Annotated in this window: 51 protein-coding genes (2 of these 51 only partly in view); 27 read left to right on the forward strand and 24 right to left on the reverse strand. The window is 65.7% G+C overall.

Annotation, left to right across the window (positions count from 1 at the left end; translation table 11 throughout):
- The 5 genes from EKH81_RS17020 to EKH81_RS17040 all read left to right on the forward strand — a co-directional run.
- Positions 1 to 105, forward strand: partial view of a ParA family protein gene (locus EKH81_RS17020; RefSeq protein ID WP_132060631.1) — the 3' portion only. The gene continues 792 nt to the left of window position 1, outside the view; the window shows 105 of its 897 coding nt (coding positions 793-897); the start codon falls outside the window, past its left edge; the stop codon is at positions 103 to 105.
- Positions 102 to 656 (forward strand): DUF7970 domain-containing protein, encoded by a 555-nt coding sequence (locus tag EKH81_RS17025; RefSeq protein ID WP_132060633.1) that lies wholly within the window; start codon positions 102 to 104, stop codon positions 654 to 656. Before EKH81_RS17020 ends, EKH81_RS17025 begins: the two co-directional genes overlap by 4 nt.
- 487 nt (positions 657 to 1143) lie before the next feature.
- Positions 1144 to 3105: an archaea-specific SMC-related protein gene (locus EKH81_RS17030; RefSeq protein ID WP_132060635.1), complete on the forward strand. Its 1962-nt coding sequence runs from the start codon at positions 1144 to 1146 to the stop codon at positions 3103 to 3105.
- A gap of 387 nt (positions 3106 to 3492) precedes the next feature.
- The gene (locus tag EKH81_RS17035; protein WP_132060637.1) at positions 3493 to 4257 is read left to right on the forward strand and encodes an IclR family transcriptional regulator; all 765 of its coding nucleotides are present in this window, start codon (positions 3493 to 3495) and stop codon (positions 4255 to 4257) included.
- Positions 4258 to 4361: 104 nt separating this feature from the next.
- Positions 4362 to 5162, forward strand: a complete 801-nt coding sequence (locus tag EKH81_RS17040; RefSeq protein WP_132060639.1) for a creatininase family protein — start codon at positions 4362 to 4364, stop codon at positions 5160 to 5162.
- A 14-nt stretch (positions 5163 to 5176) separates the two neighbouring features.
- Here the strand turns inward: EKH81_RS17040 and nagZ are convergent, their stop codons facing one another.
- The 4 genes from nagZ to EKH81_RS17060 form a co-directional block, all read right to left on the reverse strand.
- Positions 5177 to 6811 carry a beta-N-acetylhexosaminidase gene (gene nagZ, locus EKH81_RS17045; RefSeq protein WP_132060641.1) on the reverse strand — a complete coding sequence of 545 codons (1635 nt, stop codon included), beginning with the start codon at positions 6809 to 6811 and terminating at the stop codon, positions 5177 to 5179.
- Positions 6812 to 6832: 21 nt separating this feature from the next.
- Positions 6833 to 7999 (reverse strand): exo-beta-N-acetylmuramidase NamZ family protein, encoded by a 1167-nt coding sequence (locus tag EKH81_RS17050; protein WP_132060643.1) that lies wholly within the window; start codon positions 7997 to 7999, stop codon positions 6833 to 6835.
- A 517-nt stretch (positions 8000 to 8516) separates the two neighbouring features.
- Positions 8517 to 9527 (reverse strand): LLM class flavin-dependent oxidoreductase, encoded by a 1011-nt coding sequence (locus tag EKH81_RS17055; RefSeq protein ID WP_394352045.1) that lies wholly within the window; start codon positions 9525 to 9527, stop codon positions 8517 to 8519.
- A gap of 368 nt (positions 9528 to 9895) precedes the next feature.
- Positions 9896 to 11056, reverse strand: coding sequence for an alpha-amylase family protein (locus EKH81_RS17060; RefSeq protein WP_132060647.1), 1161 nt, complete (start codon positions 11054 to 11056; stop codon positions 9896 to 9898).
- Positions 11057 to 11572: 516 nt separating this feature from the next.
- Between EKH81_RS17060 and EKH81_RS17065 the strand changes: the two genes are divergently transcribed.
- Entirely contained in the window at positions 11573 to 12688 is a 1116-nt protein-coding gene (locus EKH81_RS17065) for a mandelate racemase/muconate lactonizing enzyme family protein (protein ID WP_202935183.1), read from the forward strand.
- Between the two features lie 26 nt (positions 12689 to 12714).
- Here the strand turns inward: EKH81_RS17065 and EKH81_RS17070 are convergent, their stop codons facing one another.
- Entirely contained in the window at positions 12715 to 13791 is a 1077-nt protein-coding gene (locus EKH81_RS17070) for a serine hydrolase domain-containing protein (protein ID WP_238392228.1), read from the reverse strand.
- 514 nt (positions 13792 to 14305) lie between these two features.
- Between EKH81_RS17070 and EKH81_RS17075 the strand changes: the two genes are divergently transcribed.
- Positions 14306 to 14974 (forward strand): HAD family hydrolase, encoded by a 669-nt coding sequence (locus tag EKH81_RS17075; protein WP_132060649.1) that lies wholly within the window; start codon positions 14306 to 14308, stop codon positions 14972 to 14974.
- 9 nt (positions 14975 to 14983) lie between these two features.
- Here EKH81_RS17075 and EKH81_RS17080 read toward each other — a convergent pair whose 3' ends face one another.
- The 5 genes from EKH81_RS17080 to EKH81_RS17100 all read right to left on the reverse strand — a co-directional run bounded on the left by EKH81_RS17080 (position 14984) and on the right by EKH81_RS17100 (position 19617).
- Positions 14984 to 16078: an oligopeptide/dipeptide ABC transporter ATP-binding protein gene (locus EKH81_RS17080; protein WP_132060651.1), complete on the reverse strand. Its 1095-nt coding sequence runs from the start codon at positions 16076 to 16078 to the stop codon at positions 14984 to 14986.
- The gene (locus EKH81_RS17085) at positions 16071 to 17156 is read right to left on the reverse strand and encodes an ABC transporter ATP-binding protein (RefSeq protein ID WP_132060654.1); all 1086 of its coding nucleotides are present in this window, start codon (positions 17154 to 17156) and stop codon (positions 16071 to 16073) included. The genes EKH81_RS17080 and EKH81_RS17085 overlap by 8 nt, the downstream gene beginning before the upstream one ends.
- Before the next feature lie 54 nt (positions 17157 to 17210).
- On the reverse strand, positions 17211 to 17480 hold the full coding sequence (locus EKH81_RS17090) for a hypothetical protein (protein WP_132060656.1): 270 nt from the start codon (positions 17478 to 17480) through the stop codon (positions 17211 to 17213).
- Between the two features lie 93 nt (positions 17481 to 17573).
- Positions 17574 to 18605, reverse strand: coding sequence for an ABC transporter permease (locus tag EKH81_RS17095; RefSeq protein ID WP_238392229.1), 1032 nt, complete (start codon positions 18603 to 18605; stop codon positions 17574 to 17576).
- Positions 18592 to 19617, reverse strand: a complete 1026-nt coding sequence (locus tag EKH81_RS17100; protein ID WP_132060660.1) for an ABC transporter permease — start codon at positions 19615 to 19617, stop codon at positions 18592 to 18594. Before EKH81_RS17100 ends, EKH81_RS17095 begins: the two co-directional genes overlap by 14 nt.
- 242 nt (positions 19618 to 19859) lie before the next feature.
- Here EKH81_RS17100 and EKH81_RS19435 point away from each other — a divergent pair, with 242 nt between their 5' ends.
- Positions 19860 to 20024 carry a hypothetical protein gene (locus tag EKH81_RS19435; RefSeq protein ID WP_202935184.1) on the forward strand — a complete coding sequence of 55 codons (165 nt, stop codon included), beginning with the start codon at positions 19860 to 19862 and terminating at the stop codon, positions 20022 to 20024.
- 25 nt (positions 20025 to 20049) lie between these two features.
- Positions 20050 to 20271, forward strand: coding sequence for a hypothetical protein (locus EKH81_RS17105; protein WP_132060663.1), 222 nt, complete (start codon positions 20050 to 20052; stop codon positions 20269 to 20271).
- A gap of 33 nt (positions 20272 to 20304) precedes the next feature.
- Here the strand turns inward: EKH81_RS17105 and EKH81_RS17110 are convergent, their stop codons facing one another.
- The gene (locus EKH81_RS17110; protein ID WP_132060665.1) at positions 20305 to 22311 is read right to left on the reverse strand and encodes an ABC transporter substrate-binding protein; all 2007 of its coding nucleotides are present in this window, start codon (positions 22309 to 22311) and stop codon (positions 20305 to 20307) included.
- Positions 22312 to 22539: 228 nt separating this feature from the next.
- Here EKH81_RS17110 and EKH81_RS17115 point away from each other — a divergent pair, with 228 nt between their 5' ends.
- Positions 22540 to 23526 (forward strand): GNAT family N-acetyltransferase, encoded by a 987-nt coding sequence (locus EKH81_RS17115; protein WP_132060667.1) that lies wholly within the window; start codon positions 22540 to 22542, stop codon positions 23524 to 23526.
- Between the two features lie 48 nt (positions 23527 to 23574).
- The gene (locus EKH81_RS17120) at positions 23575 to 24774 is read left to right on the forward strand and encodes an anhydro-N-acetylmuramic acid kinase (protein WP_132060669.1); all 1200 of its coding nucleotides are present in this window, start codon (positions 23575 to 23577) and stop codon (positions 24772 to 24774) included.
- 33 nt (positions 24775 to 24807) lie between these two features.
- Here the strand turns inward: EKH81_RS17120 and EKH81_RS17125 are convergent, their stop codons facing one another.
- Positions 24808 to 25191, reverse strand: coding sequence for a Rid family detoxifying hydrolase (locus tag EKH81_RS17125; protein WP_132060671.1), 384 nt, complete (start codon positions 25189 to 25191; stop codon positions 24808 to 24810).
- A gap of 125 nt (positions 25192 to 25316) precedes the next feature.
- On the opposite strand from EKH81_RS17125, the gene EKH81_RS17130 reads away from it, so the two are divergent.
- The gene (locus EKH81_RS17130) at positions 25317 to 26336 is read left to right on the forward strand and encodes a zinc-dependent alcohol dehydrogenase (RefSeq protein ID WP_132060673.1); all 1020 of its coding nucleotides are present in this window, start codon (positions 25317 to 25319) and stop codon (positions 26334 to 26336) included.
- 198 nt (positions 26337 to 26534) lie between these two features.
- Here the strand turns inward: EKH81_RS17130 and EKH81_RS17135 are convergent, their stop codons facing one another.
- From EKH81_RS17135 to EKH81_RS17150, 4 genes are all read right to left on the reverse strand, one after another.
- Positions 26535 to 27737, reverse strand: coding sequence for an aminotransferase class V-fold PLP-dependent enzyme (locus tag EKH81_RS17135; RefSeq protein ID WP_132060675.1), 1203 nt, complete (start codon positions 27735 to 27737; stop codon positions 26535 to 26537).
- Between the two features lie 297 nt (positions 27738 to 28034).
- Complete coding sequence (locus EKH81_RS17140) at positions 28035 to 29219, reverse strand: glycoside hydrolase family 18 protein (RefSeq protein ID WP_132060677.1); 1185 nt, start codon at positions 29217 to 29219, stop codon at positions 28035 to 28037.
- A 146-nt stretch (positions 29220 to 29365) separates the two neighbouring features.
- Complete coding sequence (locus tag EKH81_RS17145) at positions 29366 to 30367, reverse strand: hypothetical protein (RefSeq protein WP_132060679.1); 1002 nt, start codon at positions 30365 to 30367, stop codon at positions 29366 to 29368.
- Positions 30364 to 31059: a PIG-L deacetylase family protein gene (locus EKH81_RS17150; RefSeq protein ID WP_132060681.1), complete on the reverse strand. Its 696-nt coding sequence runs from the start codon at positions 31057 to 31059 to the stop codon at positions 30364 to 30366. Before EKH81_RS17150 ends, EKH81_RS17145 begins: the two co-directional genes overlap by 4 nt.
- 445 nt (positions 31060 to 31504) lie before the next feature.
- Between EKH81_RS17150 and EKH81_RS17155 the strand changes: the two genes are divergently transcribed.
- Together EKH81_RS17155 and EKH81_RS17160 are read left to right on the forward strand one after the other, a co-directional pair.
- Entirely contained in the window at positions 31505 to 32191 is a 687-nt protein-coding gene (locus EKH81_RS17155) for a YqjF family protein (protein WP_238392230.1), read from the forward strand.
- A gap of 1305 nt (positions 32192 to 33496) precedes the next feature.
- Positions 33497 to 33862 carry a DUF7344 domain-containing protein gene (locus EKH81_RS17160; RefSeq protein WP_132060683.1) on the forward strand — a complete coding sequence of 122 codons (366 nt, stop codon included), beginning with the start codon at positions 33497 to 33499 and terminating at the stop codon, positions 33860 to 33862.
- Between the two features lie 121 nt (positions 33863 to 33983).
- Here the strand turns inward: EKH81_RS17160 and EKH81_RS17165 are convergent, their stop codons facing one another.
- A complete protein-coding gene (locus tag EKH81_RS17165) occupies positions 33984 to 34604 on the reverse strand; it encodes a DNA-3-methyladenine glycosylase family protein (RefSeq protein WP_132060685.1) in 621 nt (206 codons plus the stop codon).
- 114 nt (positions 34605 to 34718) lie between these two features.
- On the opposite strand from EKH81_RS17165, the gene EKH81_RS17170 reads away from it, so the two are divergent.
- Positions 34719 to 35249 (forward strand): gluconate 2-dehydrogenase subunit 3 family protein, encoded by a 531-nt coding sequence (locus EKH81_RS17170; RefSeq protein WP_132060687.1) that lies wholly within the window; start codon positions 34719 to 34721, stop codon positions 35247 to 35249.
- Positions 35246 to 36874, forward strand: coding sequence for a GMC family oxidoreductase (locus EKH81_RS17175; RefSeq protein WP_132060689.1), 1629 nt, complete (start codon positions 35246 to 35248; stop codon positions 36872 to 36874). Before EKH81_RS17170 ends, EKH81_RS17175 begins: the two co-directional genes overlap by 4 nt.
- Positions 36875 to 37174: 300 nt before the next feature.
- Here the strand turns inward: EKH81_RS17175 and EKH81_RS17180 are convergent, their stop codons facing one another.
- Positions 37175 to 38233 carry a DUF4349 domain-containing protein gene (locus EKH81_RS17180; RefSeq protein WP_132060691.1) on the reverse strand — a complete coding sequence of 353 codons (1059 nt, stop codon included), beginning with the start codon at positions 38231 to 38233 and terminating at the stop codon, positions 37175 to 37177.
- A gap of 259 nt (positions 38234 to 38492) precedes the next feature.
- On the opposite strand from EKH81_RS17180, the gene EKH81_RS17185 reads away from it, so the two are divergent.
- The 3 genes from EKH81_RS17185 to EKH81_RS17195 are packed head-to-tail and all read left to right on the forward strand — an operon-like array spanning position 38493 to position 43525.
- Positions 38493 to 41669, forward strand: coding sequence for an MMPL family transporter (locus EKH81_RS17185; RefSeq protein ID WP_132060693.1), 3177 nt, complete (start codon positions 38493 to 38495; stop codon positions 41667 to 41669).
- Entirely contained in the window at positions 41669 to 42451 is a 783-nt protein-coding gene (locus tag EKH81_RS17190; protein WP_238392231.1) for a TrmB family transcriptional regulator, read from the forward strand. The genes EKH81_RS17185 and EKH81_RS17190 overlap by 1 nt, the downstream gene beginning before the upstream one ends.
- A gap of 60 nt (positions 42452 to 42511) precedes the next feature.
- Positions 42512 to 43525, forward strand: coding sequence for a DUF7544 domain-containing protein (locus EKH81_RS17195; RefSeq protein ID WP_132060695.1), 1014 nt, complete (start codon positions 42512 to 42514; stop codon positions 43523 to 43525).
- Between the two features lie 54 nt (positions 43526 to 43579).
- Here EKH81_RS17195 and EKH81_RS17200 read toward each other — a convergent pair whose 3' ends face one another.
- The 5 genes from EKH81_RS17200 to EKH81_RS17220 all read right to left on the reverse strand — a co-directional run bounded on the left by EKH81_RS17200 (position 43580) and on the right by EKH81_RS17220 (position 48761).
- Positions 43580 to 44368: a DUF7260 family protein gene (locus EKH81_RS17200; protein WP_132060697.1), complete on the reverse strand. Its 789-nt coding sequence runs from the start codon at positions 44366 to 44368 to the stop codon at positions 43580 to 43582.
- Entirely contained in the window at positions 44365 to 44823 is a 459-nt protein-coding gene (locus tag EKH81_RS17205; protein WP_132060699.1) for a DUF7552 domain-containing protein, read from the reverse strand. The genes EKH81_RS17200 and EKH81_RS17205 overlap by 4 nt, the downstream gene beginning before the upstream one ends.
- 97 nt (positions 44824 to 44920) lie before the next feature.
- Positions 44921 to 45382: a DUF7552 domain-containing protein gene (locus EKH81_RS17210; protein ID WP_132060701.1), complete on the reverse strand. Its 462-nt coding sequence runs from the start codon at positions 45380 to 45382 to the stop codon at positions 44921 to 44923.
- Positions 45383 to 45468: 86 nt separating this feature from the next.
- Positions 45469 to 45861, reverse strand: a complete 393-nt coding sequence (locus EKH81_RS17215; protein ID WP_162224665.1) for a thioredoxin family protein — start codon at positions 45859 to 45861, stop codon at positions 45469 to 45471.
- A gap of 566 nt (positions 45862 to 46427) precedes the next feature.
- Entirely contained in the window at positions 46428 to 48761 is a 2334-nt protein-coding gene (locus EKH81_RS17220; RefSeq protein WP_132060831.1) for a DEAD/DEAH box helicase, read from the reverse strand.
- A 139-nt stretch (positions 48762 to 48900) separates the two neighbouring features.
- On the opposite strand from EKH81_RS17220, the gene EKH81_RS17225 reads away from it, so the two are divergent.
- Complete coding sequence (locus EKH81_RS17225) at positions 48901 to 49317, forward strand: hypothetical protein (protein WP_132060705.1); 417 nt, start codon at positions 48901 to 48903, stop codon at positions 49315 to 49317.
- A gap of 33 nt (positions 49318 to 49350) precedes the next feature.
- On the opposite strand, the gene EKH81_RS17230 is transcribed toward EKH81_RS17225, so the two are convergent.
- The gene (locus EKH81_RS17230) at positions 49351 to 49605 is read right to left on the reverse strand and encodes a DUF8066 domain-containing protein (protein ID WP_132060707.1); all 255 of its coding nucleotides are present in this window, start codon (positions 49603 to 49605) and stop codon (positions 49351 to 49353) included.
- 95 nt (positions 49606 to 49700) lie between these two features.
- On the opposite strand from EKH81_RS17230, the gene EKH81_RS17235 reads away from it, so the two are divergent.
- The 7 genes from EKH81_RS17235 to EKH81_RS17265 form a co-directional block, all read left to right on the forward strand.
- Positions 49701 to 50129 carry a hypothetical protein gene (locus EKH81_RS17235; protein ID WP_132060709.1) on the forward strand — a complete coding sequence of 143 codons (429 nt, stop codon included), beginning with the start codon at positions 49701 to 49703 and terminating at the stop codon, positions 50127 to 50129.
- Positions 50130 to 50190: 61 nt separating this feature from the next.
- Complete coding sequence (locus EKH81_RS17240) at positions 50191 to 51366, forward strand: M24 family metallopeptidase (protein ID WP_132060711.1); 1176 nt, start codon at positions 50191 to 50193, stop codon at positions 51364 to 51366.
- A 765-nt stretch (positions 51367 to 52131) separates the two neighbouring features.
- Positions 52132 to 52923, forward strand: a complete 792-nt coding sequence (locus EKH81_RS17245) for an aldo/keto reductase (protein WP_202935190.1) — start codon at positions 52132 to 52134, stop codon at positions 52921 to 52923.
- 168 nt (positions 52924 to 53091) lie between these two features.
- Complete coding sequence (locus EKH81_RS17250) at positions 53092 to 53700, forward strand: GNAT family N-acetyltransferase (protein ID WP_132060713.1); 609 nt, start codon at positions 53092 to 53094, stop codon at positions 53698 to 53700.
- A 394-nt stretch (positions 53701 to 54094) separates the two neighbouring features.
- The gene (locus EKH81_RS17255) at positions 54095 to 54859 is read left to right on the forward strand and encodes a prephenate dehydrogenase/arogenate dehydrogenase family protein (protein WP_132060715.1); all 765 of its coding nucleotides are present in this window, start codon (positions 54095 to 54097) and stop codon (positions 54857 to 54859) included.
- Complete coding sequence (locus EKH81_RS17260; protein WP_132060717.1) at positions 54856 to 56298, forward strand: small ribosomal subunit Rsm22 family protein; 1443 nt, start codon at positions 54856 to 54858, stop codon at positions 56296 to 56298. Before EKH81_RS17255 ends, EKH81_RS17260 begins: the two co-directional genes overlap by 4 nt.
- A gap of 503 nt (positions 56299 to 56801) precedes the next feature.
- On the forward strand, positions 56802 to 57132 hold the beginning of the coding sequence (locus EKH81_RS17265) for a carboxylate--amine ligase (RefSeq protein WP_132060719.1). Its footprint extends 974 nt past the window's final position; 331 of the gene's 1305 nt are visible here — the first part of the coding sequence; it begins with the start codon at positions 56802 to 56804; its stop codon lies off the right edge, out of view.

Raw genomic sequence — 57132 nt, forward strand, 5'->3', positions numbered from 1 at the left:
TTCGACGAACTGGCCCGTCACATCGAATCCGAGGCCGGAATCGAGGCCCCGAGTCCGCCCGAACCGGGGAGCCTCGACCGCGACGACGCGGAGGTGAGCGCATGACGGGACTGAAATCCGGGTCGGGAGACGACCTCTGGAGCGACGACGGAGACGAGAGCGAGGAAGAAGCCGACGAAGCGCAAGCCGAGACGACGGAAAACGAGGGAGCCGAGTCCGACGACGCAGAAACCGAAACGGAAGGAACCGGGACTGAGGAAGCCGACGAAACGCAAGCCGAGACGGAAGAGACGACGGAACCCAACGAATCGGAGGACGAACCGGAGAAGACCGAAGCAGACGAGACTGAAGCGGAGGAGGGCGAGGCGGGGGAAGCCGAGGAGTCGGCCGACGAGACGCCGACTCGACCGTACATCGTCCGGCGCGCGGTGCTGGACAAGTCGGTGCAGTTCGAGCGCGACGAGCGCCTGACGTTCTTCGTCCACGAGGACGTCGCCGACGGTGAGCGCGCGCTCGTCACCGAGGTCGAATCCCTCCTCGGACGCGACGTTCCGAAGTTCGACGTCCGCGAGGCGGTGTATCGCGCCGCACTTCGCAACCCCGACGACGTTCTCGACGCGCTCCTAGAGATGGGATACTCGCTCGACGAGGAGTGACCGAGCGCGTCGGTTCGGCCGAGGAGATTCGAACTGGGATTCGAAATTTAACGGACTTTTTCGGAATACGTAAAAAGTATAAAATATCAAAATTTATTTCTCCCCCATAATTATCTATTTGAATAGTTTGGCAGCCAGTATATGGTAGCTTATCCATCTATAGCGAATTATAACGAATCTTTTACAGAAAAACAGCATATTATCTTAGAAGCCTGAATTAGAGACTTCTTTATATTTTGTGATTCTATCCCCCCTTTCCATATCTTTTTCAATCCGCTCTCGCCTCTCGAACGTCACTCTCTACCGGCGGAATATCAAGGGATAACAGGGAATAACAAAGGTACTTTTGTTATTCAATTGTGGGCGTTCCCAGCGTTCGAATACCGTCTCGCCTCCGCGATAGCTACTTTCGTGCTCATATTGCTGGATACGAACATCGACGACTCGGCACGTATAAATACGGCACGCGTGAATCCGCGTGTAGATAATGAGCGCAGAACAGGAGACGGACGAGATTAGACTCTCCGTTACCAACGTCGGCGGAATCGACCGAACGAGCGTCGAGATGGCTCCGGGGGTCACGATACTCGAAGGGCGCAACGCCACGAACCGCACGTCGTTCCTCCAGAGCATCATGGCCGTACTCGGAAGCGACGACGTTTCGTTGAAAGGCGACGCCGACGAGGGGTTAGTGGAACTCTCGGTCGGCGACCGGACGTACACTCGGACGCTCGAACGCAAAGACGGCGCGGTCGTCACGAGCGGCGACCCGTACCTCGACGACCCCGAACTCGCCGACCTGTTCGCGTTTCTGCTCGAATCGAACGAGGCCCGGCGCGCGGTCGCTCGCGGCGACGACCTCCGCGAGCTAATCATGGAACCGGTCGATACCGACGCGATTCAGGCCGAAATCCGGGACCGCGAAGCGGAGAAGCGACGGCTCGACGACGAACTCGACGACCTCGAATCGCTCAAGCGCGACCTCCCGGGCCTCGAAGGGGAGCGAAACCGGCTCGAATCCGACATCGAAGACAAGCGCGCGGCGCTCGAAGCGACCGAGACCGAACTCGAAGCCGCCGACGCCGACATCGACGAGACGCGCCAAGAGAAGGCCGAACTCGAAGAGAAGTTCGCCGAACTCCGAGATGTCCGGACCGACCTCGAAGACGCTCGATTCGACATCGAGACCCAAGAGGAGAGCCTCGACTCGCTTCGGGCCGAGCGCCGCGAACTCGAAGCCGAGCGCGACGAACTGCCGGACGCTCCGATGGGTGAGGTCGAGGAAATCGACGCCCGAATCGAGCGGTTGCGCGACCGAAAGCGCTCGCTCGACTCGGAGACCAGCGACCTTCAGCGCACGATTCAGTTCAACGAGGAGCTTCTCGACGGCGGGGCCGACCACGTTCTCGCCTCGCCGAGCGACGACGCGCGGAATGACGGCGCGGGCGAGGACTCGGTGACCGACCGACTGCTCGATGACTCCGAGCGCGTCACGTGCTGGACGTGCGGGAGCGAAGTCGAGCGCGACCAGATAGACTCGACGCTTGACCACCTCCGCGAACTCCGCCAGGAGAAGCTCGACGACGCCCAATCCGTCGAACAGCGCCTCGCCGACCTCTCGGACCGGAAGTCCGACCTCGAAGACCAACAGCGACGACGCGACCGAATCGAGCGGAAACTCGGCCGCGCGGAGACCGAAATCGAGGACCGCGAGGCGAACCTCACAGACCTGCGCGACCGCCGGGACGCGCTGACCGACGAGGTCGGTGACCTCGAAACCGAAATCGAGGCGCTCGAAGACCGCGAGTACCGAGAGATTCTCGACCTCCACAAGGAGACGAATCAGCTCGAATTCGAACTCGGAACGCTCGAAAGCGACCTCGAAGACGTGGTGGACGAAATCAACGCCATCGAGCGGCGTCTCGAACAGCAGGACCGACTCGAAAGCCAACGCGAGGAAGTTCAGGCCGAACTCGACGACCTCCGGACCCAAATCGACCGCATCGAAGCCCAGGCCGTCTCGGAGTTCAACGACCACATGGACGCGGTGCTCGACATTCTCGACTACTCGAACCTCGAACGCATCTGGATAGAGCGAACCCAGCGCGAGGTCCGCGAGGGTCGCCGAACCGTCTCGAAGAGCGCGTTCGACCTCCACGTGGTTCGCCAGTCCGACTCGGGCGCGACCTACGAGGACACGGTCGGCCACCTCAGCGAGAGCGAGCGCGAGGTGACGGGCCTGGTGTTCGCGCTTGCGGGCTACCTCGTCCACGAGGTGTACGAGACGGTTCCGTTCATGCTGCTCGACTCGCTCGAAGCGGTGGACTCGGGCCGCATCGCGAAGCTCGTGGACTACCTCCGGACCCACGCCGAGTACCTCGTGGTGGCGCTCCTCTCGGAAGACGCCGCGGCGCTCACCGACGAATACCGGCGCGTGACCGACATCTGAGGTCGGCCGCGTCGGCGCGAGACGTTTGGGGTTCGACTTTCTGAAATACTGCAATCGTCTCGCCACGGCACTCGCCCGCCGGTTCGGGTTCAGCATTTCGAAATCTCGAACGGCGACTCGACCGTGCGTTTCGAACTGTCTCGCGTATCTCGAACTCCTCGACGCCTTGCCGACGAAGCCCCGATTTCTGGCTTTCAGCGTCGGTCTTCCGGGATACTCTTCTCCGAGACACTCGGAAAAACGACGGTCGGACCTCCATACTCGAACGTCGATTTCACCATGGTTGAAATCGACTCCTCAGCGGCGATTGGCCCACGCGCCGGTTCTGTCACCGAGAGGAGAAAGCTATTTACGAGGACGCCGGAAGTGTATACGCAGTGAACAACGATGGCACGCGAGGCGAAAAATCCGGTCAAAACGACCCGCCGGTCGTTGGACATCGTCGAGACGCTCCGGGAGATGGACGGTGCCCGACTCACCGAACTCGCCGACCGCCTCGACCTCCCGAACAGCACGGTCCACAACCACCTCAGCACGCTGATGGAGGCCGACTACGTGCTCAAGGACGACGACGTGTACCGGGTCAGCCTTCGATTTCTCGACCTCGGCGAGTACGCGCGTAACCGCCGGAAAATCTACGAGCTCGCGAAGCCCGAAATCGAGGAACTCGCGGCCGAGACGGGCGAAGTCGCGAACCTCCTCGTTGAGGAGAACGACTGGGGCGTCTACCTCTGGTCGTCGAAGGGCGAGAACGCGGTCCCGCTCGACATCCACCCCGGAAAGCACGTCCACCTCCACGCCACGTCGCTCGGCAAGTGCATCCTCGCGCACCTCTCGGACAAGCGAGTCGAAGCCGTAATCGAGCGACGCGGACTTCCGGCTCAGACCGACAGCACCATCACCGACGCCGACGCGCTCGCCGACGAACTCGACGCCGTCCGCGAGCAGGGCTACGCCATCGACGACGAGGAGCGCCTCCCCGGAATGCGGTGTATCGGTACCGCGGTCAAGAGCGAATCGGGCAACGTCATCGGAGCCATCAGCGTCTCGGGACCCACCAGCGCGATGCCGATGGACCGACTCACCGACACGCTCGCCGAGAAACTGCTCGGCGCGGCGAACGTCATCGAACTCAAGGTTGCCTACTCGTAGTTCCGCGCGTCTTCCCGGGTTTCGTCCGTGCTGTCGAGTTTCACCTATCCTGAAACGTCTCGCGATACTGAACATTTATGCGGGTTCGGCCGCCTCACCCAACTATGACACGTCTCGATGCGGGACCGGCGGCGCTCGCGACCAAGACGCGACTCGAAATCGACGAGGTCGCGAGTCAGTCGGGGTCCGTCCTCGTCGTTCCGGTCGGAAGCGTCGAACAGCACGGCCACCACCTCCCGGTCGCCACCGACACCCTGCTCGCCGACGCGGTGGCGAACCTCGGGGCCGAGCGAGTCGCCGACGACCAGCCGACGCTCGTCGCGCCTCCGGTCTGGACCGGGTACTCGCCCCACCATCTCTCACTCGGCGGGACCATCACCGCCGACGCCGACCAGCTAATCGAACTGCTCGAATCGGTCGCGGACTCGGCGGCCGAACTCGGCTTCGACGCCGTCCTGCTCGTGAACGGCCACGGCGGGAACGGCGCGGCCATCGACGTGGCGGTGAGCACCATCGGTGACGCCCACCCGGACCTCGAAGTCGCGGGCCTGACCTACTTCGAACTCGCGGCCCCGTTCGCCGACGAGATTCGCGACAGCGACACCGGGGGAATGGCCCACGGCGGCGAGTTCGAGACGTCGCTGCTGCTCCACCTTCACCCCGAACTCGTCGGCGAGGACGCCGACGCGGAGTATCTCGACGACCCGTACGACCGCGGGACGAAGGACCTCCTCGAAGGCGGTCCCGTGACCTCCTACACCGAGTTCGAGGAGTATTCGGAGTCGGGCGCAATCGGCGACCCCGACCTCGCCAGCGCCGAGAAGGGCGAAGAACTGTTCGACCGAATCGGCGACGAACTCGCCGACGTGCTCCGGACGGTTCACGAGCAAGCCGTCGAGAAATAGAGGGAGAGACGACCCTATTCGTCGGGTATCGTGACCGGAAGCCGTCCCTGTGCCTCGCGCTCGCCAGCGACGATTTCGGCCGCCACCGCGAGCGAAATCGGCGCGTCGTCGTAGGTCGTGAGGTACGTCGAGACCTCGGGAAACGCCGACAAATCGTAGGGGTTCCGAATCGCGACGACGACGAGGTTCGCGTCCGAGTTACTGACCTGCGAGACGACCTCGGCCTGCGCGGAATTGGCCGCCGCGTTCCGCGTACAGACCACGACCGTCTCGTCGGCCCCCGGGTCGATTTCGAGCGAGTCGGCCGCGCTCGGCGCGGCCGACTCGCCATCGAGCGTCTGAACCTCGACCGCGGTCTCGCCCTCGCGGTCGGCCACGCACTCGCGCAGGCGCTCGACGAACGCGCCCGCGTCGGCACCCGACTCCTCGACCTCCGACCCCGCGCCGCCGGGGAACTGGACGACGCGAATCTCCCCGTCACCGACGGGGAGATTCGCGTCTCTGTCGCGGACCAGCGTCACGCCCTGCTCGGCGATTCGGCGGGCGACTCGTTTGCTCTCGTCGTTCGCGTCGGCCCACGAATCGTAATCGGGCGACGACTCGCCGATGTCGTACTCTCGCTTGGTTCGGAGAATCCGCCGGACCGACTCCTCGATTCGGCGCTCGGCGATGCGTCCGGACTCGACCGCCTCGACGACGGCGTCGATGGCGGCGCGCTGTGTTTCGGGCGTGTGCGAAACCATCACGAGGTCGCACCCCGCTTCGACCGCCTGCACTGCACCCTCCGGGGTACCCACGGTGTCCGCGATGGCGTTCATCTCCATGCAGTCGGTCGCAATGAGGCCGTCGTAGCCCAGGTCCTCGCGGAGCAGGCCGGTCAGGACCGACTTCGAGAGCGTGGCCGGGCGCTCGGCGTCGTCGGTGAACGCCGGAAACGCGACGTGGGTCGTCATTATCGCGCCGATATCTGCCTCGATTGCCGCCCGGAACGGCGCGAGTTCGACCCGGTCGAGGCGGTCGCGGTCGTGGTCGATGACCGGCAGGTCGAGGTGCGAGTCGGTGTCGGTGTCGCCGTGGCCCGGGAAATGCTTCCCGCACGCGACCACGTTCTCGGACTCGAACCCTTCGGCGGTCGCGGCCCCCAACTCGCTCACCAGTTCGGGGTCCTCGCCGAACGACCGAACGCCGATGACCGGGTTGTCGGGGTTGTTGTTCACGTCGAGGACCGGCGCGAGGTCCACGTTGACGCCGACGGCGCGGAGTTCGCGCGCCTTGGCCGCCCCGGCGCGCTCGGCGAGGTCCGGGTCGCGGGTCGCGCCGACGGTCATCCCGCCGGGGAGCCGACCCGCCCACGGAAGCCGCGAGACGATGCCGCCCTCCTCGTCGATGGACACGAGGAGCGGCGGGGCGTCGTTCTCGGCCGCGGTTCGCTGGAGCGACCGCGAGAGGTCGGCGACCTGTTCGGGGTTCTCGACGTTTCGCGCGAAGTAGATGACGCCGCCGACGCCGTCCGCGGCGAACTCGCGGACGGCGTCGTCGGGGGTCGTGCCCCGAAAGCCGACGACGAACAGTTGGGCGACTTTGGCTTTGAGGTCCCACTCCGCGACGTTCCGTTCTCCGTTTCCGGTATGCTGAAAAGCGTTGGACATGGTTCAGTGGGGTACCGTCGTTCAGTAGAGCAGGTGTCGGTCGCGCGCGTCGAGGAACGACGTGCGCTCGTCGTCCCACCGGTCGATGATGCCGTCGGCGATTTCGACCGCGCCGTTCGAGGTGGCGGCCTCGTCGATTGTCTTCCGGAGGTAGGTGCCCCCCGCGAGTTTGTCGATGAAGTGGTCGCCGTCGTAGGCGACCCACTCGCAGTCGTCGTGGCGGTTGAACGCAGAGATGAGCATCGTCAGCCCCGTTCGAACCGGCTCGAAGCTCTCGCGGTCGAGGACGTGGACCTGCACGCCCTCGATGTCGTCTCGCTCGTGTTTCGAGAACATCGGTGTGAAGTACGCCGGACGGAACGCCACGCCCGACAGTCCCTCGTCGTTGAGCGAGTCGGCCCACGCTTCGGCGTCTATCCACGGCGCGCCCACCAGTTCGAACGGCTTCGTGGTCCCCCGGCCCTCCGAGAGGTTCGTCCCTTCGAAGAAGCACGTTCCGGGATACACCGTCGCGGTCCCGAGCGTCGGCATGTTCGGCGAGGGGTACACCCACGGCAGGTCTGTGGCGTCGTACCACACGTCGCGGTCCCAACCGTCGAGTTCCACGACTTCGAGATTCGCGCCGATGTCGAACTCCTCGTTGAAGTACACCGCGAGTTCGCCGACGGTCATTCCGTGGACGACCGGGAGTTCGTAGTTCCCGACGAACGAGGCGTGCGAATCCGGCACGCGATTCCCGGCGGGCGCGACCGGCGCGATGGGGTTCGGTCGGTCGAGGACCACCATGCGCTTTCCGGCCTCGGCCACGCCTTCGAGCGCGTACGCGAGGGTGTAGATGAGCGTGTAGAACCGACAGCCGATGTCTTGCATGTCGTAGACGACGGTGTCGAGGTCGGCTATCATCTCCGGCCGGAGGTGTTTCTCCTCGCCGTAGAGGCTCTTGACCGGCAGGCCGGTCTTCTCGTCGGTGCTGTCTTCGACTTCGACTCCGGCCTGCGCGCTCCCCCGAATCCCGTGTTCGGGGCCGAACAGTTTCCGAAGGTCGAACTCCGCGCGGTCGTGTAGCAGGTCGATAGTCGTCCGAAGCTCCGAGTCCACGCCCGACGGGTTCGTGATGAGACCGAGGCGCTCGCCCGAGAGGACGGACTCCTGTGATTCGAGAACCGATTCGATTCCAAGGCGAACCATACGCTCTCACATATCGTGTCGGGGATATAAATGTAGGTGGACCGCTTGGGAGGGTTTGGATACGGGCGACGAATCGGTTCCGTGAGCGTCTCTGCTTTCCGTTTGGTAGTGTTGGCTCCCCCGGAATTTTTTGGTTGGCTATTGTGGACCGCGGAATCCGGACCCAAGAACAGCCAGAAAGCCCCGGCGGCGGTCGCCACCGGCGGACAAACCGCGTCCGCCGAGCCCTCGTTCGCTTCGCTCACGAGGAGGCCGCTCTGGCGGATATCTGCGGCTCTCCGCACCGTCGGACGAGTCCGACGAGCCTTCGTTCGCTTCGCTCACGAAGACACCGCCCGTCGCAGATAGAGCCGCCAGAGACGACTGAACTGCACGCGAGCGCGCCGCCCCTTTCAGTCCCGTCCTGTTGGCTGTATCACCGAGTGTTTCCCGGCGGTTGTGTCATCGGCTGTTTCCCGTAGAATGTGTCACCGGCCGATTCCGGCGGCCGTCGCACCGGCCGATTCGGGGTGAACGCTCAGAACTCCGGAATCACGTGGTCGGCGAAGGCGTCGATGGTGTCTCGCGGGTCGCCGACCTTGCTCACGACTAGCACGCGGGTCACGCCTGCGGCTTCGAGTTCCTCGACGTACTCCACGAACTCCGCGGGGTCGTCGGTGACGTTGTTCGCGTCGATGAGTTCCTCGTCGGAGATGGTCTCCAACTCCGCGTCGGCGGCCCGCTGGATGTCGCGGGGGTCGGGGTTGTCGAGTTCGGTGTCGTCGGGGGTGTGCTCGCCCGCGGCCCGGAGTTCGCCCGCGAGTTCGTCGGGGTCGCCGAAGTGGGCGCTCATCTGGTTCATCACCTCGGCGTCGGCCAGCGAGCGACCCGCGTCTTCGAGGCCCTGTTCGAACTTCGGCACGAGCAGATTCTCGATGTGGTCGGGCGAGGAGACGGTCGTGAGATTCCCGGCATACTTCCCCGCGCACTTGGCCGACTGGGGTCCCCACGCCGCCCAGTGAGTCGGGATGTCTTCCTTCGGCGGCGTGTAGAGTTTGATGGGGTCGTAGTCGTAGTAGTCGCCGTCGTAGCCGACGTACTCCTCGGACTCCCAGAGCGTCTCCATCACGTCGAGCGTCTCGATGAGCATCCCCGCGAGGGTGCCCCAGTCGGGCCACTCGCCGTCGTAGAAGTGCGCCTCGTTGAGCGCCTCGCCCGTCCCGACGCCGAGTTCGAACCGTCCTGGAAACATGTTGTCGAGCGTGGCGATAGCCTGCGCGAGGACCGGCGGATGGTACCGAACCGTGGGGCAGGTCACGGCAGTCCCGACCGGCACGTCGGGCACCTCGGCCATCAGCGCGCCGAACCACGGGAGGATGTGGTGCGTGTAGGGCCGGTTGTCGAGCCACGGCAGGAAGTGGTCGCCTATCCAGACGCCCTCGAAGCCGGATTCGACCGCGTACTTCGCCAGTTCGATGTCCTCGCGCGGGGACCGAAAGCACCCCGCGACGTTGTAGTGAATCTCCATACGAACTGCGATTCGCGTCACTCCTATAAACCTTCGCTACGCGACAGTCGGCCAATCAATCGCGTGACGGCCGGTGACGTGGCCGCCGGAAACGCTCGGTGACACAGACCATCGGAATCGGCCGGTGACGCAACCGACAGGGTGGGACTTCCGAAAGACACGTCTTTCGACTTCCCGCTCGTTCCTCGCGGGAATGAAAGGGGCCGCCCGGTCGCGTTTACGTGGTCGCCTCTGCGGGCGACTATTCTCGCGCGGGCGGTGCTGAGAGCGCGAGAATATCCCGCAGAGCGACCGCGACCGGGCGGGGGCTTTCTGGCTGTTCCTCACTTTGGTTCTTCAAAACCCGAAACAACCGTTAGAGACACCCAATCCACCGCAAAACCGAACTCCTAGCCGAACGTCTCCCCAAGCCACCCGACCTGCTCGTCGGTCAGCAGCGACTGATTGTAGACGTGGACGTTCGAACACCGGTCCCGGACTGCGCCGACGACCGCTTGCCACTCGGTCTTCGACCCCACCACCTCGGGGTCCACGCAGACGCCAGCGTCGAGCGGGAGGTCCACCGCGGCATCGAGGTCCTCGACCCGTCGCCGCGCGACTTCGGGGTCGCCGACGTAGCAGAGCGCGGTCACGCGGTCGAGGTGGGGTTCGAGGCGATTCAGTTCGACTCCTGCGGGCCACCCGTCGCCGGGGTCGTGGCCGAAGCCGTCGGCGACGTAGTAGTTCAGGGGCACGTCGTCGCTCGCCTCGGCGAGACGGCTGACGAACGACTCGATGACCTCCGTCCGGAAGTCGAACAGGTCGTCTACGACCGGGTGCTCCTCGCGGAGCGCCGCGAGGTCCGCCGACTCGTTCGGGCCTTCGAGGACCGCCTTGCACTCCTCGCGGACGACCGCTTTCGCCCGGTCGAAATCGACAGGATGGTCGGCCGCGGCCGCGCGACACCCCGAGCAGAAACACTGCGAGAGCAGGAGTTCCTGGTCGGTCCCGGTCACCGACTGATTCTTGTCGTGGCCGAACTCGCTCCCGTGACCGTGAAACGCGTTCGGGAAGCCGACGGATTCGAGCTGAATCTCCTCGACGCCGCACTCGGCGAGCGACCCCGCGACCCCCGCGAAGTACGCCCGGACTTCGGGGTGGGACGGACACAGCGCGTGGTCGTGCGGACTTCCGAACGCGCTCTCGAATCGGTACTCGGGATTCTCGGCTCCCAGTCGGGAGTTGTGATTGCAGACGAGCCACGCGTTCACCGCGACTCCGGCGTCCGCGGCCAGCGCCATCACGTCGCCGAGCGGGTCGTCGGAGCCGGCCACGTCGTTGACCGGCGGAGCGATGGGGGTGTCCGCGAACTGCTCGGGCGACGGTTCGAAGTAGCACCCGCCGGGGTGAGACTCGAACAGTCGCTCGTCGCGCCGGGGGTCGAGCGTGCGAATCGAGTGGTAGTGGCTCGCGACGTTCGCCGCTTCGACGCCTCGGGAGGCGAGGCGGTCGAACGACGCCGTCGAGCGGTCGCCGAGAAAACTCCAGGGATACGCCCACATGACAGCCATATCCGTGTGTTCCGAAGCGACGATTAATAAGCTTTGTATCGGGGTGACGTTTTCGACGGGGTCGGTCGGGTCGAATATAGTGAAATCGCTATCGGAGTCGCATCGGAAATTGGGATTCAGATGACGTTAGGTGGCAGTGTAGCGAACCGCCAGAAAGCCCCGGCGCACTCGTTACGAATAGTAAGAGACGACACCAAGACCGGTTTGAAAGCCCCGGCGCGGTCACGCGAGCGCAGCGAGTGTGACCTCGTGGGAGCGAAGCTCCCACGGCGCTCGCGGTCGCTCAGCGACATATCCTCGCTCGCTTCGCTCGCTCGGATAGAGGTCACTGAGACGACCACGCACGCGCGAGCGCGCCGCCCCTTTCATTCCCACCCACGGTGGTTTGTCCCACTGGCTGTTTTTGACTGTTTGTCTCACCGGCCGATTCCCGACTGCCGCGTCACCGGTCGCAGTCCGACCAAAAATCGCAATTCGACGCGAGAATTTATAAGGCGAGGCTCGGTCGGTGTGAGTATGTCGGTCACGAATTTGGAAGCCATCCCCGTCAACGTGGACGTACAGCCACGCGACGAGGGACTCGGACTCGCACCGTACGTCAGCAACCACGACGAAGTCTGGGACGTGACGCGAATGCTCGTCCGGGTCGATACCGACGACGGCGTCACCGGGTGGGGCGAGATGCTCGTCGGGATGAAGTCCGCCCGAGTGACGAAAGCGGTGATGGAGGACGTTATCGCGCCCGAACTCATCGGTCGCGACGTGTCCGAAATTCGGCCGTTCGTCGAGGAGTTCTACTACCCCTACGCGAAGGTCCGGCCGTTCCTCGGCGCGGTCGAGACCGCGCTCTGGGACGCGCTCGGCCGGAAACTCGGCGCGCCCGTCCACGAACTCCTCGGCGGGAAGACCCGCGACGAGATTCCCATCGCTCACTGCCTCGGTATCATGGGTCCCGAGGAGTCCAGGAAGTACGTCCGGCGCGCGTATGACGCCGGGTTCCGGACGCTCAAGACCAAAGCGGGCCACGACTGGCGGACCGACGTGGACCGGCTCGTCGCCATGCACGACGAGGTGGACGGCGACATGGAGTTCCGCATCGACCCGAATCAGGGCTGGACGACCGAGGACGCGGTCCGGGTCGCGGCCCGACTCGAAGACGCGGGCGTCTACCTCCAGTACCTCGAACAGCCCGTTCGAATCGACTCGCCCGGCACGTACAAGCGACTCCGCCAGCGACTCCGGACCCCCATCGGGGTCAACGAGGACGCCTACTTCCCCTACAACCTCTACCACCTGATAAAGCAGGACGCCATCGACGTGGGCGTGCTCGACCTCGTTCCCGCCGGAGGAATCATGCGAGTCCGCGAGCAGGCCGCGGTCGCGTCCGCGGCGGGCGTCTCGCTCTCGCACCACTGCGGCTTCGACCTCGGGGTCAAAACCGCGGCGGTGCTCCACACGGTCGCAGCCACCCCGGCCATCAATCTCGCGCCCGACAGCGTCTATTACGGATGGGACGACTACCTCGTGAAGTCGCCGCCGGACGCCACTACCGGGTCGATTCGGGTTCCCGACGAACCGGGTCTCGGCGTCGAGGTGGACGAGGAGAAAGTCGAGGAGTATCGCGTCGATTAGCACCGACTCGGTCGGTCGGCTAATTCTCAGTACCGGCCCGCGCCCACCAGTCCGTGGAATCGCTCGCGGAATCGAATCAGTCCGGTTCCCTTTCCGTCGTACACCTGATTCGTGAGCAGGACCGCGAACACGTCGTTTTTCGGGTCTATCCAGAGCGAGGTTCCGGTGTAGCCGGTGTGCCCAATCGCGTCGCCCGACCACGGAAGGCCGGGGTACTGCCCGCGCGCCAGTCGCCAGCCCAAACTGTGGGGTTCGTCCACCTCCGGCGCGTGGTCCTCGGAGAGTCGGGCGACGGTCGCGGGTGAGAGGAGCCGCGTTCCAGTCTCCGCGTGCCCGTCGTTCAGGAGCGCGCGAGCGAACCGAATCACGTCGTCCACGGTGGCGAATAGCCCGGCGTTTCCGCTCTCGCCGTCCATCGCGTTCCCGAGCGGGTCGTGGACCTCGCCTCGAAGGACCCGGTCGCGGTACTCGTGGTCGTAGGTCGCCGCGATTGGCGTCGCGTCGGTCGGACCGAGACGCGCGTCGGCCATCCCCGCCGGGTCGAAGGCGAACTCCCGTGCGAGGTCGGCGAGCGACTCGCCGGTGGCTTGCCGGAGCGCCTCCGCGAGGTGGACGTAGTTCAGACAACTGTACTCGTAACGCTCGCCGGGGTCCACGTCCATGAGCGAGCGGTCGTACAGCCCTTCCAAGGTCTCGTCAGCCGTCGTCCACGCCGAGTCGAAGGCGTACGGCTGGAACCCCGAGGTGTGGGTCAGGAGTTCGACCAGCGTCACGTCGCCGCGCTCGGTTCCGTCGAGCGCCGGAATGTGGCGGTCGAGCGAGTCCGAGAGCGCGAGCGTCCCGGCCTCGGCGAGTCGGAGCGCGACCGTCGCGGTCACTATCGGCTTGGTGAGCGACGCGAGGTCGAACACAGTCTCGCGAGTCGCGGGCAGGCCCTCCTCGGGGTCGCGGTCGCCGACCGCGACCACCCGATGGGTCTCGTCGGCGCTCCCGACCGCCGCCACCGCGCCCGGAAACGCGCCCTCCGAGAGACCGTCCTTCAGAAGCTCGGTCAAGGGGTCGTCGGTATCTGCTATCGGCGAATCGTTCCCTGTTCGTGTCACGTTCCCGGAGTCGGACGGAGGTGTCTTAATTGTTCGCGGACCCCGGCCGAGTCGCGGCGGCTCTACCGCCGCGACTCGGCCGGACCGCCTGAATCGGCCGGTGACGCATTCCACCGGAAGCGCCCGGTGACACAGACAACGGGTCGGGACTGAAAGGGGCGGCGCGCTCGCGTGCAGTTCAGTCGTCTCTGGCGGCTCTATCTGCGGCGGGCGGTGTCTTCGTGAGCGAAGCGAACGAAGGCTCGTCGGACTCGTCCGACGGTGCGGAGAGCCGCAGATATCCGCCAGAGCGGCCTCCTCGTGAGCGAAGCGAACGAGGGCTCGGCGGACGCGGTTTGTCCGCCGGTGGCGACCGCCGCCGGGGCTTTCGAGGTGTTATTGGAGTCGTCTCCTGCTGTTCGGAGCGCCGAGGCTTTCTATCTCTCCGTCACTGCCGCAATTCTTGCAATACTGACACAGCCCTCTTTTCCCAGCGACCAGTACATTCATACCGGCGTACGGCCATCTCCCATCCATGTACGAATCGGTCGTGTTCGACGTGGACGGCGTCCTCCTGCAACGCCACGCCGACCATCCGGACGTGTACGGCGAGGCGGTCGCAAAGACGTTCCGGTCGTTCGACGTGGACCCGCCAGCGTCCGACGTCGAGGAGTTCATCGGGTCGGCGACTGTCGAGGGGATGCGAGCGGTCTGTGAGCGCCACGGTGTCGATTTCGAAACGTTCTGGCCCGAGCGCGAACGCACGGTCTCGAAGCTCCAGCAACGGATGATGGAAGACGGCGAGCGCGTCCTCTACGACGACTGCTCGGTACTCCCGGAGTTGGCGGACAGTCACGCGCTCGGCGTCGTGAGCAACAATCAACACGAGACGATTAGCCACATGGTCGAGCACTTCGGCCTCGGCGACCACTTCGAGACCGTCTACGGCCGCGACCCGACTGTCGCGGGGTTCGAACGAATGAAGCCCGATATCCACTACGTCGAACGCGCGCTCGACGACCTCGGCACGCGGTCGGCGCTCTACGTCGGCGACAGCGCGGCCGACGTCATCGCCGCCCGGCGCGCGGGTCTCGATTCGGCGTTCGTGTGGCGCGACCACCGGGCGGACTACGAACTCCCCGAAGAGCCGACTCACGAAATCGACCGTTTGACGGAACTGACCGACGTCGTCGCAGAAGAGTAGCGTTCGCACTCAGTCCGAAGAAGTCGTGTTCATGTGCACGTCGTCGTCGCTTTCGAGCGCGGGGCTGTTCCAGTACTCGTGGTCGTCGCGCTGGCGGAAACACGCGACTCGCTGCCCGTCGCCCTCGTGGTCGGCGAGTTCGGGCGTCGCCTGTTTGCAGGCCTCGCGCGCTTCCGGACACCGGGTGTGGAACCGGCACCCGGAGGGCGGGTCGGCCGGGTCGGGAATGTCGAGCGACCGAACCGGCGGGTCCTCGACGCTCCCGTGGCTGTGAACGTCGGTGGTCGCCCACAGCAGGACCTTGGTGTAGGGGTGCTGTGGATTGTGAATTATCTGCTCGGGCGTCCCGATTTCCACGAGTTCGCCGAGATACATGATGCCGATTCGGCCGTCGGCCTTCTGCGTGAGGTACTTCGCGTTGGCGAGGTTGTGGGAGATGAACACGTAGGAGGTGTCGAACTGGTCCTGGAGTTCGAGGAACAGGTCCATCATCTCGGCCCGCAGGCTCACGTCGAGGGCCGACACCGCCTCGTCGGCGAGGATGACGTCGGGGTTCATCAACAGCGCCCGGAGGAGCGCGATTCGCTGCTGTTCGCCGCCCGAAAGCTGGTGGGGGTATCGCTCTGCGTAGTCGCTCGCGGGCGTCATCCCGACGTGTTCGAGCAGGCCGTGAATCCGGGCGTGTCGGTCGGCCTCGTTCAGGTCGGTCCGCCACTGCTTGAGCGGCGCGGCCAGCGCCGACCGGACCGTGTAGTTCGGATTCAGCGAACTGCCGGGGTCCTGGTGGATTATCTGGAGCGCCCGGCGAATCTCCTGCTGGGTGTACCCGCCCTCGAGCGCGCCGTCGTCCTTCGTGGCCCACACGTCCTGTCCGCGGTATCTGAGCGTCCCGCCCGTGGGTCGCTGGACGCCGATTGCGGTCTTGCCGAGCGTGGTCTTGCCACACCCCGACTCGCCCACGAGCGCGATGACGTCGTTTTCGTACACGTCGAGCGAGACGCCGTCGACCGCCCGGACCGTCTCGGACCCGGCGAACCCGAGGAGTCGCTCCTTCGTGAAGTGGACCTCGATGTCTTCGAGGCTCACCACCGGGTCGTCACTCATCGTGACCCTCCGTGTCGAACGGGATTTCGTCGGCGGCGTCCTCCCAGTGGAAGCAGGTCGCCTCGTGGTCGTCGCCGACCGACCGGAACGCGGGGTCGTCGCGACGACACTCCTCGTCTGCGAGCGGACACCGCGGGTGGTACGAACACCCCTCGGGGACGTGAACCGGGTCGGGACTCGACCCCGGAATGCCCGCGATGTCGATTTCGCGGTCCGCGACGTTCGGGACCGCCTTCAGGAGCGCCCGCGTGTACGGATGTGCGGGGTCCTCGACGATGGCGTCGGTCGGGCCGACCTCCGCGAGTTCGAAGGCGTACATCACCGCGAGTCGGTCGGCGATGTCGGCGACTAGCGGGAGGTCGTGGGTCACGAACACCAGCGTGAGGTCGTACTTCTCCTTGAGGTCGGCGAGCAGGCTGATGATGGACCGCTGCATCAGCAGGTCGAGCGCGGCGGTGGGTTCGTCCATCACGAGCACGCTGGGTTCGAGGATGAGGCTGAGCGCGATGAGCGCGCGCTGTTTCTGGCCGCCCGAGAGTTCGTGGGGGTGCGACCGAAGCACCTGTCCGGCGGGCAGGTAGAGGTCTTCGAGGAGTTCGCGCGCGTTCGCCAAGCCCTCCTCTACGTCGCTGCCGTGCGCCCGGAGCGTCTCCTCGAAGTGCGCGCCCACCGTCATCGTGGGGTTGAACGCGCTCTGTGCCGCCTGAATCACGAACGAAATCTCGTTCCACCGGAGTTCGGTGAGTTCGCGGTCGGACAGCGACACGACATCGACGGGGTCGCCGTCCTCGGGATGGAAGATGACCTCGCCGTCGAGTTGGCCGGGCGAGACGACGGCGTCGAGCATCGCCGACGCGAGCATCGACTTTCCGGACCCGGACTCGCCCACGACGCCGAGGACCTCGCCCCGGCGGACTTCGAGGTTCACGTCTCGGAGGACGCGGGATTCGCCGCGGTCCATGTCGAACGATACGTTCGCGTTTCGGACTTCGAGGACGACGTCTTCCGCGAGGTCGCCCCCGAAGTCGTCGGCGTCGGTGTCGAAATCGTCGGTGTCGGTCTGTGTGCGTGATGCCATGAGTGGTAGTAGCCTGAGTGGGTTGCGTGTCTGAATGTCGCCTCTGTGGTCGAGTCAACGGTAGCCGATGAGTCGGAGCCCGAGGTGGCCGAGCGCGGCGTACACGAACGCGCTGACGCCCCACACCGCGAGCATCCCCGAGATGACGCCGAAGTAGACGCCGGGGACGTGTTCGGAGAACACGACCGCCAACACGAGGAAGACGACGCCGAGCGTCGTCACGAACGCGAGGAACGAACGCCGAACCGCGAGCGACAGTCTGATTAGCAGTCCGCGGTCGTCGTCGCGCCGGTAGCCGTCTTCGGGGTCGCTACTCGTTGCCATGTGTCTGAATCCCGCGTCGGGGACTTATAATTACGGCAGACGTTTCGGAAGCGTGTCGAGTCTCGGAAGCCTCGTTCGGGGCGATTGACGGTCTCATTGTTCCTCCGCGTCGGCGGTCGTGCTTTCGTGGCGCGCCCGGAGTCGGACGTTGAAGATGCGGTCGAGTCCCTGCGCGAACAGGATGAAGCCGAGCGAGACGATGGCGATAGTCAGCATGGGTGCGAACAGCCAGTGGAGTTGGCCGAGATTCGTCAGGTCCGCGCCGTTGTACGCCTCGTTCATCATCACGCCCCAGTTGAGCGTGGTGAACGACAGGATGCCGAGGAAGTAGAGCGCGACCGACTCGAAGATGATGGTGCGCGCGCCGTTGGCGAAGTTGATGGAGATGTACGGCATCAGGTTCGAGATGATGTCCTTTCGGAGGATGGTCAACTGCGAGAGACCCATGATTCGCGACGCCTCGGTGAACGCCTCCTCGCGAATCGACAGCACCTCCGACCGGACGGTCCGGGCGAGTCGCGGCCAGTTGTCGATGCCGAGGATGATGCCGACCACGACGGGGTGGCGCGGTTCGAAAATCGCGGCGAGGACGATGACCAGCGCGATGCCGGGAATCGTGAGCACCACGTCGGTGAACGACATCAGCGTCTTGTCGATGGTGCCGCCGCGGTAGCCCGCGACGGTTCCGATAACCGTCCCCGCGATGACCGAGAGGAACGCCCCGGCGAATATCATCTGCAGCATCGCGGGAGCCGCGTGAACGAGCTGTTTGAAGATGGACTTGCCCATCACGCCGGTTCCGAGCGGGTACGCGGAGTCCTGAAACGGCGGCGCGAAGATGGGACCCTCCATCACGGTCGGCGTCGCGACCAACACCACGCCGTCGAGGAACCACCAGTTCGACGACGAGACCCACGCGACCACGCCGGTCAGGAAGAACGCGGCGATGATGAGTCCGCCGACGAGCGCGCGCCAGTCGCGCACCAGCACCGCCATCGGTGCGTAGACTCGCCGGTCGAACGTCCGGCGGGCCTTCTCACGTCGTGTTAGCGTCGGCACCTCAGAGGTCCGGGTGAAGATGTCGTCGATGGGCGACCCGTCGCCGCCGTCGTCAGTAGCTTTCACGTTCGGCACCTCCTTTCACGCGCGGGTCGATGATTCCGTAGGTCAGGTCGGCGACGAGGATTCCGAGGAGCGTCAGAGTCGTGAAGAAGATGAACGACCCCATGATGAGCGGGTAGTCGCGGTCCATGAGCGCCTCGAACGTCACGAACCCCATCGCGGGATAGTTGAAGATGGTTTCGAGGATGATGCTACTGCCGAACAGGCTGGCGATTCCCATCATGATGCTGGTGTAAATCGGGAGGAGCGCGTTCCGGCCGACGTACCGAATCGCGATGCGACCCTGACTGATGCCCCGGAGTCGCGCGAGGCGGATGTACCCCTTGCCCATCTCGCGGATGCAGTTGCCCCGGAACGCGAGCGCGCCGCCGAAGCCCGCGATGAACGACGACAGGATGGGGAGCGCGGCGTGTTCGACGATGCCCGCGATGAACGGGTAGTTGAACCCGGGCGTGGTTCCGGGGGTCATTCGGCCCCCGCTCGGGAACCACCCGAGGTTGAACGAGAACACGATGAGCGCGAGGATGGCGACGATGTAGTACGGGACGGTGGTGTTGATAATCGAGACGACCGTCATCCCGGCGTCGAACCGGCTTCCCTCGGTGTAGGCCATCGCGGCCCCGAGGAGCAGGCTGACGGTGGTGCCCAGCGCGAGACCGTAGATGCTGATGAACAGCGACCACGGCATCGCCGCGAACAGTATCTGGAACACGGGTTCGCGCTTGGTGATGGACACGCCGAAGTCCTGGTACACCACGATATCGTACAGGTACTCGTAGTACGCGAAGTACCACGGTTGGTCCGGGTTGATGCCCGTGTAGGCTTGGACCATCTGATTCACCTTCTCTATCTGGTCTGGAGTGGGGTTGCCCTGCTGGACGAGCTGACTTATCAGATTCGCTCGCATCATCTCGACCGGGCCGAACGGCAACATCCGGTACAGCGCGAACGTCACGGTGACCGTGACGAAGAACACGAGTACCGATTGCCCCAATCTCTTGAGGTAATACGACATGCTATTGTATCCGTGATGTGTCACCGTCATAAATCTATGGCCTATGGTGTCGTGGGACGAACACCAGACCGCCCCTGTCGCGCGGCGAACGGCGCTTCGCCGTTCGCCGCGTTCGCTCGGTCTCGACCGGCGTTTCGGCCGTCTTTGCGTTTTTGCCTCGAATCGACCGTCTTCGCGGCTTCCGTCCCGAACCACCGTCTTCTCGGGGAAAGGTTCATCATTCGTCCGACGAGGATACGCGTATGGTACTCGACCGACTCCGCGACCTCCTCGACTCGTCCGACGACGACCGGGAGCTGTATCGGTGCGTCAACTGCGGCGACGAGTTCGAGCGCGCCTTTCGGGAGTGTCCCGCGTGCGGGGGTCCGTACGTCGCGCCCGTGGACGGCGACAGTCGCAACGCTTAATTTCCGGCGGTGAGGCGAGGGAGGTATGAGCCACGAGCCGGGACTCCTCGATTACGTCTGTGCGAACGCCGACAAACTCGCGCTCATGCTCGCGCTGGAGACGCTCGCCGGACTGCTATCGGTCGGCTTCTTCCTCGCGTCCGAACCCGGCACGCCGACCCGAGTCGTCTCTGGACTCAACGTTCTCGGGGTCCTCGCCATCGGTGGCTTCACGGCGGCCCTGCTCTGGGCGTGTCACAGGCGGTAAAATAATCTGTCGAACTCGCGGGCGCGGGTCGCGCTACTCGGTCTTCGCGCTGATGTGGCCCTTGACGAGGTACTCCATCGCGGTCGTGGTGTGTTCGGACACCGTCGCCTCCGCGTCGGTGTGGTCGTCGGTCTCGCCCGCGACGGGGAAGTTGTACGTGTCGGTCTTGCCCCAGTAGGTCTTGGTCTCCTCGTAGAAGCCGATGTGCGGAAGCTGGTAGTTGTGGTACCAGACCAGCTTCTCGGTCAGGTCGCGCATCTCGTCTTCGTCCTGCGTCTGTGACAGGACGTTCGTCCACTTGAACGGGTAGAGCGTCTGCATATCGCCGCCGTCACCCATCGCTCCCACCTCGGTCGGGAACTCCGGCCGGAGCGGGTGGTTCAACTTCTCGGTGGTCTCCTGTTCGAGCTCCGGCTCCGCCCGATTGACCTCGCAGCTCTCGGGCGGGTCGAGGGTCTCGGCGTGGTTGTCGTAGCGCCCGAGACCGCCCGCGCTCACGGTGGTGAACGCCGACGCGGGATGCGTCGCGTTCGTGAACCAGTTGCACATATCGAAGTCGTACGTCTCGTCCCACGTGTTCCAGAAGCCGCTGCTCGACGGCACGATGAGCTTGTTGTCGAATCCGAACTCGTCGAGTTTCGGGCTGAGGTACTTGCCGATGGTCTCGTAAATCGGCCACGGCGGCGTGAGGTACTGAAGCCCCTCGACGGCGTCCCCGTCGGGACCGACCCACTGGTCGCCGTCTTTGGTGTAGCCCGCGTCTTCGAGGACTTGTGTCGCCTTGTCCGGCTGGGAGTTCAGCCCGTAGTCGATGATGCTGTCGCGGAATTCGTCCGGGAGCCACTGGTCGGCCAGCGTCGAGGACATCCCCATCGAGTTCCGGTGGGGAACGTACTCCTGTCCGTGCGACCCCTTGATGACTTCCACCAGTTCCTCGTGGTCGATGACGTACGCGATTGCGCGCCGAACCGCCCGTCGCGAGAGGTGCTTGTTGTCGAAGTTGATGGCGAGCTTCGGGACGCCGCCGATGGAGAACTGGCTGAACACGTCGAGGTCGTCGTTCTGTTCGACCTGCGTGAGCATCTTGTCGCCGAAGTCGAACCGGCCGGACTGGAGCGCCTGAATCGACTTCTGGTTGTCCGCCATCAGGACCCAGTTGAAGGTGTCGAGGTTCGTCCAGTCGGCGCGCGGGTGGTCTTCGTACTTCTCGTGAGTGACTTCGGTCGGGTCGAACTGCGTGGGTTGCCACATCCCGCACCCGAGACCCTCGGCCGTGAGGTCGTCGAGCGAAATCTTGTGCTCGTTGAGGTCCTGGGCCACGCTGCTAATCGCGTCCTCGCTACTCGCGTCCTCGAACTGTTCGAGCCACGACTCGAAGTAGTCGTGCTTCGCGACGAGGCCGATGTACCCGACTTGCTGGAGGTCGGGGTTCGCGGGACCCGCGAGTTCGTTCCGAAGCGTGTAGTCGTCTTCGAGAACCCACGTGTTGTCGGTCTCCTCGGGGCCGCCGTACTCCTGATAGGCGGTAATCATCTGTGTGGTGTACATGTCCTGGGCGGTGACCGGGGTGCCGTCCCACCACGTGTACTCGTCGCTGAGTTCGATGACGACTTCGCACCCGCCGCCTTCGAGGCGGATGTCGTCGGCGAGCCACCAAATCGGTTCGCCGCGGTTGTTCGGGTAGACGAGCGACTCCCACCACATGTACTCCGCCCAGTACTCGAAGTCGCTCTGGGTGGCGAAGGGGTTGACGTTCGCGTCGCTCGGCGTCCAACTCACCGGCTTGCGAATCGTGATGTCGGTGGTGAGCGGCGACCCGCCCTCCGAGTCCTCGGTCGTGGAATCGTCGGACTCGGTGTCGGACGCAGTCGTGCTCCCGTCTTCGGTGGTCGTGAGCACGTCTGCGTCGTCGGGGTCTTGACCGCTACTGCATCCGGCAAGACCGGCGGTAGCCGCACCGGAAGCGAGCGCTAGTATCTGTCGGCGTGAGAGCCGTTGCGAACCGCTGGTCTCACTGCTCGAATGGCTTCTGTTAACCATGCACACTTCGTAGTCAGGTGTTTTTGACATAAAGGTTTTGGTACTTATTTATATTTCTAAATACTGTTAGGTAGACAGAACTCGATATTCGGCGCTCTCGGAACCGAATTCGACCGGGACAACGCTTATGCTCGACGCCCCGAAAGTCGGAACAACTGACAGAATGATTCGGACATACCGACGGCGCTACCGATTCGACTCCCCTGTTTCGAACGGAGGTCGGGTCACGTGACGGTCGAGTGTCGGCGACTCACCGACCGCGAGCGCGTGCTGGCGGGCGTCGAACGCTGGAACGACGCCCACCCCGAGTTCGAAATCGACGAGCGACTCGTCGAACAGAACGTCTACGCGCCGTTCGCTGGCGTCGATGTCGCGGCGTGGGGGTGGTACGCCGACGCCGACGAATCGGTCCCGACCGGATTCGTCCTCGCGAAGACGCTCACGCGAACGGTCCACGGGTACGCCGGACCCGACCGCGGCTGGATTAGCCTCCTCGCGGTCGACTCCGGAGCCGACGATTTTCGGGCGGTCGGACGCGCGCTCCTCGACGCCGCGGAACGCGAGCTAGCAAACTCCGGCGTCGAGACGCTCCGGTTCGGCGGCGACCCGCAGAACTTCCTCGCGGGGCTTCCCGGCAGTTTCTCCGACGACTACGCCGACCTGCTCGCTGACGCAGGGTACGAGCGCGACGGCACGGTGTACGACCTCGAACGCGATATCTCCGGGTTCGAACTCCCCGAGCGAGTCGAGCGTACGCGAGCGCTCGCGGACGACCTGACCGTCGAGCGAGTCGAAGCGCGAAGCGAGTCCGACCTGACGAGATTCCTCGAACGAGAGTTCCCCGGCCGGTGGCACTACGAAGCCGAGAACGTCGCTCGACGCCCCGGCGGCGTAGACGACTACTGGGTTCTCAGGCGCGGCGAAACGGTAGTCGGATTCGCCCGGACGAACGCGCCGTCGTCGGCGTACTGCGGCCCCAACGCGAACTGGGGCTGGCGACTCGGCGACGCCTACTGCGGTCTCGGCCCGGTGGGCATTCACTCGGAGTACCGCGGTCGGGGCTGGGGATTGTTCCTGCTGGCGACCGTCGTGGAGTCGCTCCGCGATGACGGCTACGACCACGTCGTCATCGACTGGACCGGCCTGCTCGACTACTACGCGAAGTTGGGCTTCGAACCGTGGCTCGAATACGACGTGTTCCGGAAGGACCTGTGAAAACGGAGTCGGGGAAACACCCAAGACGGCCGGGCGAACAGCTACCGTATGCGACTACGCGACGAGATTTCCGAGGCGCGGTACGCGGTCGGACTGATGTCCGGCACGTCGCTCGACGGCATCGACGCGGCGTGCTGTCGGATTCGCCGAGACCCCGCGAGCGACCCGCCGACGAACTACGAGGTGACAGTCGAGTCGTTCCACACCGAGGCCTACCCGGCCGACCTCCGCGCCGAACTGCTCGCGCTCTGCGACGACGAGACCGGAACCGTCGATGCGGTCTGCCGGACGAACGTCGCGCTCGGCGAACTGTTCGCCGACGCCGCGCTCGCGGCGTGCGAGGAGGCGGACGTGTCCCCCGAGGAGGTGGCGGTCGTCGGAAGCCACGGCCAGACGGTCTGGCACGCGCCCGACCCGGAGGCGGTTCCGGGCACCGACCGACACACGCGCTCGACGCTCCAAATCGGCGACGGGAGCGTCATCGCCCACCGGACCGGCGTGCCCACGGTGTCGGATTTCAGACTCGGCGACATCGCGGCCGGCGGCCACGGCGCGCCCCTCACCCCCTTCTTCGACCTCGCGTGCCTGTCGGCCGACGACGAGGCGCGCGCGCTCCAGAACATCGGCGGCATCGGAAACTGCACCCTCCTGCCGCCGAGCCCCGACCGCGACGACGCGCTGGCGTTCGACACCGGGCCGGGGAACATGGTCATCGATGCGGTGGTCGAGACACTGACGGACGGCGAGGCGACCTACGACGAGGACGGCGAGTGGGCCGCAGAGGGCGGGGTCGATGAGAAGGTGGTCGCCGAGTTCCTCGACGATTCGTACTTCGAGCGAGCGCCGCCCAAGACGACCGGCCGCGAGCGCTTCGGCCACCATTACGCCCGCGAGTTCGTCGCGGCGGCGCGCGACCGCGACTGTGGGGATGCTGACATCGTGGCCTCCGCGACCGCACTCACTGCCCAGTCCATCGCCGACGCCTACGACCGATTCGCCGACCCGTACCCCGACCGAATCGTGGTCTCGGGCGGCGGGGCCAACAACCCCACCCTGCTCTCGATGCTCGCCGAGCGAACTCGGAGTCCGGTCGAGCGACTCGAATCGCTCGGTCTCGACAGCGATGCGAAGGAGGCCGCACTGTTCGCGCTCCTCGGAATCACGTCGCTCGACGGCGTGGCGAACAACGTCCCGCGCGCGACCGGCGCGGAGCGCCCGGTCGCGCTGGGAAAGCTGAGTCGTCCGTAGTTCGAAAACTCAGTCGTCCGTAATCCGGAACGCTCAGTCGTCCGTCGCCGACGCCACGACCTCGATTTCCACGTCGATATCGACCGGGAGGTCGGCGACCTGTACCGCGCTCCGGGCGGGGTACGGGTCGGACATGTACTCGCCGTACACGTCGTTGATATCGTCGTAGTCGTCCATGTCCATCACGAACACGGTGGCTTTCACCACGTCGTCGAGCGACTTGCCCGCCGACGCGAGGACGGCTTCGACGTTTTCGAGGGTGCGCTCGGTCTGTTCGCGCACGTCGCCGTCGATGATGTCGCCGGTCTCGGGGTCGATGGGACCCTGCCCCGAGACGTAGATTTTGTCGCCGTCGCGGATTCCCTGCGAGAACGGTCCGATGCTCGGCGGCGCGTCGTCGGTGGATAGTTCTTCCATGCGGGCGACTCTCGCGCGCGAGTCCACATTAGATTTCTCTTTCCGGCTATTCGAACGGACTCGCACTTTCGGGGTACCGAGGTAGCTTTATATCCGTCCGCCGACGAACTCGAAGCGATTCGAGTATGCAAGCCATAGTCATCGACGGCGACGGCGACATATGGGACGAGCAACGCGACCGCCCCGAACCCGCTCCGGGCGAGGCGCTGGTCAAGATTCGCGCGGTCGGCATCTGCGGGAGCGACCTCGGACTCATCGAAGGCGAGGGACCTCCGTGGACGAACTACCCCCTCGTGCCGGGCCACGAAGTGTGTGCCGAAGTCGTGGAACTCGGTGAGGGCGTCGAGGACCTCTCGGTCGGCGACCGGGTCGCGCTCCACGGCTTCGTCTACTGTGGCACCTGCACGCCGTGCCGCGAGGGCCGGTACTACCAGTGCGACGACCTGCAGGAGGTCGGTTTCACCATCGACGGCGGCTACCGCGAGTACGCCGCGCTACCCGCCTACACCCTCACGCCGATTCCCGACGACATCTCCGACCTCGAAGCGACTCAAATCGACTCGGCGGCCTGCACCCTCCACGCGATGAAGCGGGTCGAAACCGCTGTGACCGACACCGCCGCGGTTCTCGGTCCGGGGTCGCTCGGCCTCTACGGCGTCCAGTTGCTCCACGCTTGGGGCGTCGAGGACGTGATTCTGACCGGGACGCGCGACGAGCGCCTCGAAGTCGGAACGGACCTCGGCGCGAACCGCACGGTGAACGTCCGCGAGGAGAACCCCGTCGAGGCCGTCCGCGAGTACACGGACGGCGAGGGCGTGGACCTCTGCGTCGAGGCGGCGGGCGCGGGCGACGTGGTGAACACCTGCCTCGAAATCACGAAAAAGCGCGGGAGCGTCGTCCTGACCGGCGTGTTCGGCGGCAAGAAGGAAATCGACCCGAACCACATCGTCTCGAAGGAACTCGAAGTGGTCGGCGGGGTCACGGCCTCCCACGCGGTCGCGGACGTCATCGAACTGTTCCGGCGCGGCGACCTCACGGTCGAAGGCATCGTCACCCACGAGTTCCCCCTCGCGGAGTACGACGACGCGCTCGATACGGTTCGAGAACGCAGGGACGGCGTGATTAAGGGCGTACTTCGGCCTTGATTGACCTTTGAGGTGGCGAACGCGCGACTGACCAACCACTGGGTGGGACTGAAAGGGGCGGCGCGCTCGCGTTTACTTTAGTCGTCTCAGCGACCTCTATCTGCGCGGGCAGTGCGGAGAGCGCAGATATGTCGCTGAGCGACCGCGAGCGCGCCGGGGCTTTCTAAAACACAGTACCGCCGACTCTACTTCAGCAACTTAGATGTTCGCTTCGATTCGCTCGACCACGTAGTCGGCCTCCTCGTCGGTGAGACACATCGGATTCACGGTGAACTCCGAGTTGTGAAGGCCGTCCGCGCCGACGTACACCCGAGGCTCTTCGCGCCGGAGTGCGGCCACGAGGTCGGCCGCATCGACAGGAGAGTCGCCGAGGTCCGCGACGACTTCGGGCGCGACCGCGGTCTTCTCGGCCCCAGTAATCGAGCAGGTCAGGCCCTCAATCGCGCCGAGCGAATCGCCGATTCGCTCGGCGCGGGCCTGCCACTCGGCGACGAGCGCGTCGTGGTCCTCCTCGACGAACAGTTCGAGGGCCCGGATGAGACCCACGAGTTCCTCCTTGCCGACCTTCATCGAGCGCCCGATGCCCTGTCGAGGAACCCCGTCGATGTCGCGCACGTCGAACAGCGACTCGGGCGGTTCCCAGGCCTCGCTCGCGGCGTGCATGTCGAGGTGCTGGAGCGCGGCCGACTCCACGAGGTCGGCCCGCCCGGCGAGGATGCCCGTCGATTGCGGACCGCGAATCGCCTTCCCGCCGCTGAAGACGACGAGGTCAACGCCGAGGTCGATGAATCGCGTGAGATTCGACGCTGGCGGGAGTTCGGCCGCGGCGTCCACGATGACCGGAACGCCGTGGTCGTGGGCGATTTCCACGACCGTCTCCAGCGGCGGTTGGGTGTAGGGCTTCTGGACGTACCCGACCGCGGCGGTCTCGTCGGTGATGGCGTCCGCGATTTCCCACGGCTCGACGTTGGCCGCGCCCGTGCCGAGGTGGTAGTCGTTCGTGCCCACGTCCACGATTTCGGCCCCGGCCGCCCGGAGCGCGTGGTCGTAGCCGGTTCGATGGGTTCGGGGCATTACGATTTCGCTCGGGACACCCTCGGTGTCGGGGAGGCGGGCCATCGCGCCGGGGTCGTCGCCCGCGATGGCGGCCGCCGCGCCGAGGGTCATCGCCGACGCCGCGCCGCTGGCGACGTAGCCCGCCTCCGCGCCCGTCACCTCGGAGACGAGGTCGCTCGCGCGGGCCTGCAGGTCTGAGATGCGCGCGAAGCCGGTCGCGGCGTCGGCCATCGCCTCGACCGCCTCCTCGCGGATGAGGCTCCCGCCGATTCGCGTCTTGGTTCCGGCGGCGTTGATGACGGCCGGGACGCCTATTTCGTCGTACACGCTCGGTGTGTCTGGCATGATTCGGATGGCTCGCGGTGGCTACTAATCCATTTCGGTGCGGACGGAGAATCTATAGCTTCCACCCAGAGTGAGACAGAGAGAGGGATTTTAGGGTAGAAAGCCCCGGCACGCTCGCGGCCGTTGCTCGGCATATCTGCGCCTCTCAGCAACACCCGGCGCAGATAGTGGCCGAGCAAGCGGCCACGGGCCTTCGGCCCGCGAGCGCGCCGCCCCTTTCAGTCCCACCCGAGGTGGATGCTCAACCGAGCTATGCACGACCCAATCTGACCGGCTACGATACCGAATCAGTCGATTTCAGGGATGCGAGATGTGGCGGTCTATCGTTTCGAGCAGGGTGTTGGTCGGGTCTTGGGAGAGTTCCCAGCACATCATCCCGCCGAACCCGTGGTCTACCGCGTACTTCGTCTTCTCCATGACGGAATGCTTGTCGTCGTACGCGATGAACACGTCGTCGGCCTCGGAGTAGAGCCACGGCACGCGGGCCTCGGGATGCCAGTGGTACTGGTAGTCGTCGTCGGACTTGACGTTCTCCTGAATGTCGGCGAACGTCCGCGAACTCCCGCCGTCGAACGGTTGGAACAGCCCTTTGTCGTCCGAATCCTCGTTCTCCACGTTCTCGTACGTCCGGCCGTAGAACGGAAGCCCGAAGTGAATCTTTTCTTTCGGAATCGCCCGGTCACCCCAGTACTGCATGGCGTAGTCCGCGGTGAACGTCGGCGTCGAGTTCGGCGCGTCCGGGACCGGGTAGAGCGGCGCGTTGAAGTGCGTCCGCGAATCCCACGTCCCGTGGAAGTCGTAGGTCATCACGTTGAGGAAGTCCACGTCGTCGGCGAATTTCTCGACCTCCAGCGGGTCGCTAACCGCCGTGTTGGCCGACACCGCCATGCTGAGTTCGTACGTCCGGTCGTCCTCTTCTTCGGCGTCGTCGAACTGACTCCGTATTTCGGCCAGGAGTTTGGTGAGGTTCTGCGGGTCCTCCTCCCGAACCGAGCCGTCGGGGTACTCCCAGTCGATGTCGATGCCGTCGAAGTTGTACGTCCGCATCTGCTCGATGGCGGTGCGCGCGAACCGCTCGCGGCGCTCGGCGGTGAGCGCGGCGTCCGAGAACCGACCGGAGTACCACCCGGCCTGAATCGAGAGCAGGAACGACGTGTCGGGCTGTTCGTGAGTTACTTCCTCGAACGTTTCGAGGACTTCGGGCGCGTAGTCGCCCTCGACCGCGAGCTTGACCTCCCCGTTCGACTCGGGTTCGAGGAACGCGTAGTTGAGGTGGGTGAGCTTGTCGTAGGGAACGTCGCGCGGCGCGTACTCGCCCGCCCACGAGGGGTAGTAGCCGACGACCCGCTTGTCCGAGACGGGTCCCTTCTCGGAGCCGCCGCCCTTCGCTCCGGCGACGCCGCCGACGAGCGACGACCCCGCCAACACGCCGGTACTCTGTATGAATTTACGCCTGTCGATGATTGATTGCGTATCGCTCATTAAATCCGATAACCGGACGTATCTGTGATAAATATTTCTCTAGAATCCTCGATAATTTCGCTCTCGGTGCCCGTGCGGTCGTCGCCGACGGCGTCGGCGACGACCGCACTTCTTCGAGAGAATCGTCGCGTCTCTCGCCGACCCGGTCACTCGTCGGGAAGCGCGTCGAGGTAGGCGTTCCACACCGCGTCGTGGTCGGTCGTGCCGATGGAGGAGATGACGCGACACGCGTCCCACCCCCACATGAACACGCTATCGACCCCGCCCTCGACCGCGATTTCGGTGGCTCGTTCGACCTTCTTCGGCGTCTCGGGGTCATCGGGGAGCGCGAACCCCTGAATCCAAATCTGGCTTTCGAGGTCGTACTCGTCGGCCAGACTCACCACGCGGTCGGTGTACTCGTCTACGAACGACTCCATCTCCTCGTCGAAGGCGGCCCAGTACGGGTCGGTCGAAAACACGTCGATGTGGTCGCTCGCGGCGAGTCGTTCCCAGTCGGTCAGGCCGTGTTCGCTGCTGTCGCCCGGCAGGAGACAGACCGCGTTTTCGGCCCCCTCCTCGCGGACCAGCGCCATCATCTCTTCGAGAAAGTCGAACAGCGAGGCCTCCTGAAACTCGACCACGCGGTCGGTCTCGGTCGCTGGCATCGCTTCGTCGTACTCGGCCTCGTATCGCTCCCGGCAGGCGTCACACCGACAGGTCCACGCCCCCTCCGGAAGCGGATCGGCGTCCCACCCGGGCACGTACCAGTGGGGTTCGTCCCAGAAAATCACGTCCGCGCCCAAATCGACCGCATCGCGGGTCCACTCGCGCATGAACCCCCGAAATTTGGGGTCGTTGAAGCAGGCGGCCGGAACCCGGTCGCCGGTCGAGAGTCGCTGGCGCGAATCGGGATTTCGACCGATGAACTCCGAGAGGGCTTCGCCGCCGAACACTCGGCCGACGCCCCACGGATTCACGTAGACGCGCTGGCCGCGGTCGTGACTCGCCGCCACGAGGTCGGCCATCGTCTCCTGGTAGTACCGTTGGTCGCGCTCGCTGAAGGTGTGAAGCACCGCGTCGAGTCCCTCGTCGCCGAATCGGTCGAGGTCGTGCTCGGCGTGGCGCGGGTCGCGGACGCCGAAGTAGCTGGTGCCGCGCTCCATCAGAGGTACTCCCGCGTGGTCTCGTGAAGCGGTTCGAACCCTTCGGCGTACCTCGCGCCGGTGCGCTTGCCGAGGACGCGCGCCTCCGCCCGGACGCCCTCCACGAGGTGCTCGAATTCGGCGTCGATGCCGCCGTGTTCCTGCAGGAACGCGACCTGCGACTCGTGGGCGTCGATGGCGTCCTCCTTCACGTCCTGATACTCGGAGATGTCGACGAACACCGACGGCTCGAACTCGGCGGTCGGCTTGCCGAAGAAGTAGACGTTCTCGGGGTCGTGTGGCGGATGTTCGGTGTCCACCAGCGGGAGCGAGGCCATGTAGTAGGCGTCGGTGACGAGGCGCGAGGCCGCCCGGTGGTCGGGGTGCATGTCTTCCCGGTAGTGGGTCAGGATAACGTCGGGCTCGTGGTCGCGAATCACGTCCACGAGCGCGAGGCGATTTTCGAGCGAGTAGGTGATTCGGCCGTCCGAGAAGTCGAGGAAGCCGACCTCGGCTCCGAGCGTCTCGGCGGAGGCTTCGGCCTCCGTCTCGCGGACCGCGGCGACTTCCGCTTCGGTCGTGTCGAAGCCGCCGTACTCGCCGCGAGTGAGGTGGACGATTCCGACATCGTCGCCGCGGTCGGCGTGCTTGGCGAGGGTTCCGCCGCAGAATATGTCGGCGTCGTCAGGATGTGCGACTATGGCTAACACTCTCATCGGTGTCGGTGTTCTGACCCGTCCCGTATAAATGTAGAGGAGGCGGCAGCGCCGACTCGTCGCCGAGGGAGCGTTCGGCTCGAAGCAAGGGCTGTTTGCACGATCTGTTTCAATCGTTCGTTCCAAACGTTTGTTTGAAACGACGATTGAAACTAATTCTCGACCGTCCGAAAATCCGATTTCACCCGAATTAGGTTCTCAGACTCTCGAAAAGGAGGTACCTCGTCTGTTGGCCACGGTCGTTTACATCGCCAAGTATCGTAACAATTGCCAGATTCAATTGTTTCCTACAAACGTATGTTACACACGTATGTTACAAATCAAAGTTACAAATGAATGTTTCAAACGGAATGAATAGGGGTCTTCTCACGAAGCTGGGTTACTCGCTCGACGCCTCTGTCCTGCCGAGCCAAAGCTATTTTGCGACGACCTCCCGAGAAATCACATGGTCCCGCTGGAGATGGGGTGGCGACAGCTGTTATTCGAGAACTGGCCGGTGGACCCGGACGTGATGGACGCACACCTCCCGGACGGACTAACTCCCGACACATACGACGGGTCGGCGTGGCTCTCCGTGGTTCCGTTCACCAACGTCGCCGTCCGTCCGAAGGGGATGCCCGAGTCGCTCGGCATCCGACTTCCCGAACTCAATCTCAGGACGTACGTCACCCGCGAGGGCGTCCCCAGCGTCTACTTCTTCAGCCTCGACGCGCAGGGCATCCTGAGCGTCCTCGGTGCGCGCGTGTTCCACCACCTCCCGTACTACTACGCGCGCATCTCGCTGGACCGCGAAGACGGTCGAGTCCGATTCAGCAGTCGCCGCCGCCATCCGGGCGCACGACCCGTGCACTACGAGGGCACGTACTGGCCGACCGGCGAACCGTTTTCCGCGCCAGAGGATTCGTTCGGGGCGTTTCTCGTCGAACGATACCGATTTTACACGGAGGCCCAGGACGGGTCGATTCGATACACGGACGTCGAACACGACCCGTGGACGCTGTACCCGGCCGCCGCCGACATCGAGACGAACACGCTGCTCTCGGCCCACGGGTTCGCACGACCCGAGACCGACCCGGTGTACTACTGCAGTCCGGGCCTCGACGTGGTCGCCTCGCGGAGCAAACGGCTGTGACAGGGAACTCGTTTTGATGTCTGTAGGGACGCCGTTCGCGTCCATTTTGCTTGTAGCGGCCGAAAGTTTATATTGGAAAACGCAGTACGCCCACGTACGATGGGACAGAACCGAGACGCACCGACGGCCGAAGAGGTCGCCGAAGCCTCCGGCGGCGATGTCGAGACGGCACGCCGGGCGCTCTTAGCTGTGCGTATTCGAGACGACGCTACCGAATAGTTCTTTTGTGACTTCTGACTCTCACCCCGAATTCGAATATCAGTTACAAGATATTTTCGAGGCCGAAGTCGGGCCAGACTGTCGATTGAGGGACGGCGACGACGTTCGTCTGAGTGGCGCAAAACGGACTGTTGACCAGAATTACTACGAACTCGATGGCTACATCGACGGCAACCTCCGGACGAATCCGGTGTTTATTTGCCATGCAGACCGAGTTCAGGAGGAGGGCTTCGAGGTGCTTCGACTACTTCACAACTATCTTTCGTCGCTCTACTCGCTCAACGAAGCAATTCGCGTTCTTTGCAATCGGTACACCGCAGACGCGGTCGAGGTACGGAGCGGCGATTTCACACCTGCTTCTGGTGGGAGTGATCAGTCCTACTACGGACGCAAACTCGGATTTTGCGCGGACTTCGGACGGATTTCCAACACGGTGGGTTCTCGTGTTTGACCTTCGATACGGTCGGAACTCTCGGTGATTTCGAGGGATACCACGTCGCTTTCGACCGCTCCGCATTTCTCACGAAGAGCGGACTGCGAGAACCGAACCGATTCTTGCGATGGACGAACGACACCGAACAGCGGTATCCGATTAGCTATCTCGGGTCGTTTCACCAAGGGACGCTCCAGGAATCCTACGCCGATGTGGAAGCGTGGTTCTCAGATACGTAATCCTACTTGTTCGTGGAGAGGACACTATTCGCGTAAAATGTACGCCCGGAACACTAACATCCAGCGTCATTCCGTGGCGGCGTGCCGAGTCTGCTGGCAAACCCTCGTGCCGGGCGGGTGCGAACTGCACCAAGTGGCTCGTCGGCGATGCCGACGAGCCTGTGCGTGGCGCTTCACGCCACGTTTTCGTGTGCCGGTCACGACCGGCGGCGGGCTACTTCGGGGGAGCCGACCCACTGGACTGTCGCGTACCCGGGTTCTCCGTGCGGTCATCGCTCCCGAGTGGGACTGCTCGGACGGGGACTTGAGGTACGCAGACGCCTTAGGGACTCGTCGGTGTTAAGTGTTTCCCGACTGACTACCTAATCCTTTAGGTGATGTACTTTTTGTCCCGGGGTTCGCGGTACTACTCGCATGATGAACGCGGACTCCCCGGACGTCTCCGACCGGTACGCCCGAGAGGACCGCGGCATCTCCACTGCCCTGGATGCCGCGCTCGACCTCCTCTCGAACGAGCGGCGTCGGTACGTCCTCTATCACCTCCGAGAACAGGGTGGGGCGGTACACCTCGAAGAACTCGCCGAGCAGGTCGCGGCTCGGGAGGGCGGCGACACCCAGCGGGTGCTCACCGACCTCTACCACGGTCAGCTCCCGCGTTTGGAGGCGGCGGGTGCCGTCGCGTTCGACGCCGACCGCGGGATGGTGCGACTCACCGACCGGGAGGGGTCGCCGCTCTCGGAGTACCTCGAACTCGCCGCCCGCGAAGAGAACGGCTTCTGAGAAGCGAACGGTTCTGATGGTCCATCGCTGACGTTCGGCCCCACGTCGCTCGGGGGAGCGACGGCGTACGTGTCGAGGGGGCGTTATGGTGTGCCGAGGCGGCGTCGAAGACGGCGCGCGTTCACGCGTCGTCTTCGACCTTCCAGAGATACCGACTCGCGTAGCTTCGGTACGGCGACCACCGCTCGGCGCGCTCGACCATCTCACCCCGAGTGAGGTCGCCGTAGAGGCGTTCCATCCCCTTTCGAATCCCGAGGTCGCCGACCGGGAACACGTCCGGGCGACCGAGCGCGAACATGAGTTGCATATTCGCGGTCCACTCGCCGACGCCCTTGATGGTTGTGAGTTCGGCGACCACCTCCTCGTCGGGTATCTCGGCGAAGTACGCCCGCGAGTAGCCCCGCTCGACGAACGCCTCGGCGACGTTGCCGACGTACTCCGTCTTGGCCGCCGAGAGTCCGGCGTCCCGGAGAGTCTGCTCGTCGGCCGCTAAAACCCCCTCGGGCGTCATCTCGACGGCGGTTTCGAGTCGCTCGCGGGTCGCGGCCGCCGTCGCCATCGACACCTGCTGGCGGAGGACGGAGACGACGAACCGCTCGAAGAAGTCCGGCGCGGGTTCGACGGTCACGGGACCGTGGGCCTCGACTATCGGGCCGAGGTCGGGGTCCTCACGGAGGAGTTCGTTGGGGTCGCGACGAGTCTCGTTGGGGTCGTGGTGGATTTCGCTCGGGTCGTCAGTCATCTGCCGGAGAGTAGGAACTCGGGGTAGATGAGCGTGTGGTCCGGACCGAGACGCCGGGCGAGCGGGTCGCGAAGTAGCAAACCCTAAGTTTAGGCTGGCCTAACTCTCGCTCGTATGGAGCTGACCCGACGGGACGCGCTGGCCGCCCTCGCCGCAGGCGGGGTCGCGGTCGGCGCGGGCGCGATGCTCGAAGGCAATCCGTTCGGCGAGAACGCCCCTGCCTCGCCCGAGGACCGCCTCGACACCCTGCTCGCGGTCGCCGAGGTCGTCTACCCGTCCGAAGTATCCGGCATAGAGGAGTTCGTCCGCACGTACGCGCTCGGGCGCACGGAGGACCGCGACGACTACCGCGAGGGCATCGTCGAGGCGCTCGACACCCTCGACGAGTACACCCGGACGTGGCACGACGCCGACTTCCGCGAACTCGACGCCGAGACCCGCGAGTCGGTGCTCGACCAGATGGGCGTCGATACCGCCGACCCAGACCCCGAGGGGACCGACCGCGAGCGGGTCCGATTCTTCGCAGTCAACGAACTCCTCTACGCGCTCTACACCTCGCCGACCGGCGGGGAACTGGTCGGCATCGAGAACCCCCAGGGCCACCCCGGCGGGGCGAGTAGCTACCAGCGGGGGCCGGACGGATGAGCGCGAGCGACGAGACTCCCGACCGAACGCCGTCCGAACGCGCCGACGTGTGCGTCGTCGGGTCCGGTCCGGCGGGCGCGCTCACGGCCCACCGACTCGCCGAGCGCGGGTACGCCGTCGTCGTCCTCGAAGCGGGAGAGCGGTTCGACTTCGAGGACCGCACGCGCCGGATGGAGCGCGCGATTCGACCGGGTCTCGGGTCGGTGTGGGAGATGGGCGGCGAGCGCGACGACTACACCTCCGCGGGCGAGAAGTACTACCCGCTGAACGCCGCTCGCGTGAAGGGCGTCGGCGGCACCACGCTCCACTGGCAGGGAATGGTGATGCGATTCCACGAGTCGGACTTCGAACCGTGGCCCATCGACTACGAGGACCTCCGGCCCTACTACGCCGAAGCGGAGGCGGCGCTGGGGGTCGCGGGCGCGGACGACAACCCCTTCGCGCCGCCCCGCGAGGACCCCTTCCCGATGGCCGGGTTCGAACCCTCCTACAGCGACTCCGTCTTCGCGGAGGCCTGCGAGCGACTCGGCGTGGCGATGCACTCGGTCCCGAACGCGCGCAACTCCGAGGGCTACGACGACCGGAGCGCGTGCGTCGGCTACGGCACCTGCAAACCGGTGTGCCCCTCCGGCGCGAAGTATTCGGCCGACCACCACGTCGAGAAGGCCGAGGACGAGGGCGCGCGCGTCATCGACCGCGCGCCCGTCCAGCGACTCGAACACGACGATTCGGGCGAGCGCGTGACCGCCGCGGTGTACGCTACGCCCGACGGAGAGACCCACCGACAGGAGGCCCGCGAGTTCGTCCTCGCGGCAGGCGGGGTCGAGACGCCGCGGCTTCTCTTGCTCTCGGAGTCCGACGAATACCCGGACGGTCTCGCCAACACCTCGGGCGCGGTCGGTCGGTACTTCATGGACCACCTGTTCGGCGGCGCGGGCGGCACTCTCGACCGCGAGACTCGACAGAACCACGTCGGATTCATCACCAGCGAGTGCCACCAGTTCTACGACGACCCCGCGAGGGGAGCGTCGGGAACCGACGGCGAGATTCCGGCGTGGTCTGGCGAGGGCCCCGAACCCGACCGCTTCAAACTCGAATTCCTGAACTACGCCGGACCCTCGCCGGTCGAGATGGCCTTATCGGGCAACGAGTTCGGCGACGACCTGCTCGATTCGCTCCGGGAGGGGTACGGCAACTCCATCGCGATGGGCGGACTCGTCGGCCAGCGCCCCCGGAAGCAAAACCGCATCGAACTCGACCCCGAGACCACCGACGACCACGGCAACCCCGTTCCGAAGATTCACTGGCACCTCGACGACCGCACGCGGGCCAGCCTCCGGCGCGCGAACGAGATTCAGCACGCGATTCTCGACGACCTCGGCGTGGACATCTCGTGGACGGTCGGACCCGACGAGACCGGCCCGGCGTTCCACCACATGGGGACGACTCGGATGGGCACCGACCCCGATTCGAGCGTGGTGAACACTCGACTCCGGACTCACGACCTCCGGAACCTCTCGGTCGCGTCGAGCAGCGTCTTCGTCACGAGCGGCGCGCTCAACCCCACGCTGACCATCGCGGCGCTCGCGCTCAAGGCGGCCGACCACGTCGAAGAACGTCTGTAGCGGTCGTCGAAACCCACCTCGTCGCGGGCCGCCGTCCTCGATTCTCGACTCCGCGAATTCGCGTACCGGAGGTGTTTTGTGTGGCTACGAGAGAGGACGGGTAGGCGGCACGGTCAGTCGGCCCCTTTCAGCCCGCGCGGTTTCCGCGTCGGGTCCGCTGGCTGACCTACCCCGTCTGTTCAAGACCGCGAGCGGCATCTATTGTAGACTCCGGACATTCGAACGGGGGAGAAAGACCCGGAACACTCGAACGACCAGCGTCGGCCGCGCGCGACGAGTGAGCGACCAAAGATCGGTCGCTCACTCGTCTCTTGCGCTCGCGTCCCCGCCGTCGTCCCTGCTCGCGTCGGTCTCCGCGCTCGCTTCTGTGTTCTCCTGCTCGTCCGTTCGGAGTTCCGTCTCCTCGCCCGCCCCGAGTTCCGTCTCTCCGACCGGTTCGGTTTCCGCCACGCTCGCCATCGGCTCGACCGGTTCGGAACCGCCCCGTCGCCGCCGCCAGAGCCCGTACACCGCGACGACGGGCGTCCCGAACGCCAGCACGTACGGCGCGGCGTAGGCCGCCCCGACCGCGAGACTGCGACCGACTACCACGACGCCACCGATGGATTCGACGAACGCCGACAGCAGGCCGGTGTCGTACCACGCGTCCGTCTCGGTCGTCTCCGGTTCGGGACGCTCCTCCGCCATCTCCACGGTCAGGGTGGAGTACGCGACCTTCTGCTGGAGCGACTGCTGGCGGGCTTCGAGTCGCTCGATTTCGGACTGCACGTCCGAAAGCTCCTCCTGAACTGCGAGCACGTCCTCGGTGTCGTTGGCTTCGTCGTAGAGGCTCCGGAGTTGGTCGCGCTCGGCCCGGAGATTGTCGAGTCGGGCCTCCACGTCCACCAACTGGTCGGTCACGTCGCGGGTGTTCGTGCTCGACTCGCGGACCTCGCCCTCGGCTTTCGTTCGCTCTAAGAGCGCGGAGTAGTTCTCCTGGGGAACGCGGAGCACGATTTCGCCGCTGACCCACGACTGATTCCCGCTCCGGTGGACCCGCTGGCCGGTGTCGCTCACGAACCCGCCGTGGGCTTCGACCGCCTGCGTCAGTTCCTGTCTCGACTCGTCGAAGTCCTCGACGGTCAGCGAGACGTTTCCGGTCCGAATCACCTCGCGCTGGTCGGCCTGGAACGCGTTCGCGGCGTCCGCGTCCCCGCCGCTCGAACCCGCGTCGTCCCCGCCGCTCGACAGTCCGGTGCCGCCGCTCTGGCCCGTGTATCCGGCGTCCGCGGCGTCCCCGCCGCTCCCGGAACACCCCGCGAGGACGACCAACGACGCGAGTGCGAGCGCGAGGACGAGTCGCTTTTTCGACCGTGACATATCACGTGATTGAACACCCGAACGTCATAAAAGCGCGGTAGACTCAAATCTGCATTTCACCGTTCGCGCGGGTCGGCGCGGACCGCGCCGACCCGCGCGAGTCCATCTCGACCTGCTCGAACCCGTCGCCTGATTTGATGTCGTTCCCGCACTCAGTCCCCGTCTCGAAATCAGTTCCTTTAAGCCGATGCTGTTAGTACCTTTCTAACAACAGCACTGATAGTATGTTCCTACAAACAGCCACGCGGGGGGTCGCGACGTGAGGGCGAGCGACCTCTTCGCGGCCGTCACCGACCACAGTCGCGCGGTAATCGTCCTGCTGCTCGTCGCCACGCTGGTCATCGGCGCGGGCGCGGGACAGGTCGAACAGTCGTCGTCGCTCGACCAGTTCCAGAGCGACAGCACGGCCGCCGACAAGCTCGATTACGCCGACGAGAACTTCTCGTCGGGCCAGGAGAACACCACGACAGTCCAACTCATCATCCGCGACGACAACGTCCTCTCGCAGGGCGCGCTCGTGGAGTCGCTCGAACTCCAGCAGGCGCTCCGGGCAAACGAGACGGTAAATCGGACGCTGACGAACGACACGCCGACCTCCGGCGTGGCGAACGTCGTCGCCATCGCGGCGATTCAGCAGGAGCGCGCCGACGACCTTCAGCGGGAGGGCGCGGACCTCCAGCGCGAGCAGGCCCGCCTCAACGCCACACTCGGGAACCTCTCGGACATGGTGAACGAGACCCGAGAGATTCAGCGCGAGTACGACCAACTGAATCGCTCGCGGGCGCAGGGGCAAGTAAACAATTCGACGTACGCCGAGCGGTCGAGCCGACTCGACGAGCGCCGGGCCGCGATTCGCGACCGGGCCGCCGGGATGCTGACCGACGAGCAGGCCGTGCGCTTCGAGCGCCAACTCGCTCAGACGCGGACGCTCCAGCAACAGCTCGACGGCCTGAACGCCTCGCTCCAGCAGGGCGAAATCAACGAGACGACGTACCAGGAGCGCGCGGGCGAGGTTCAGACCGGGTTCGAGCAGGTGTACGCGCAGGGCGTCCCCGGCGTCCTCCGCGGGGAGTTCGCCGAACTTGAGGACCGCGGCGAGCAGTTAGAACAGCAGCGCCAGCAGTTGCAGAACGGCTCTCAGCCCGGTCTCGAAGCGCAAGTCGAGCACCTCCGGTCGATGAACGACTCGGAGGTCGAGTCGGTCGTCGCCGACGTGCTCGGCGACGACGGCGAGGGCGGCCAGTCGAGTCAGGCGTTCGCGTTCATGCCGACCTCCTACGAACCCGGAAGCGCGGAGGCCGACGCCACGATGATAGTCGTCTTCCAGACCCAAGAGGGCGAGACCGTCGAAGGGATGGCGGGCGACCGACTCGTGGACTCTCAGAACGCGATGCAGGCGGTCGTCGAGGCGAACGCCGACCGCGACGTGCTCGTGTTCGGGTCGGGCATCATCACCGAGGAGACCGACCAGTCGATGACCGACAGCATCGCCATCGTCGGCCCGCTGGCGCTCCTGTTCGTGGTCGTGACCCTCCTCGTCGCGTACCGCGACCTGCTCGATATCGCGCTCGGCGTGCTGGGCATCTTCGCGACCCTGATAATCACCTTCGGCTTCATGGGATGGGCCGACATCACGTTCAACCAAATCTTCATCGCGGTGCCGGTCCTGCTCATCGGTCTCTCTATCGACTACGCGATTCACGTGTTCATGCGCCACCGCGAGGAGCGCGCGGAACACGACGGAGAGAGCGTCAGACAGGGGATGGCGGTCGCGCTCGCGAGCGTCGGGGTCGCGCTCGTGTGGGTCACCGCGACGACGGTCATCGGCTTCCTCTCGAACCTCGTCAGCCCCCTTCCGCCGATTCAGGACTTCGGCATCGTGAGTTCGGTCGGCATCCTCGCCGCGCTCGTGGTGTTCGGCGCGCTCATCCCGGCGCTCAAGGTCGAAATCGACGGCTTCCTCGAAAGTCGCGGCTTCGACCGACGCAAGCGAGCGTTCGGCACCGGCGGCGGCGCGCTCGGGTCGTTCCTCTCGGTCGGCGCAGTCGCCGCCCGAAAGGCCCCGTTCGTCGTCATCGCGCTCACGCTCATCGTCTCCGCGGCCGGCGCGTACGGCGCGACCCAAGTCGATACCAGCTTCAGCCAAGAGGACTTCCTCGCCGAGGACCCGCCGGGGTGGATGGAGGACCTCCCCGAACCGTTCAAGCCGGGCGAGTACTCCGCGAAGGCCAACCTCGACTACGTGAACGACAATTTCCTCCGGGAGGACTCGGAGGCCCAGATACTGATAGAGCGCGACGTGGCGACGCCCCAGGCGCTCGACAGAATCCGGCAGGCGACCGACGAGACCGCAGACACCGACGTGGCGGTCGTGCTGTCGAACGGCGAACCCCGAATCGAGAGTCCGCTGTCGGTGATGGAGGACGTGGCGGACCGCAACGAGTCGTTCAACGAGACGTTCGTCGCGGCCGACACCGACGGCGACGGCGTCCCCGACGAGAACGTCGAGGGCGTCTACGACAAACTGTTCGAAGTCGCGCCCGACGAGGCCGGGAACGTCATCCACCGCGAGGGCGGCGAGTACCGCGCGGTCCGGATGGTCGTCTCGGTGAAGGGCGGCGCATCGACCGCCGACGTGACCGAACAGATGCGCGACGTGGCCGAGGTGGTAGACGGCGACGGCCTGACCGCGACCGCGACCGGCCAGCCAATCGTGTTCGAAATCGTCCAGCAACAGCTCCTCGAAACCGTCATCGAGAGCCTGCTCATCACGCTGGTCGCGGTGTTCGCGTTCCTGATGCTGACCTACCGGCTCACCCACGGAAGCGCGACCTTGGGCGCGATAACGCTGCTGCCCGTGGCGTTCAGCGTCTCGTGGATTCTCGGCACGATGTACCTGCTCGATATGCCGTTCAACGTCCTGACCGGGATGATTACGAGCCTCACGGTCGGACTCGGGGTGGCGTACAGCATCCACCTCAGCGAGCGGTTCAACCTCGAACTCGCCCGACGTGACACCGTGGACGCCGCGATGCGCACCAGCGTCACCGGCACCGGGGGCGCGCTCCTCGGGAGCGCGGCCACCACGGTCGGCGGATTCGGCGTGCTCTCGTTCGCCATCCTGCCCGCGCTCCAGCAGTTCGGCGTCATCACCGGCCTGACCATCGTGTACGCGTTCCTCGCGAGCGTGCTGGTCCTGCCGAGTCTGCTCGTGCTGTGGACCCGATACCTCGGTCCGGACCCCGGCGAGACGGCCAGCGCGGCCGCCGCGGTCGCGAACGGCGGGGCCGCGACCGGCGCGTCAGCGGGCGGCGAATCCGCGACCGACGCCGCGGCGGCCGACGAGGCCGCGACCGACGACTCCGAGTGGGAGTTCGGAGCCGACATGGAGGACGAGTCGCCGAACCGAACCGACGCCCCGAACGAGGAGGACTGATGAGCGGAGACGACCAGATGGACGAGGACGACGCCATCGGCGCCCTCGAAGACCTCGGCCTGTCGAACTACGAGGCGAAGGTGTTCGCGGCGCTCCAGCGCCTCGGCACGGGCACCGCCCGCGACGTGCATCGCGTGACCGACGTGCCGCGGTCGCAGGTGTACGGCGCTGCCGAGTCGCTCCAGGACCGCGGTCTCGTGGAGGTCCAGCAGTCCACGCCCATCCAGTACCGACCGGTCAGCCTCGACGCCGCCCGGACCCACCTCCGGGGGGAGTTCGAGCGCACCCAATCGCAGGCGTTCGACTACCTCGAAACCGCGCGCAAACAGCGCGCCGACGCCGACGAGCGCCGCGAGGACATCTGGACGGTCCACGGACAGGCGAGCATCGACGGCCGCGTCGAGCAACTGCTCGGAGACGCCGAGCGCCGAATCGTCTTCGCGGTCGGTGAGGCGGCGGGCGGACTCGACGCCGACATCGCCGACCGACTCCGCGAGCGCGCCGACGCGGGCGTCGAAGTGGTCGTCATCGGCCCGTTCCACGAGGCGTTCGCCGACAGCGAGGTGGCGGTCCACGAACTCCCGGTCGAGCATCCCCACGCCGACGACCCGGTAGGGCGAGTCGTCGTGGTAGACGGCGAGACGATTCTGCTGAGCGTCCGCGACGAGCGCGGCGCGTCGGAGTTGGCCGAGGAGACCGCCATCTGGTCGTCGAAGACCGGTATCGCCGCGGTCCTCATCCAACTCATCGACGGCGGACTCGGCGAAGCGGTGTCGGTCTAAGCAGACCGAACAGTCTCCGGTCCCCCGACAGTTTTCCCGGTCGGCGTCGTATCTCGGCGCATGTCGCGGTACGCTGTCGAGGCGCTCGACGACGCCCTCGACGCGACGAAGGCGCTGTTGACTCCGATAGACGCGCGCCAGTGGCTTCGCCTCGCGCTCGTCGTGTTCTTCCTCGGCGGAGCGGGCGGGGGCGCGCCGTCGGCGAGCGTCGGGAGTTCGACCGGCGGTCCCACGATTACCGCGCCCGGACCGCCGAGAAACGGTGTCAGACTCCCGTTCTCGCCCGAGGAGGCGGCGTCCATCGCGTTCGGCGCTCTCGCGGTCGGACTCGCGCTCGGCGTGGCGTACGTGCTGGTCGCGTCGGTGATGGAGTTCGTGTTCGTGGAGTCACTTCGCCGCCAACACGTCCGGATTCGCCGGTACGCCGACCAGCACCTCGGACGCGGACTTCGGCTGTTCGGCTTTCGAATCGCGCTCAGCCTGCTGGTGGTAGTGCCCGCTGGCGGGGTGGTCCTCGCCGTGCTGTCGGCCGTCGGCGGCGAACCGCGGGTGTCGGTCGGCCTGCTCGCGGTGTTCGTCCCGCTGTTCATCGTTTTGGGAACGCTCGTCGCGTTCATCGACGTGTTCACGACCCACTTCGTCGTTCCCGTCATGGTAGGGCAGAACGTCGGCGTCGTCTCCGGATGGCGGCGTTTCTGGCCGACGCTGATACGCGAGTGGCCCGAGTACGGCGTCTACGCCCTCGTCAGAATCGTCCTCGGGGTCGCGGTCGGCGTCGCGGCGTCGGTGGTCGGGGCGGTCGTCGGCGCGGTCGTTCTCGTCCCCATCGCGGTGGTCGGCGCGCTGACGGTCCCGACGTTCGGGAGTCTGCCCGCGCTCCTCTCGAATCCGGTCGCGTTCGGCGTCGGTATCGCAATCCTGCTCGGCTACGCGGTCGTCACGACCGCGCTGACGGCGGTCGTTCTCGTGCCGATTCAGACGTACGTCCGGTACCATGCCCTGCTCGTCCTCGGCGACACGAACCGGGAGTTCGACCTGATTCCGGAACTCAGACGCGAGATACGCGCGGGGTGACGCTCGCTGTCCGCGAGCGTCACCCCGGCGGAGAAAATCGGGCTTGCGAGAAAATCAGGCCCGCGAACAGAGGTGGCGACGGACCGCGCGCTGGCAGTCGGCGAGGAGCGAATCGAGTCGCGCGATGTCGGCCAGCAGGGGGTGTCCATCCGCGAAGTCGTCGTAGAGCAAATCGAGCAGTTCGCGGGCCCGAACGCCGGTCGGGCCGTCGCGGTGGGTTCCCCGGAGGTCGGCCTGTCGGTCGCGCGCGAGTTCGTCGCACGTCGCGCGAAACGCCGCGAGGCGGTCGTGGCGGGCGCGAAGCCCGTCGAATCCGAGGTCCGAGAGCGGCGTGTCGTCGGCGTCGGCGACCCACTCGGTCATCTCGTCGAGTCGGTCGGCCGCGCTCGCGAGTCGGTCGCGCTCGGTCCCGATGGCGTCGGCGAGCAGGCGACACTCAGCGCGGCGCTCGCCGATACGCGAGACCAACCGCGCCTTGAGTTCGGGCGCGAACCCCGCCCCCGCCGACGAGAGCGCGGTCGCGAGGTCGGGCGATAGCTCGTCGGCCATCGCGGCCCGCGCGGAATCGGTCTCGACGCGCGGGAGGACCGTCGCCGCGAACGCCTCGCGGACGGCTTTTGTTCCGCCCGCGTCGGTCGGCCCGCCCTTTCCGGACAGCACCGCGAGCGCGCCGCCCGGCGCGCTCGCGGTCGCAGCGGACGCGCTCGCGCGGCCCACGGGGGTCGCGGAAATCGCTCGGACGCGCTCGTCGAACGCGTCGAACGCGTCGGCTTTCGCCTCGATTCGGTCGCGCTCGGCGTCGGCGCGCTCGATTGCGGCGTGGGTCCGGAGTTCGACGGTCATAGCTTGGCGTCGAGTTGGCGTGCAATCGCGTCGTCGTCGAGCGGTTCGCCGTCGTGGCTCACGTGGACCAGCGGGGCGTTGTCCATCCGGAGCCACTCGGTCTCGTGGTCGCCCGAGAGCGTCACCGACCGCGACGTTCGGGGCAGGCCGTTCGCCCGGTGGCCCGCAGTTCGCTCGCGGGTCGAGACAAGCGTGGGCGCGTCGGCGTCTGCTCCGTCCTCGGCTTCGTAGACCACGAACCGATGGGTGGGGAGACCGGAGTCGGTTTCGCGGAGGCGGTCGCGATAGGCGCGCGCGAGGTCGGCGGCCTCGCGCGCCGCGCCCTCCGTGGGAAAGCGCCGGGCCGAGAGCGGCGTCGGGCGTCGATTCGTCTCGGCGCACGCGACGTAGAACGCGCCGTCCGAGGCAGCGAGCGCGTCGATTTCGTGACGGAGGTGGTCGAGGGAGTCGGCCATGATTTAGGCTTGCCTAATCCTATTTAGGACAGCCTAAAATAGGTTGCGGATGCGGCGTGGTGTCACGCGGACTCGATTCGTGACGGAAGCCCGATTCTCACACCTGTGCGTTGAGTTGGAGCGCGATTGCGGCGTCGTCGAGCGGTTCGCCGTCGCGTGCAATGCGGACGATTGGCGCGCCCTCCATCCGAATCCACTCACGGTCGGTCGCGCCGGTGAGGACCGCCGATTTCCTGGGACGTGAGTTGCGGCGCGGTCGATAGCGCGCGATTCGCTCGCGGACGCTCGACGCCTTCGACACGTCGAGTGTGGGCACGTCGCCGATGTCCTCGTAGACCGCGAGGCGGCGCTCGTCGAGGTACGGGTCCACCTCGCGAAGCGCCTCGCGATACTCGCGCGCGAGGTCGGCCGCGCGCTCGGCGTCGTCGGGCGAGCCGAAGGACGTGCCCTTCAGCGGGACCGGACGCCTGCCGGTGTCGGCGCACGCGACGTAGAAATCGCCGTCGGGAGCGGCGAGGTCGTCGATTCGGTCGTGGAGGTGGTCGAGGGAGTCGGTCATGGGGGTCGGCTATTGGACCGCAGACCGACTCCTAAGTCATTTCGGAATCGCCGCGAGAGAGTCGGTGCGCGATTTCAGCCCCCGAACTACTCGGTGTACTCCCCGACCAGCCCCGCCAACTCCGCCTTCTCGACCTGTCCCTCGATTCGCTCGACGCGCTCGCCGCCCGCGTACACGTCGAACGTCGGGGTCCCCTCGACGCCCTGTTCGAGCGCCAGTTTCTGGTGGTGAACCACGTTCACCTTCGCGACCGCGGCGAACGTCTCGCGCGCGACCGACTCCACGACGGGGTGGAGGCGCTGGCCCGCGCCGCCCCGGGCGTAGTAGTGGACCAACACCACGTCGTGAGCCGCGACGGTCTTCTCGAAGTTCCGGGACCCATCGACGTACACCGGCGAGGGCGGTGCGCCCAATCCGTGGTCCTGCACCAGCGCGCGCTTCTTGCGCTCGCGTACCTCGGCGAGGTCCTCGTCGTCCATGGTACTCGGCGGTTTTGCGTGGGGTGACTTAATTTTACGCCCTCGATTATCGGGAAGGCGTTTGCGATAGTTGGATGTTCGAGTCTGTACAACTGCCGTGATTGTTGCTCGCCCGCCTCCAACTGCGGACCGTAGAATCGAGAACAGCCAGAAAGCCCCCGCCCGGTCGCTTTGAAACGCAGACAACGGAAGAGCCGCGAACACTTCGAAAGCCCCCGCCCGGTCGCGGTCGCTCAGCGACATATTCGGCGCAAACCGCGCGCCGAATAGAGGTCGCTGAGACGACCACGTAAACGCGACCGGGCGGCCCCTTTCAGTCCCACCCTCGTTGAAGGTGTCACCGGCTGATTTCCCGGTGGACTGTGCCACCGGCCGTTTCCGGCGGCTGTGTCACCGGCCGTTTTCTGGTGGACTGTGCCACCGGCCGTTTCCGGCGGCTGTGTCACCGGCCGTTTTCTGGTGGACTGTGCCACCGGCCGTTTCCGGCGGCTGTGTCACCGGCTGATTTCCCGGTGGACTGTGCCACCGGCCGTTTCCGGTGGAACGTGTCACCGAGCTATGCCCTGCTACTCGGCCGCCGTCTCCGTCAGTTCTTCCAGAAGATAGCGCCCCAGTTCCTTGTCGAGCGGGTCGTTCGCGTTCCCGCAGTGGGGCGACTGGACGCACGCCGGACACCCGCCTGCCGACTCGCACTCGCAAGCCGAAATCATCTCGGCGGTGTTCGCCATCAGGTCCTCGACGGTCTCGTACCCCTCGCGCGTGAGGCCCACACCGCCGGGGTAGCCGTCGTAAATGAAGATGGTGCTCTCCCCGGTGTGGGGGTGGAGCGGCGTCGAGAGACCGCCGATGTCGCCCCGGTCGCAGAGGAGTTCGAGCGGGAACAGCGAAATCATGCCGTGTTCGGCGGCGTGGATGGCCCCCGGAAAGTCGCCCCGGTCGCGGATTTCGTCCGCCACGTCGCCCGGAATCGTGAAGTAGAGCGCCTTGGTTCGTAGGGAGAGTTCCGGCAGGTCGAGCGACTCGCTCCCGAGCGCGTCCCCGGAGGACCGGTCCTTGCGCTCGAAGCCCGTAATCTGCTTTCGCATCGTGACCTCGGCGAATCGGACGGGCACGTCTTCGCGGGCCGAGAGGCGCTTTTCTCGGATATCCTCCTCGACCGTAATCGCCTTCTCGTGGAGGACCTTGGTGTAGTAGTCGGCCCACGTGGGCGTGAGTTCGGCGACTTCGTTTTCCAAATCGAGGTCCACGACCTCGTATGCTTGGCCCTGATGGTAGTAAATCGCTCCCGGATGGGCGTCTGTCAGCGCATCACCGAAGGGGAGGCTGGCGATGGTGTTCCCGTTTCGCCGGTCCACGAGGTTGATTTCGCGGTCGTCGATGGTCCGCAGGCTCATCTCGTGTTGGGGACTCCCGCCGCCGTCGTAGGTCCAGCGCACGCCTTTCGGGGTGGTCCGGCGCTCCAGTTCGCCCGCGTCTTCGAGGTCGGCCACGAGGTCGGGAAACGACTCGCCGAAGAATCGGTCGTCGTCGGGCTTGAGCCACGACTCCCGGGCGGCCGACAGCACGTGGTCGGGCAGGAGTTGGTCGTTCTCGGGGTTGACGACCGCGCGCTCGGGGGACCCCGAAAACAGGTCGTCGGGGTTCGCGACGAGGTACTGGTCGAGTTGGTCCTCGCCCGCGACGAGACCGACGAGCGCGGGGTCGTCGCCCCGGCCCGCGCGCCCGGCCTGCTGGAACGCCGCCATCCGCGTGCCGGGGTAGCCGTCGAGCAGGACGGCGTCGAGACCGCCGATGTCCACGCCGAGTTCGAGCGCGTTCGTACTCCAGACGCCCCGAACGTCGCCGTCGTGGAGACCGTCCTCGATTTCGGCCCGGCGCTCCCGACCCAGCGCGGCCTGATACGCGGTCACGTCGCCCGCGAGGTCGCCCCGACCCCGTCTGCGGAGTTCCTCGGCGCTCTCCATCGCGTACCGCTCGGCGGCCTGTCGGGCGCGAGTGAACGTGAGCGTCTGGTACTCCTTCGAGACGAGGTCGGCAAAGAGGCGCTTGGTCTCGGAGTGATTCGACTTTCGTCTTCCCGCGGTGCCGGACTCCGGGTTCTCGTACTCGGGCGGGTTCCACAGCACCCAGTGAGTCGGCCCGGTCTCGCTCGCGTCGTCGTCCACGAGTCGGAACGACGACGACTTCTCGCCGGTCACGCTCGCGGCGTGTTCGACCGGATTCCCGATGGTGGCCGAACAGCAGACGAACTGCGGCGACGAGTCGTATCGCTCACAGACTCGCCGGAGGCGGCGCATGACGAGCGAGACGTGGCTTCCGAACACGCCGCGGTACTCGTGAACTTCGTCGAGCACCAGGGTTTCGAGGCCCTTGAAGAACCACTCCCAAAGCCGATAGGCGTGCGGAAGGAGCGCGTAGTGGAGCATGTCGGGCGTCACGAGCAGGACGGTCGGTCGGCGGTCGCGCACGGCCTCCTTCTCGGATTTGTCGAGTCGCCCGGTGTACTGAGCGACCGAGACGCGGCTTCCGAATCCCAAGTCGCGAGCCAGTTCCGACAGCGTCTCGTCTTGGTCGTTGATGAGCGCGACCTGCGGCGCGACGTAGAGGGTGCGCCCGCCGTGGTCCATCGCGCGCTCGAACGCCGGGACGGTGTAGGCTAAACTCTTGCCGCTCGCGGTCGGGGTGGCGACCACGACGTTCTCGCCGTCTCGAACCGCCTCGATCGCCTCGGCCTGGTGGCGGTAGAGACCCGAGATTCCCCGGTCTTCGAGCGCCGTCTGCAATCTGGGTTCGAGGTCAACGTCCCGCAGGTCGCCGTCGCTCCCCGGAAGACTCCGGTGGGCTTCGATTTGGCCGTCGTAATAGGGTCTGGCCCGGAGCCAATCTATCGTCTCGTCCACGCTCGCCCGGTAGGGGGCGGTCACCTAACCGCTTTCGCCGCGGAGCGAAAGTGAACCGGGGGAGTTCGGGGCGGAAAAGTGAACGCCGAGCGAGGTTCGAGGCGGAAGCTACAACTGTCGGGGAACGAACTGTTCTGCCATGAAACCGGTCTTCGTCGCGGCCGTGGCCCTCCTCCTCGTCGGTCTCGGTCTGATGGGGTACGCGCAGGTGATGCCGTCCGACGACTGCACGCCCGGCCACTCGCTAACCGCGAAGGCGACCGACGACCCCGCGACGGTGGCGTTCTCGGACCTCTCCCGAGATGCCGCCGAGTCGGTCGAGACCGCGGTCTCGACCGATTCGGCGACGGTTTCTTCCGATGTCTACGATGGTGAACTCAGGGATGCGGTCGTGGCGTACGAGGGCGAACAGTACCGCGTTCAATCGGCGGGCGTCGGCAGTTGCGGCGACGACTCGCGAACGTTCGTCTTCCTCGGCGGCGGCGTCGTCGCCGGAGTGGGTCTCGTCTCCGGAGGTCTCGAAGTGCTCGGGTCGCGCCTCGACGGTGATTCGTAGTCGCCGTCGGCGACTACGAATCACCTCGCGTGACTACAGACCCCTGTCACGTGACCGCGAATCTCCTTCGCGCGCTTCCATCGCGTCCGCGATTCGCTCGAAGGCGGCGACGAATCGCACCGCGAGACCGAACAGTCGCCACGCGAGGTACGCCCCGAATATCCCGAGGACGACGCTCACGCCCAACAGCGGACGCCCAGCGATGAGGACGCTGTACAGCACGACGACCACGGCGAGGACGCCGAGCGCGACGTGGAGGGCGGTTCGAGGGGATTCGGATTCGGCCATATCGCTGTCGTGACACGCCTGCGACAAGAACGTTCCGAATCGGCCGTTTTCCGGGGTTTCGGGAATCTCTTTGTCGAGTAGTGCGTACACTCTGTATGATTTCGAACACGCGACTGTACGGCGCGGCAATCGCGTTCACCTCGGGCATCTACTCGCTGTGGAGCGCGTCGATGGCCTCGCGGATGACGACCGGCGGGTGGCTGATGGCCGTCCTCGGAGTCGTCGTCGTGGCTCACGGCGCGGTGCTCCTGACCGACGCCGCCGCCCGACTCGGCGACGCGAGCGGCCCGCTCATGGTCGCCTACGCGATACTCATGCTCGCGAATCAGGCGCTTTTCGGGACCGGTATGGTGGGCGACGGGAGGATGGGAATGGATTCCCAGATGAACCCCGGAATGGGCGAAAGCACCATATCCGCCGGAATGGGGTGGGACGCCGGGATGGTCGCACTCGCGGTCCTGATGCTGGTCAGCGGCGTCATCATGTCACGCGATTCGACGGACGGCGCTTCCGACGGGATGTGACCCCGGCGAGACCCGCCCCGAATCCCCCACGGTTTTGGCGCTCGGGTGAGTGTCGATTCGTATGGAACCAGACCTCTCGACCCTCGCGGACGCGCTCGCCGACGCCGGTGCCGATGGCTACCTCCTCGATTCGGACTCCGAGGACTCCGACCAGCGATACCTCTCGGGGTTCGACGCGCCCGACCCCTTCGTGACCCTCTACACGCCCGACGGAATCGCCCTGCTCGTCTCCGGACTGGAGTACGGCCGGGCGAAGAAGGAGAGTCGCGCCGACGAAGTCGCCCGCCTCGCCGACTACGGCTTCCCGGAGTTGGTCGCCGAACACGGCCGCGTCGGCGCGAACCACCGCGTTGTCGCCCGATTCCTCGCCGACCGGGGCGTCGAGTCGGTCGCGGTGCCCGAGCGATTCCCGCTCGGCACCGCCGACGGCCTGCGCGAACAGGGCGTCCCGGTCGAAGTGCTGGACGGCGACGTGGTGACCGAGATTCGGTCGGTCAAGTCGGACGCGGAAATCGACCACATCCGCGAGGCCCAGCAGGCCAACGAGGCCGCGATGGCCGCCGCCGAGGACCTGCTGGCCGCGGCCACGGTCAGCGACGGCCTGCTCTACCTCGACGGCGAGAAACTGACGAGCGAGCGCGTCACGGAGGAAATCGAACTCACGCTCTTGCGTCACGGGTGTGCGCTCGACGAGACCATCGTCGCCTCGGGCGCGGACGGCGCGGACCCGCACAACCGCGGAAGCGGCCCGCTCGAAGTCGGTTCGCCCGTCGTCATCGACATCTTCCCGCAGAGCAAGGCGACCAAGTACAACGGCGACATGACCCGGACGTTCGTGGTGGGCGAGGCGAGCGACGAAGTTCAACGCCGGTACGACGACACCTACGAAGCCTTTGAGGCGGCGCTCGACGCGCTCGAACCCGGTGCGACCGGCAAGGAGGTCCACGACGCGGTCTGTGACGTGTACGAGGAGAAGGGGTACGACACCCTTCGGAGCGACCCGTCGGCCGAGACGGGGTTCATCCACAGCACGGGCCACGGTATCGGACTCGACGTGCACGAACTCCCGCGAGTCGCCCCCGACGGCGGCGAACTCAAGCCCGGCCACGTCGTCACCATCGAACCCGGCCTCTACGACCCGGAGTTCGGCGGGATTCGCATCGAGGATCTGGTGGTCGTGACCGAGGACGGCTACGAGAATCTGACCGACTACCCGATTCATCTCGAAGCGGAGTAGGGTCTCCCGACGATTTTCTCGGCGGGTACTGTTTCTTGACGGTCACTGTTTTTCGTCGGCCACTGCTTCTCGATAGCCACCCGTCCACCCGGCGCGCGCTGGCGCGACCTCGTGTCGCGCCCATGCGTGCGAGGGATGAGTATCGCAACGAGGAGCGAAGTGACGAGTGAGAAACGCAATCGGTTGGGGAGGGTGTGGCCTGCGGTGGCGGTGCAATGCAATACAACGTATTGCATCGCAATGCGGTGCTGTGCGGTTCTCCTAGGTACCGGGAGTAGCTAGCCCTCGATTTGCTTCCGTTTTGATTGGGGAATGGGAGCTTCCAACACACACAAACGCCCACACGTTCATTCGACCCGCCACAACCGGGAAGTGCGCGCCAGTCGAATCCGAGGTATGCTCAGAGGAGCGACACAGGCCGACGACCGGCAGGCAGACCAGCAGACGCAATCGGGAAGTGGGGGCGGGTTTCTGGCCCGCGCGCTCCCTTTCGGAATCGCGTTTGCCGTGGGTTTTCTGCTCGGTAGACGCTCGGACGGCGGGGCGCTTTCCAAACTCAAATCGCTCGCATCCAGCGAGGGCGAAGCGGGCGAATCGAACGAAGCGGGCGACGAGACCGCCGCCGACTCCGCGACCGAGCAACCGAGTTCGATGGGGAGCGTGACCGGCGAGGAGGAGCGCGAGGCTGAGACGGAAACCGAAGCCGAACCAATCGAGGAGATAGACGACGAGGTCGCGGCGGTCACCTCGCCCACGAAGCGAGGGATGCCGATGTTCGGTCTCGGGACGTACAAAATGGACGACGACGCGTGCGTCGAGAGCGTTCGGACCGCCATCGAGATGGGCTACCGGCACATCGACACCGCGGAGGGGTACGACAACGAGGACGCCGTGGGCGACGCCATCGCCGAGTCGGACGTGGACCGCGAGGACCTGTTCGTGGCGACCAAGATTAGTCCGGAGAACCTCGACTACGACCACGTCCTCATGAACGCCGAGGAGAGCCTCGACCGACTCGGCCTCGATTACGTGGACATGCTGTACGTCCACTGGCCGACCGGCGAGTACGAGGCGACCGACACCCTCGACGCCTTCGCGGAACTCCGGCGGGAGGGCGCCATCAGGAAAATCGGCGTGAGCAACTTCACGGTCGAACTGCTGGAGGAGGCCGTCGAGGTCGCCGAGGAACCCATCTTCGCGAATCAGGTCGAGATGCACCCCCTGCTCCAGCAGACCGAACTCCAGCAGTTCTGCGCCCAGGACGAGGTGGACGTGGAACTGGTGGCGTACTCGCCCATCGCTCGCGGCGACGTGGACGACGTGGACGAACTACGGGAAATCGCCGAGAAGCACGACGCCACGCCCGCGCAGGTCGGTCTCGCGTGGCTCCGCGAGAAGGGCGTGACCGCGATTCCGAAGGCCAGCAGTCGCGACCACCTCCGGGAGAACTGGCTGAGTCTCGCGGTCGAGTTGGACGACGAGGACGTGGAGCGAATCGACGCCATCGAAGACGAGGAGCGAATCGTGGACCCCGCGAGCGCGCCGTGGAACGCGTGAGAAACTAAGGCCGTTTAAGGGATTTTATCATGAAAGACCATTATGTTTAAGCGGTAGACCGCCATCGGTCCGGACGATGGGACGACGCCCACCGCGTCTCGCCGCGTACAGCGCGCTTTCGAACCGCCCGTCCGAGAATCCGCTCCGGTTGCAAGGCGGCGGTCGCCGATGAGTGCCGACCTCGGTTCGGACGCCGACCCCGAGGTCGGCGAAATCGCTTCCGACGCCGAACGCTCGGACGGCCTTCCGACGCCGCCGCGGACGATTACCGACGGCGAAAATCGCGAGATTCGCCTGCGTGTAGCCGACGACTCGACCGTCGCTTTCGGCGGACGTGACGGCGGCGACGACGGCGACGACCGCGCGGCGCTCGCCGCGATGTACGACGACTTCGAGACCGCCGACCGCGCGCAGGGAATCCCGCCCGCCGACCCCGACCGCCGGAGTCGGTGGCTCGACAGAATCCGGGACGGCGTCGAAGTCCTCGCGTGCCACGACGACCGGGTGGTCGGCCACGGCGTCCTGCTCGCGGGCGGTCCGGGCCACGAACTCGCGCTGTTCGTCCACCCCGAGTACCGCGGGGCCGGGGTCGGTACGCACCTCCTCGAAACTCTGCTCGGGCACGGCGCGTCGGTCGGCGTCGAGCGCGTCTGGCTGTCGGTCCAGCGAACGAACCGCCCGGCGGTTCGACTGTATCGGAACGCAGGGTTCGAACTCGCCGCGAGTGCCGCCGGTGAGATGGAGATGAGGCGGAGGCTTCGGGACGGAGGCGGGTAATCGCGCTCGGTGACACGGACCACCGGAAACGGCCGGTGACACTGCCGCCGGGAAATCGACAGGTGACCAAACCATTGGGATGGGAATGAAAGGGGCCGCCCGGTCGCGCCCGAAGGGCTTGGTCGTCTCAGCGACCCCTATCCGGAGCGAACGAAGTGAGCGGAGGATATGTCGCTGAGCGACCGCGACCGGGCGGGGGCTTTCTGGCTGTTCGCGGTTCGTCTTTCTACGACGCTTCGAAGCGACCGAGCGGGGGCTTTCGAGGCGTCCTCCGCTGTGAAATCTACAGTTCGTAGAGACTCGGCGAAGACTCCCACAAACAAATCGCTCACTCGGACGCATGCATCACGAAGGAGCGAACCCCTTTTGAGAACGCGGTGACAACCGAGTACCGATGAAGCTACTCGTCGTCGGGGCGGGCGAGATGGGCCGGTGGGTCGGCCGGTCGGTGGACGCCGAGGTGGCGTTCGCCGACGCCGACCCCGCGGTCGCGCGGGCGGCCGCGAGCGACGCCGACGCGCGGACGGTTTCGCTCTCGACCGACGAGCGATTCGACGCGGTGTGCATCGCGGTTCCGATTTCGGCCGCCGAATCCGCCATCGCCGACCACGCGCCGAAGGCCGAGTCCGCGATACTCGACGTGACCGGCGCGATGGCGGGACCCGTGGCCGCGATGGCCGAGCGCGCGCCCGACCGCGAGCGCGTGAGCCTCCACCCGCTGTTCGCGGCGGCGAATTCGCCGGGGAATATTGCCGTCGTCTCAGACGCGCCGGGACCGACCACCGACCGCATCCTCGACGACCTGCGCGAGCAGGGCAACGACCTCGTGGAGACGACGCCCGAAGAACACGACGCCGCGATGGAGACGGTCCAGTCGGGCGCTCACGCGGCGATTCTGGCGTTCGCGCTCGCGGCCGACGAGATTCCCGACGGCCTGACGACGCCCGTGTTCGAGGACCTGCGCGAACTGGTCGAACAGGTCACGGGCAACACGCCCGGCGTGTACGCCGAGATTCGCGAGACGTTCGACGGGGCCGAGGCGGTCGCCGACGCCGCGACGAGACTGGCCGAGAGCGACCCCGAGGCGTTCGAGGACCTCTATCGCGAGGCGGGCGAGGCGTTTAGCGAAGCGAACGTGAATCCGGAGGACGACGCATGAATCCCGAGAAGCGCGAGCGCGTCCGCGAGAACGCCAAGTACCTCCGAAACGTCCGGCCAATCGACCCCGAGGAGGTCTCGGAGTACGTCGAAGGCCAGCCTCACTCCGCGGTCGTCCGTCAGATTCTCCGAGAGGAAGCCGTCTCGCTCGGTCTCGTGGAGCGCGAAGACGGAACCTTCGAACCCGTTTCGGACGAGCCGATTCGTCCGACGTTCCGGGGCGTCGAGGCGTTTCCCGAGCGGTACGCGAGTCGGGTCTCGGACCTGCTCGCCGAGCGATTCGGCCCGGACTGGCACCGGGGCGAGTCGGGCGACCGACTCCGCGAGACGATTCGGAAACTCAAGGAGGATTACTTCCGGAACAATCCGGTCGAGTACGACGAGACCGCGGCGCTCGGCTACGCGATTTACCACCTGCCGGACAACTACGCGGTCGTCCAATACGTCCTCCACGAACTCGCGGAGAAGGGCCTGCTCGACCGCAAACTCCGGATTCTCGACGTGGGCGCGGGCGTCGGCGGTCCCGCGCTCGGGGTCCACGACTACCTCCCCGACGACGCGCTCGTGGAGTACCACGCGGTCGAACCGAGCGCCGCCGCCGACGTGTTCGAGCGCATGGTCTCGGAATCGGGTCGGAACTTTCACCCGACTGTGTTCCGAGAAACGGCCGAGGCGTTCGAACCGAGCGCCGCCGCCGACAGCGACGAGGAGGACTCGGCCGCCTACGACCTGATTCTGTTCGCCAACGTTCTCAACGAACTCGACGACGCCGAGGCGGTCGTCCTGCGATACCTCGATTCGCTCGCCGACGACGGCGCGCTCCTCGCTATCGAACCCGCCGACCGCGAGACCGCAATCGGACTCCGGCGAGTCGAGCGCGCCGTCGCGGACGAGGCGGGCGCGGCCACCGTCTACTCGCCGACGCTCCGACTCTGGCCGGGCGAGCGCCCGACCGACCGCGGGTGGTCGTTCGACGTGAAGGCCGACTTGGAGGTGCCCGACTTCCAGCGCCGACTCGACGAACCGGCGGGCGCGACGGGGGAGTTCGTCAACGTTGACGTGCAGTACGCCTACTCGACTCTCCGGTGCGACGGGAAGCGCCGGGTCGAGTTCGCGGCCGACCCCGACCGGTCGGCGAAGATGGCCGAGATGGAGCGCCACGTCACCAACCGGGTGGACCTCGTGGCGGTGAAACTCAGCCACTCGCTCGCGGAGGGCGACCGGAACCCCGTCTTCAGAGTCGGCGACGGGAGCGAGGAGACCGACCACTTCGCGGTGCTGACCTCGGAGACGGCGCTGAACGCCGACCTCCGGACCGCCGAGTACGGCGACCTGCTCGCGTTCGAGCAGGTGCTGGTGCTGTGGAACGACGACGAGCAGGCCTACAACCTCGTCGTGGGCGAAGAGACCATCGTGGACCGGATTCCGGCACCGGCGTAGAGAATCGGGCGTTTCGTGACTTTTCGCGGGCCGTGTTTTTGTGAATCGTCACGGTTGCTATACTTTCGTGAATTGTCACAAACCACGGGACGCGCCGCGAGCGCCTCGTGCGCTCGCACGCGGGGAGGAACGGGGGCGCGGTGCTGTGCTGTGCTGTGCGGTGCGGTTGCGGTCTTCATATGTACCGGCAGCAGCTAGCGAAATTCTCGAAACCGGACCGCAAGCAGAGCGAAGCTAGCTATTCCCGGTACATAGGAGACCGCACAGCACCGCCACCGCAGGCCACATCCTCCCCAACCGACTGCGCTTCTCACTCGTCGCTTCGCTCCTCGTTGTGATGCTCATCCCTCGCACGGAGTCGGCGCGAGATGAACTCGCGCCAGCGCGCGCCGGGGTGAAGGAGACACTCTTTCGAAGTTCGAACTCGGCTGTTGAGCGTCGTAGCCCCCGGTGGCGATTGCCGACTCAGCGGACTTTTAGCCCGCGAGGCGAGAACGGAAGGCATGGCCGACACCGTTCGCTCGTTCGAGGGACTCCGCGATGCCCTCGCCGACGCGTCGTTCGACCGCCCGCCAGCAATCGTCGCGAACGCGCACGTCACCGGACTCAGCGTGGCGCGCGCGCTCAAGACCCGCGACGTGCCCGTCATCGCCATCGACCGAAACGGACAGGGGGTCGCGCCCTACTCCGACGCGGTGGACTTCGCGGGACGAGTCACCTTCCCGCTCGACGACGAGGACGGCTTCCGCGAGGACGTGGAAGCCCTCGCGGCCGAACTCGACCACGAACCGGTCGCGTTCGGATGCATGGACGAGTGGGTCCACGCCTTCTCCC

This window comes from Halorussus amylolyticus (assembly GCF_004143485.2).
Classification (GTDB): Archaea; Halobacteriota; Halobacteria; order Halobacteriales; family Haladaptataceae; genus Halorussus; species Halorussus amylolyticus.

Excerpts from the sequence above, each read along its gene's own strand:
- EKH81_RS17025 (WP_132060633.1), top strand. The coding sequence starts at position 102 with ATGACGGGACTGAAATCCGGGTCGGGAGACGACCTCTGGAGCGACGAC.
- EKH81_RS17030 (WP_132060635.1), top strand. The coding sequence starts at position 1,144 with ATGAGCGCAGAACAGGAGACGGACGAGATTAGACTCTCCGTTACCAAC.
- EKH81_RS17035 (WP_132060637.1), top strand. The coding sequence starts at position 3,493 with ATGGCACGCGAGGCGAAAAATCCGGTCAAAACGACCCGCCGGTCGTTG.
- EKH81_RS17040 (WP_132060639.1), top strand. The coding sequence starts at position 4,362 with ATGACACGTCTCGATGCGGGACCGGCGGCGCTCGCGACCAAGACGCGA.
- nagZ (WP_132060641.1), bottom strand. The coding sequence starts at position 6,811 with ATGTCCAACGCTTTTCAGCATACCGGAAACGGAGAACGGAACGTCGCG.
- EKH81_RS17050 (WP_132060643.1), bottom strand. The coding sequence starts at position 7,999 with ATGGTTCGCCTTGGAATCGAATCGGTTCTCGAATCACAGGAGTCCGTC.
- EKH81_RS17060 (WP_132060647.1), bottom strand. The coding sequence starts at position 11,056 with ATGGCTGTCATGTGGGCGTATCCCTGGAGTTTTCTCGGCGACCGCTCG.
- EKH81_RS17065 (WP_202935183.1), top strand. The coding sequence starts at position 11,573 with ATGTCGGTCACGAATTTGGAAGCCATCCCCGTCAACGTGGACGTACAG.
- EKH81_RS17075 (WP_132060649.1), top strand. The coding sequence starts at position 14,306 with ATGTACGAATCGGTCGTGTTCGACGTGGACGGCGTCCTCCTGCAACGC.
- EKH81_RS17080 (WP_132060651.1), bottom strand. The coding sequence starts at position 16,078 with ATGAGTGACGACCCGGTGGTGAGCCTCGAAGACATCGAGGTCCACTTC.
- EKH81_RS17085 (WP_132060654.1), bottom strand. The coding sequence starts at position 17,156 with ATGGCATCACGCACACAGACCGACACCGACGATTTCGACACCGACGCC.
- EKH81_RS17090 (WP_132060656.1), bottom strand. The coding sequence starts at position 17,480 with ATGGCAACGAGTAGCGACCCCGAAGACGGCTACCGGCGCGACGACGAC.
- EKH81_RS17100 (WP_132060660.1), bottom strand. The coding sequence starts at position 19,617 with ATGTCGTATTACCTCAAGAGATTGGGGCAATCGGTACTCGTGTTCTTC.
- EKH81_RS19435 (WP_202935184.1), top strand. The coding sequence starts at position 19,860 with ATGGTACTCGACCGACTCCGCGACCTCCTCGACTCGTCCGACGACGAC.
- EKH81_RS17105 (WP_132060663.1), top strand. The coding sequence starts at position 20,050 with ATGAGCCACGAGCCGGGACTCCTCGATTACGTCTGTGCGAACGCCGAC.
- EKH81_RS17110 (WP_132060665.1), bottom strand. The coding sequence starts at position 22,311 with ATGGTTAACAGAAGCCATTCGAGCAGTGAGACCAGCGGTTCGCAACGG.
- EKH81_RS17120 (WP_132060669.1), top strand. The coding sequence starts at position 23,575 with ATGCGACTACGCGACGAGATTTCCGAGGCGCGGTACGCGGTCGGACTG.
- EKH81_RS17125 (WP_132060671.1), bottom strand. The coding sequence starts at position 25,191 with ATGGAAGAACTATCCACCGACGACGCGCCGCCGAGCATCGGACCGTTC.
- EKH81_RS17130 (WP_132060673.1), top strand. The coding sequence starts at position 25,317 with ATGCAAGCCATAGTCATCGACGGCGACGGCGACATATGGGACGAGCAA.
- EKH81_RS17135 (WP_132060675.1), bottom strand. The coding sequence starts at position 27,737 with ATGCCAGACACACCGAGCGTGTACGACGAAATAGGCGTCCCGGCCGTC.
- EKH81_RS17140 (WP_132060677.1), bottom strand. The coding sequence starts at position 29,219 with ATGAGCGATACGCAATCAATCATCGACAGGCGTAAATTCATACAGAGT.
- EKH81_RS17150 (WP_132060681.1), bottom strand. The coding sequence starts at position 31,059 with ATGAGAGTGTTAGCCATAGTCGCACATCCTGACGACGCCGACATATTC.
- EKH81_RS17155 (WP_238392230.1), top strand. The coding sequence starts at position 31,505 with ATGGTCCCGCTGGAGATGGGGTGGCGACAGCTGTTATTCGAGAACTGG.
- EKH81_RS17160 (WP_132060683.1), top strand. The coding sequence starts at position 33,497 with ATGATGAACGCGGACTCCCCGGACGTCTCCGACCGGTACGCCCGAGAG.
- EKH81_RS17165 (WP_132060685.1), bottom strand. The coding sequence starts at position 34,604 with ATGACTGACGACCCGAGCGAAATCCACCACGACCCCAACGAGACTCGT.
- EKH81_RS17170 (WP_132060687.1), top strand. The coding sequence starts at position 34,719 with ATGGAGCTGACCCGACGGGACGCGCTGGCCGCCCTCGCCGCAGGCGGG.
- EKH81_RS17175 (WP_132060689.1), top strand. The coding sequence starts at position 35,246 with ATGAGCGCGAGCGACGAGACTCCCGACCGAACGCCGTCCGAACGCGCC.
- EKH81_RS17180 (WP_132060691.1), bottom strand. The coding sequence starts at position 38,233 with ATGTCACGGTCGAAAAAGCGACTCGTCCTCGCGCTCGCACTCGCGTCG.
- EKH81_RS17190 (WP_238392231.1), top strand. The coding sequence starts at position 41,669 with ATGAGCGGAGACGACCAGATGGACGAGGACGACGCCATCGGCGCCCTC.
- EKH81_RS17195 (WP_132060695.1), top strand. The coding sequence starts at position 42,512 with ATGTCGCGGTACGCTGTCGAGGCGCTCGACGACGCCCTCGACGCGACG.
- EKH81_RS17200 (WP_132060697.1), bottom strand. The coding sequence starts at position 44,368 with ATGACCGTCGAACTCCGGACCCACGCCGCAATCGAGCGCGCCGACGCC.
- EKH81_RS17205 (WP_132060699.1), bottom strand. The coding sequence starts at position 44,823 with ATGGCCGACTCCCTCGACCACCTCCGTCACGAAATCGACGCGCTCGCT.
- EKH81_RS17210 (WP_132060701.1), bottom strand. The coding sequence starts at position 45,382 with ATGACCGACTCCCTCGACCACCTCCACGACCGAATCGACGACCTCGCC.
- EKH81_RS17215 (WP_162224665.1), bottom strand. The coding sequence starts at position 45,861 with ATGGACGACGAGGACCTCGCCGAGGTACGCGAGCGCAAGAAGCGCGCG.
- EKH81_RS17225 (WP_132060705.1), top strand. The coding sequence starts at position 48,901 with ATGAAACCGGTCTTCGTCGCGGCCGTGGCCCTCCTCCTCGTCGGTCTC.
- EKH81_RS17230 (WP_132060707.1), bottom strand. The coding sequence starts at position 49,605 with ATGGCCGAATCCGAATCCCCTCGAACCGCCCTCCACGTCGCGCTCGGC.
- EKH81_RS17235 (WP_132060709.1), top strand. The coding sequence starts at position 49,701 with ATGATTTCGAACACGCGACTGTACGGCGCGGCAATCGCGTTCACCTCG.
- EKH81_RS17240 (WP_132060711.1), top strand. The coding sequence starts at position 50,191 with ATGGAACCAGACCTCTCGACCCTCGCGGACGCGCTCGCCGACGCCGGT.
- EKH81_RS17245 (WP_202935190.1), top strand. The coding sequence starts at position 52,132 with ATGCCGATGTTCGGTCTCGGGACGTACAAAATGGACGACGACGCGTGC.
- EKH81_RS17250 (WP_132060713.1), top strand. The coding sequence starts at position 53,092 with ATGAGTGCCGACCTCGGTTCGGACGCCGACCCCGAGGTCGGCGAAATC.
- EKH81_RS17255 (WP_132060715.1), top strand. The coding sequence starts at position 54,095 with ATGAAGCTACTCGTCGTCGGGGCGGGCGAGATGGGCCGGTGGGTCGGC.
- EKH81_RS17260 (WP_132060717.1), top strand. The coding sequence starts at position 54,856 with ATGAATCCCGAGAAGCGCGAGCGCGTCCGCGAGAACGCCAAGTACCTC.